The sequence below is a fragment of the Myxococcus xanthus genome, assembly GCF_013116825.1.
GTDB classification, from domain to species: Bacteria; Myxococcota; Myxococcia; order Myxococcales; family Myxococcaceae; genus Myxococcus; species Myxococcus xanthus_B.
The window spans coordinates 1-55,976 of record NZ_JABFNS010000050.1 but is presented as its reverse complement, the minus strand read 5'-3'; the positions used below and the strand labels follow the sequence as shown (position 1 = coordinate 55,976).

General features: G+C 69.9%; 50 protein-coding genes and 1 pseudogene. 32 read left to right on the top strand and 19 right to left on the bottom strand.

Annotated elements, in window-relative coordinates; translation table 11 throughout:
* From HNV26_RS16840 to HNV26_RS16815, 6 genes and pseudogenes are all read left to right on the top strand, one after another.
* Positions 1–1,005: GAF domain-containing sensor histidine kinase (locus HNV26_RS16840; RefSeq protein ID WP_171452830.1), on the top strand; the 1,005-nt coding region annotated here is incomplete at its 5' end.
* A 41-nt stretch (positions 1,006–1,046) separates the two neighbouring features.
* Positions 1,047–2,060, top strand: coding sequence for an OmpA family protein (locus tag HNV26_RS16835; RefSeq protein WP_253816678.1), 1,014 nt, complete (start codon positions 1,047–1,049; stop codon positions 2,058–2,060).
* A 47-nt stretch (positions 2,061–2,107) separates the two neighbouring features.
* Positions 2,108–3,380 (top strand): annotated as a pseudogene (locus HNV26_RS39320) (adenylate/guanylate cyclase domain-containing protein).
* A gap of 53 nt (positions 3,381–3,433) precedes the next feature.
* Positions 3,434–3,856: a type II secretion system protein GspG gene (locus HNV26_RS16825; RefSeq protein ID WP_171442349.1), complete on the top strand. Its 423-nt coding sequence runs from the start codon at positions 3,434–3,436 to the stop codon at positions 3,854–3,856.
* A 168-nt stretch (positions 3,857–4,024) separates the two neighbouring features.
* Positions 4,025–5,386, top strand: a complete 1,362-nt coding sequence (locus HNV26_RS16820) for a universal stress protein (protein WP_171442348.1) — start codon at positions 4,025–4,027, stop codon at positions 5,384–5,386.
* Between the two features lie 136 nt (positions 5,387–5,522).
* Complete coding sequence (locus HNV26_RS16815) at positions 5,523–6,110, top strand: Fis family transcriptional regulator (protein ID WP_171442347.1); 588 nt, start codon at positions 5,523–5,525, stop codon at positions 6,108–6,110.
* Between the two features lie 9 nt (positions 6,111–6,119).
* Here the strand turns inward: HNV26_RS16815 and HNV26_RS16810 are convergent, their stop codons facing one another.
* Positions 6,120–6,527 (bottom strand): TrbL/VirB6 family protein, encoded by a 408-nt coding sequence (locus HNV26_RS16810; protein ID WP_253816677.1) that lies wholly within the window; start codon positions 6,525–6,527, stop codon positions 6,120–6,122.
* 189 nt (positions 6,528–6,716) lie between these two features.
* Between HNV26_RS16810 and HNV26_RS16805 the strand changes: the two genes are divergently transcribed.
* Both HNV26_RS16805 and HNV26_RS16800 read left to right on the top strand, forming a co-directional pair.
* Positions 6,717–7,184 (top strand): hypothetical protein, encoded by a 468-nt coding sequence (locus tag HNV26_RS16805; protein WP_171442345.1) that lies wholly within the window; start codon positions 6,717–6,719, stop codon positions 7,182–7,184.
* Positions 7,185–7,334: 150 nt separating this feature from the next.
* Positions 7,335–7,763 (top strand): hypothetical protein, encoded by a 429-nt coding sequence (locus tag HNV26_RS16800; RefSeq protein WP_171442344.1) that lies wholly within the window; start codon positions 7,335–7,337, stop codon positions 7,761–7,763.
* A gap of 111 nt (positions 7,764–7,874) precedes the next feature.
* Here the strand turns inward: HNV26_RS16800 and HNV26_RS16795 are convergent, their stop codons facing one another.
* Positions 7,875–8,537 (bottom strand): SCO family protein, encoded by a 663-nt coding sequence (locus tag HNV26_RS16795; protein ID WP_253816676.1) that lies wholly within the window; start codon positions 8,535–8,537, stop codon positions 7,875–7,877.
* Between the two features lie 240 nt (positions 8,538–8,777).
* On the opposite strand from HNV26_RS16795, the gene HNV26_RS39315 reads away from it, so the two are divergent.
* Positions 8,778–9,899 carry a LysM peptidoglycan-binding domain-containing protein gene (locus tag HNV26_RS39315; protein WP_171442343.1) on the top strand — a complete coding sequence of 374 codons (1,122 nt, stop codon included), beginning with the start codon at positions 8,778–8,780 and terminating at the stop codon, positions 9,897–9,899.
* 196 nt (positions 9,900–10,095) lie between these two features.
* Positions 10,096–11,556: a hypothetical protein gene (locus tag HNV26_RS16785; RefSeq protein ID WP_253816675.1), complete on the top strand. Its 1,461-nt coding sequence runs from the start codon at positions 10,096–10,098 to the stop codon at positions 11,554–11,556.
* 30 nt (positions 11,557–11,586) lie between these two features.
* On the opposite strand, the gene HNV26_RS16780 is transcribed toward HNV26_RS16785, so the two are convergent.
* Positions 11,587–12,363 (bottom strand): hypothetical protein, encoded by a 777-nt coding sequence (locus HNV26_RS16780; RefSeq protein WP_171442342.1) that lies wholly within the window; start codon positions 12,361–12,363, stop codon positions 11,587–11,589.
* Positions 12,364–12,516: 153 nt separating this feature from the next.
* Here HNV26_RS16780 and HNV26_RS16775 point away from each other — a divergent pair, with 153 nt between their 5' ends.
* The 4 genes from HNV26_RS16775 (at position 12,517) to HNV26_RS16760 (ending at position 15,639) form a co-directional block, all read left to right on the top strand.
* Positions 12,517–12,942, top strand: coding sequence for a nuclear transport factor 2 family protein (locus tag HNV26_RS16775; RefSeq protein WP_171442341.1), 426 nt, complete (start codon positions 12,517–12,519; stop codon positions 12,940–12,942).
* 396 nt (positions 12,943–13,338) lie between these two features.
* A complete protein-coding gene (locus HNV26_RS16770; protein WP_171442340.1) occupies positions 13,339–14,208 on the top strand; it encodes a hypothetical protein in 870 nt (289 codons plus the stop codon).
* A gap of 37 nt (positions 14,209–14,245) precedes the next feature.
* On the top strand, positions 14,246–14,824 hold the full coding sequence (locus HNV26_RS16765) for a YceI family protein (protein WP_090491236.1): 579 nt from the start codon (positions 14,246–14,248) through the stop codon (positions 14,822–14,824).
* Positions 14,821–15,639 carry a QcrA and Rieske domain-containing protein gene (locus HNV26_RS16760; RefSeq protein WP_171442339.1) on the top strand — a complete coding sequence of 273 codons (819 nt, stop codon included), beginning with the start codon at positions 14,821–14,823 and terminating at the stop codon, positions 15,637–15,639. The genes HNV26_RS16765 and HNV26_RS16760 overlap by 4 nt, the downstream gene beginning before the upstream one ends.
* A 67-nt stretch (positions 15,640–15,706) precedes the next feature.
* Here the strand turns inward: HNV26_RS16760 and HNV26_RS16755 are convergent, their stop codons facing one another.
* The 6 genes from HNV26_RS16755 to HNV26_RS16730 all read right to left on the bottom strand — a co-directional run bounded on the left by HNV26_RS16755 (position 15,707) and on the right by HNV26_RS16730 (position 21,703).
* Positions 15,707–16,909, bottom strand: a complete 1,203-nt coding sequence (locus HNV26_RS16755; protein WP_171442338.1) for a CBS domain-containing protein — start codon at positions 16,907–16,909, stop codon at positions 15,707–15,709.
* A 110-nt stretch (positions 16,910–17,019) separates the two neighbouring features.
* Entirely contained in the window at positions 17,020–18,144 is a 1,125-nt protein-coding gene (locus HNV26_RS16750; RefSeq protein ID WP_171442337.1) for an ArsA family ATPase, read from the bottom strand.
* 52 nt (positions 18,145–18,196) lie between these two features.
* Positions 18,197–19,141 (bottom strand): ArsA-related P-loop ATPase, encoded by a 945-nt coding sequence (locus HNV26_RS16745; RefSeq protein ID WP_171442336.1) that lies wholly within the window; start codon positions 19,139–19,141, stop codon positions 18,197–18,199.
* A gap of 138 nt (positions 19,142–19,279) precedes the next feature.
* Positions 19,280–20,500, bottom strand: a complete 1,221-nt coding sequence (gene rocD / locus HNV26_RS16740) for an ornithine--oxo-acid transaminase (protein WP_171442335.1) — start codon at positions 20,498–20,500, stop codon at positions 19,280–19,282.
* Positions 20,501–20,632: 132 nt separating this feature from the next.
* A complete protein-coding gene (locus HNV26_RS16735; protein ID WP_171442334.1) occupies positions 20,633–21,316 on the bottom strand; it encodes a hypothetical protein in 684 nt (227 codons plus the stop codon).
* Between the two features lie 78 nt (positions 21,317–21,394).
* On the bottom strand, positions 21,395–21,703 hold the full coding sequence (locus HNV26_RS16730) for a hypothetical protein (protein WP_171442333.1): 309 nt from the start codon (positions 21,701–21,703) through the stop codon (positions 21,395–21,397).
* Positions 21,704–21,767: 64 nt separating this feature from the next.
* Here HNV26_RS16730 and HNV26_RS16725 point away from each other — a divergent pair, with 64 nt between their 5' ends.
* Positions 21,768–22,787, top strand: coding sequence for a TFIIB-type zinc ribbon-containing protein (locus HNV26_RS16725; protein WP_171442355.1), 1,020 nt, complete (start codon positions 21,768–21,770; stop codon positions 22,785–22,787).
* Positions 22,784–23,755: a TFIIB-type zinc ribbon-containing protein gene (locus HNV26_RS16720; RefSeq protein WP_171442332.1), complete on the top strand. Its 972-nt coding sequence runs from the start codon at positions 22,784–22,786 to the stop codon at positions 23,753–23,755. The genes HNV26_RS16725 and HNV26_RS16720 overlap by 4 nt, the downstream gene beginning before the upstream one ends.
* A gap of 22 nt (positions 23,756–23,777) precedes the next feature.
* On the opposite strand, the gene HNV26_RS16715 is transcribed toward HNV26_RS16720, so the two are convergent.
* Entirely contained in the window at positions 23,778–25,154 is a 1,377-nt protein-coding gene (locus HNV26_RS16715; RefSeq protein ID WP_171442331.1) for a protein kinase domain-containing protein, read from the bottom strand.
* Positions 25,155–25,243: 89 nt separating this feature from the next.
* A complete protein-coding gene (locus HNV26_RS16710; RefSeq protein WP_171442354.1) occupies positions 25,244–26,413 on the bottom strand; it encodes a serine/threonine-protein kinase in 1,170 nt (389 codons plus the stop codon).
* 220 nt (positions 26,414–26,633) lie between these two features.
* Here HNV26_RS16710 and HNV26_RS16705 point away from each other — a divergent pair, with 220 nt between their 5' ends.
* The gene (locus HNV26_RS16705; RefSeq protein WP_171442330.1) at positions 26,634–27,086 is read left to right on the top strand and encodes a helix-turn-helix domain-containing protein; all 453 of its coding nucleotides are present in this window, start codon (positions 26,634–26,636) and stop codon (positions 27,084–27,086) included.
* A gap of 46 nt (positions 27,087–27,132) precedes the next feature.
* Here HNV26_RS16705 and HNV26_RS16700 read toward each other — a convergent pair whose 3' ends face one another.
* Positions 27,133–28,764, bottom strand: coding sequence for a sensor histidine kinase (locus HNV26_RS16700; RefSeq protein ID WP_171442329.1), 1,632 nt, complete (start codon positions 28,762–28,764; stop codon positions 27,133–27,135).
* Positions 28,765–29,118: 354 nt separating this feature from the next.
* Between HNV26_RS16700 and HNV26_RS16695 the strand changes: the two genes are divergently transcribed.
* The 5 genes from HNV26_RS16695 to HNV26_RS16675 all read left to right on the top strand — a co-directional run bounded on the left by HNV26_RS16695 (position 29,119) and on the right by HNV26_RS16675 (position 36,468).
* Positions 29,119–29,589 carry a hypothetical protein gene (locus HNV26_RS16695; RefSeq protein WP_253816673.1) on the top strand — a complete coding sequence of 157 codons (471 nt, stop codon included), beginning with the start codon at positions 29,119–29,121 and terminating at the stop codon, positions 29,587–29,589.
* 155 nt (positions 29,590–29,744) lie between these two features.
* The gene (locus tag HNV26_RS16690; protein WP_216612412.1) at positions 29,745–31,394 is read left to right on the top strand and encodes an NHL repeat-containing protein; all 1,650 of its coding nucleotides are present in this window, start codon (positions 29,745–29,747) and stop codon (positions 31,392–31,394) included.
* 153 nt (positions 31,395–31,547) lie between these two features.
* A complete protein-coding gene (locus HNV26_RS16685; RefSeq protein WP_141256545.1) occupies positions 31,548–31,925 on the top strand; it encodes a response regulator in 378 nt (125 codons plus the stop codon).
* The gene (locus tag HNV26_RS16680) at positions 31,922–34,450 is read left to right on the top strand and encodes an ATP-binding protein (protein WP_171442328.1); all 2,529 of its coding nucleotides are present in this window, start codon (positions 31,922–31,924) and stop codon (positions 34,448–34,450) included. The genes HNV26_RS16685 and HNV26_RS16680 overlap by 4 nt, the downstream gene beginning before the upstream one ends.
* On the top strand, positions 34,447–36,468 hold the full coding sequence (locus tag HNV26_RS16675) for a response regulator (protein WP_171442327.1): 2,022 nt from the start codon (positions 34,447–34,449) through the stop codon (positions 36,466–36,468). Before HNV26_RS16680 ends, HNV26_RS16675 begins: the two co-directional genes overlap by 4 nt.
* 9 nt (positions 36,469–36,477) lie before the next feature.
* On the opposite strand, the gene HNV26_RS16670 is transcribed toward HNV26_RS16675, so the two are convergent.
* Both HNV26_RS16670 and HNV26_RS16665 read right to left on the bottom strand, forming a co-directional pair.
* The gene (locus tag HNV26_RS16670; RefSeq protein ID WP_171442326.1) at positions 36,478–38,115 is read right to left on the bottom strand and encodes an LVIVD repeat-containing protein; all 1,638 of its coding nucleotides are present in this window, start codon (positions 38,113–38,115) and stop codon (positions 36,478–36,480) included.
* Positions 38,116–38,186: 71 nt separating this feature from the next.
* Complete coding sequence (locus tag HNV26_RS16665; protein WP_171442325.1) at positions 38,187–39,896, bottom strand: LVIVD repeat-containing protein; 1,710 nt, start codon at positions 39,894–39,896, stop codon at positions 38,187–38,189.
* Positions 39,897–40,188: 292 nt separating this feature from the next.
* On the opposite strand from HNV26_RS16665, the gene truB reads away from it, so the two are divergent.
* A complete protein-coding gene (gene truB, locus HNV26_RS16660) occupies positions 40,189–41,097 on the top strand; it encodes a tRNA pseudouridine(55) synthase TruB (protein WP_171442324.1) in 909 nt (302 codons plus the stop codon).
* Between the two features lie 624 nt (positions 41,098–41,721).
* Here the strand turns inward: truB and tkt are convergent.
* The 3 genes from tkt to HNV26_RS16645 all read right to left on the bottom strand — a co-directional run bounded on the left by tkt (position 41,722) and on the right by HNV26_RS16645 (position 46,026).
* Positions 41,722–43,785, bottom strand: a complete 2,064-nt coding sequence (gene tkt, locus HNV26_RS16655; protein WP_171442323.1) for a transketolase — start codon at positions 43,783–43,785, stop codon at positions 41,722–41,724.
* 171 nt (positions 43,786–43,956) lie between these two features.
* On the bottom strand, positions 43,957–45,165 hold the full coding sequence (locus HNV26_RS16650; protein ID WP_090491252.1) for a vWA domain-containing protein: 1,209 nt from the start codon (positions 45,163–45,165) through the stop codon (positions 43,957–43,959).
* Positions 45,166–45,177: 12 nt separating this feature from the next.
* Complete coding sequence (locus tag HNV26_RS16645) at positions 45,178–46,026, bottom strand: AAA family ATPase (protein ID WP_141588497.1); 849 nt, start codon at positions 46,024–46,026, stop codon at positions 45,178–45,180.
* Positions 46,027–46,211: 185 nt separating this feature from the next.
* Here HNV26_RS16645 and HNV26_RS16640 point away from each other — a divergent pair, with 185 nt between their 5' ends.
* The 7 genes from HNV26_RS16640 (at position 46,212) to HNV26_RS16610 (ending at position 52,480) form a co-directional block, all read left to right on the top strand.
* Positions 46,212–46,379, top strand: a complete 168-nt coding sequence (locus tag HNV26_RS16640; RefSeq protein WP_171442322.1) for a hypothetical protein — start codon at positions 46,212–46,214, stop codon at positions 46,377–46,379.
* Positions 46,380–46,505: 126 nt separating this feature from the next.
* Positions 46,506–47,303 (top strand): cell wall protein, encoded by a 798-nt coding sequence (locus tag HNV26_RS16635; protein ID WP_171442321.1) that lies wholly within the window; start codon positions 46,506–46,508, stop codon positions 47,301–47,303.
* A 162-nt stretch (positions 47,304–47,465) separates the two neighbouring features.
* On the top strand, positions 47,466–48,020 hold the full coding sequence (locus HNV26_RS16630; protein WP_171442320.1) for a hypothetical protein: 555 nt from the start codon (positions 47,466–47,468) through the stop codon (positions 48,018–48,020).
* Between the two features lie 474 nt (positions 48,021–48,494).
* Positions 48,495–49,607, top strand: coding sequence for a 3-oxoacyl-ACP synthase III family protein (locus HNV26_RS16625; RefSeq protein WP_171442319.1), 1,113 nt, complete (start codon positions 48,495–48,497; stop codon positions 49,605–49,607).
* Positions 49,607–50,203 carry a DUF2378 family protein gene (locus tag HNV26_RS16620; RefSeq protein WP_011557265.1) on the top strand — a complete coding sequence of 199 codons (597 nt, stop codon included), beginning with the start codon at positions 49,607–49,609 and terminating at the stop codon, positions 50,201–50,203. The genes HNV26_RS16625 and HNV26_RS16620 overlap by 1 nt, the downstream gene beginning before the upstream one ends.
* Positions 50,204–50,280: 77 nt before the next feature.
* Entirely contained in the window at positions 50,281–50,889 is a 609-nt protein-coding gene (locus tag HNV26_RS16615; protein WP_171442318.1) for a hypothetical protein, read from the top strand.
* A gap of 139 nt (positions 50,890–51,028) precedes the next feature.
* Positions 51,029–52,480, top strand: coding sequence for a hypothetical protein (locus tag HNV26_RS16610; RefSeq protein WP_171442317.1), 1,452 nt, complete (start codon positions 51,029–51,031; stop codon positions 52,478–52,480).
* 16 nt (positions 52,481–52,496) lie between these two features.
* Here the strand turns inward: HNV26_RS16610 and HNV26_RS16605 are convergent, their stop codons facing one another.
* On the bottom strand, positions 52,497–53,156 hold the full coding sequence (locus HNV26_RS16605) for a hypothetical protein (RefSeq protein ID WP_216612411.1): 660 nt from the start codon (positions 53,154–53,156) through the stop codon (positions 52,497–52,499).
* A 9-nt stretch (positions 53,157–53,165) separates the two neighbouring features.
* Positions 53,166–53,648 (bottom strand): nuclear transport factor 2 family protein, encoded by a 483-nt coding sequence (locus tag HNV26_RS16600; RefSeq protein ID WP_171442316.1) that lies wholly within the window; start codon positions 53,646–53,648, stop codon positions 53,166–53,168.
* A gap of 314 nt (positions 53,649–53,962) precedes the next feature.
* On the opposite strand from HNV26_RS16600, the gene def reads away from it, so the two are divergent.
* Both def and HNV26_RS16590 read left to right on the top strand, forming a co-directional pair.
* Positions 53,963–54,469, top strand: a complete 507-nt coding sequence (def, locus tag HNV26_RS16595) for a peptide deformylase (RefSeq protein WP_090491261.1) — start codon at positions 53,963–53,965, stop codon at positions 54,467–54,469.
* Between the two features lie 13 nt (positions 54,470–54,482).
* On the top strand, positions 54,483–55,181 hold the full coding sequence (locus tag HNV26_RS16590; protein WP_171442315.1) for a sterol desaturase family protein: 699 nt from the start codon (positions 54,483–54,485) through the stop codon (positions 55,179–55,181).
* The last annotated feature ends 795 nt before the right edge of the window (positions 55,182–55,976 follow it).

Sequence of the window (55,976 nt, the reverse complement as noted above, 5' to 3'; positions counted from 1 at the left end):
TGTATAAGATACAGGGGGGGGGAGGGGCTGTCAGGCCGGGTGGCGGCGACGGGGCAGCCGCTCTTCGTCCCGCGCCTCCAGGCCGAGGACCTGCGCGATGAGCGCGTGCCGGAGGGCATGCCCTTCCTCCAGCACTACGGGCCCCACAGCGTCATCGTCGTCCCGCTGGGCGTGCGCGGCCGGGTGCTGGGCACGCTGGGGGTGATGCGCGAGGCGCGGGGCCGCGAGTATTCGGTGGAGGAGCGCGCGCTGCTGGAGAGCCTGGCGGCGCGCGCGGCGTTGGCCATTGAAGACGCGCGGCGGTACGGCGCGGCCACGCAGGCGGTGAAGGCGCGGGACGAGCTGCTGTCGGTGGCGGGGCACGAGCTGAAGTCGCCGCTGAACGCGCTCCAGCTCCAGATTCACCTGCTGGCGCGCATGGCCCGCGAGGCCATGGCCGTGGACGGGCTGGCGGAGCGCGCGGAGCGGGCGGCGAAGGCGGGCCAGCGGCTGGGGCTGCTCATCGATGACCTGCTGGATGTTTCGCGCCTCAGCTCGGGGCGGCTGGGGCTGAAGCGTGAAGAGGTGGACCTGGCGGCGCTGACGCGCGAGCTGGTGGGCCGCATGTCCGAGGAGCTGGCGCTGGCGGGCAACGAGGTGCGGCTGCTGCTGGACAGGCCGGTGTCGGGGCACTGGGACCGGCTGCGGCTGGAGCAGGTGCTGGTGAACCTGCTCACCAACGCGGCGAAGTACGGCGCGGGCCGGCCGGTGACGGTGGAGGTGGAGGCGGTGGGCCCGGTGGCGCGGCTGTCCGTGCGCGACGAGGGCATCGGCGTGTCGCCGGAGGAGCAGGAGCGCATCTTCGAGCAGTTCGAGCGCTCCGCGTCGGTGCAGCACTTCAAGGGGCTGGGCCTGGGCTTGTGGATTACCAAGCGCATCGTCGAGGCCCACGGCGGCAGCATCCGCCTGGCGAGCGAGCCGGGCAAGGGCTCCACCTTCACCGTGGAGCTGCCCTTGCCGGCGTGAGCGCCTGGACAGCTCGCACTCGCTGCGCTCTGGTTCCGCGGATGATGAAGACGCGCGCACTCCTCCGACGGGCCTTGTTCGCCGCCGCCGTGCTGGCCGTGGCCGCCCCGGGCTGCCGGCACGCGCCCCCGCCCGCCCCGGGCCTGGACGCGGATGGCGATGGCGTCCTCAATGGAGAGGATGCCTGCCCCACCGTGCGCGGGCTCGCGCGGCTCCAGGGCTGCCCCGCGAGGGACACGGACGGCGACGGCGTGGAGGACGCGGTGGACAAGTGCCCGCGTCACGCCGGGCCCGCGTCGCGGGACGGCTGCCCTATCCGCGACTCGGACGAGGACGGCGTGGAGGACGCGAAGGACGCCTGCCCGCGGGTGTTCGGCCCGCTGGAGCGGCAGGGCTGCCCCGTCGACGACCCGGACCGCGACGGGGTGGAGGGCGCGGCGGACAAGTGCCCGGACGAGCCCGGGCCCGCCTCGCGCGAGGGGTGCCCCATCCGTGACGCGGACGGGGATGGCGTGCCGGATGAAGAGGACGCCTGTCCCGACGAGGAGGGCCTGCCCTCGCTGCGCGGCTGCCCGGAGCGGGACGTGGATGGTGACGGCGTGGCGGACCACCGGGACAATTGCCCGCGTGAGCGGGGCGCGGTGGACAACCAGGGTTGCCCGGCGGCGCGCAAGCAGCGCGTCGTCATCCGCCCGGACCGGCTGGAGCTGTTGGAGCGCATCACCTTCGCGCCCGGCACCGCCGCCCTCCAGCCGCGCGTCCAGCCGGTGCTCGACAACGTGGCCGAAGTCCTGCTGGTGCACCCGCGGCTGGGTGTCATCGCCATCGAGGGCCACACGGACAACCGCGGGGACCCGGACGTGCAGCGGGAGGTGACGCTGGCGCGCGCGGAGGCGGTGCGGGACTACCTGGTGGAGCGGGGTGTCCCGCTGGAGCGGTTGGAGGCGTCGGGGTTCGGCCCGGACAAGCCCGTCGAGTCGAATGAGACTGCCCAGGGACGCGAGGCCAACCGCCGTCTGGACCTCCGGGTGGTGGCGCCGCGCGGACGGCCGTAAGTCCCGGACTCCCCGTGGGTGGGGGGTGTGAGGTACACTCACCCACCATGAGTGCTTCCAGCCCCCTGTTTGGTGATTTGCTGCTCAAGCTGGGGATTGTCTCGCCCAGCCAGGTGCAGGAGGCGCTCGCCCTCCAGGCCCTCACCGGGCAGCGCGTGGGGGAAGCCCTCATCTCCCTGGGCTATGTCACGCGGGAGCAGATTCAGGACGCGCTGGGAGAGGCGCTCGGGCTGCACCAGGACAAGAGCCCCTTGCAGCCCGCGCTGGGCGAGCTGCTGGTGGGGCTCAAGTACGTGACGCTGGCGCAGCTCGACGAGGCGCTCGCGCGCCAGCGCCGCGACGGCCGCAAGCTGGGTGAAATCCTGGTGGAGCTGGGCCACTGCACCTACAAGCAAATCTACGAGGCGCTGGGGCTGCAGAGCCGCATCGCCGGGCGGCAGGACCTGCCGCGCCCCTCCTCTGACGGCCGTCGCCGCGTGGTGGTGGTGGACGACAGCCCGCTGGCCTGCGCCTTCGTGCAGGAGGGCCTGGTGGCGCTGGGCTACGAAGTCCTCTGCTTCCAGGACCCGTTCGAGGCCCTGGAGAGCATGGGCCGTCTCCAGCCCGTCATCGTCCTCAGCGATTTGGAGATGCCCGGCCTGGACGGCGTGGAGCTGTGCCGCCGCCTGAAGGAAGGCCCCAGCCACGCGGTGCCCGCCATCATCCTCACCGCCAACGACGTGGAGGCCGAGCGCGTGCGCGGCCTGCGCGCTGGCGCGGATGACTACGTCAACAAGTCCGCGTCCATGGACGAGCTGGCCGCGCGCATCGAAAGCGTGGTGCGCCGCACCGGCGAAACGGAGCGCATGCGCAAGCTGTTCGCGCGCTACACGTCCGACGCGGTGGTGGAGGAAATCCTCAAGAGCGCGGACGCGGTGGTGCTCACCGGCGAGAAGCGCGAGGTGACGTTGCTGTTCGCGGACATCCGCAACTTCACCGGCCTGGCGGAGAGCCTGCCTCCAGAGCAGGTGGTGGGGGTGCTCAACCAGGTGCTCGGGCGGGCGCGAGGGCCAGCCGCTGGTGCTGGAGCTGGGCATCGGCATCAACTCGGGCGTGGTGGTGGCGGGCAACATCGGCAGCACGGTGCGCGCCGAGTACACCTGCATCGGGGATGCGGTGAACGTGGCCGCGCGGCTGTGCGCGCTGGCGGGCCCGGGGGAAATCCTGGTGGGGGAGCGCACCCGCGAGCTGGTGGACGCCAACGAGACGGCCTTCGAGGACCTGCCTCCCGTGCGGCTGAAGGGCAAGCAGCAGCCCGTTCCACTGTTCCGCGCCCTGTAAGGGATGAAGTCCACGCGCGCCTCGCGACCGGAAAGCGGCTATAGGAAGAGGTCATGAACGCCTCATCTGACGAGCCCCCTCCGTCCCGCCGCTCCCCCGTGTTGTTCGTGGGGCTCGTCTTCGGACTCGGATTGGTGGTCGCCGTCCTGGTGGGCGCGCTGAGCGGCTCCAAGGCCGTGCACGCCGACCGCATCCATCAGGACCTCGCCCTGCTGGAGGAGGCCCTGGGCCGCTACCGCGCGGATAAGGGCACCCTGCCGGAAGACGCGGACGTGGAGGAGCTGCTGGTTCCCGCGTACCTGCCCTCCGTGCCGTTGGACCCGTGGGGCCGGCCGTACCGCTACACGAGCAACGGCGAGGAGGTGTTCCTGTCCACCTTCGGCAAGAGCGGAGACCGGGGAGGCTCGGGCGAGGAGCAGGACCACACCAACCATGACGGGCACGCCGTGCCCAAGGGTGCGCCCGAGCGCATGTGACGTGCGGGCGGGCAGGCGCTGGGGCGCGCCCAGGCCCCGCGAGCCCGCGCGTGCGGTGTGCGCCGGGCCCTGGGGCGAGCCGGCGTGGGGCGGGTGCCCGCTTCCTGGCGTCGCCATGGCCACTGTTTCCTCCACGGGGAAGGGTCTTCCCGAACCTGGAGGGCAGCCATGGCCATCGTGTGCGTCACCAACCTGTCCCCTGAGTCCCTCGCGGCCGCCCACGTAGCGGCGGCCGTGGCGGGGCGGTTGCAAGAGCCGCTGCTGCTCCTGGGCGTCGCGGAGGGCGATGCGTTCCTCGACGACGGCACCGGCGCGCTGGCCCTCACCCAGCAGCGGTTGGAGGAGGAGGCCGCGCGGCTCGAAACGCTCGCGAGGGTGGTGCGCTACCGGCTGCAGGCGGGCACCTCCGCGGATGAAGTGCTCAGTGAGGAGGAGTGCCGGCTCGCGCGGTGGATTGTGGTGGCCGCGTCCGGCTGGCGCACCCCGGCGTGGCGGCGGGCCACGGTGCCCGAACGCCTGTCCCGCTACGGCTGCGCGCCGGTGCTGGCCGTGCGCAGCGACACCGCGCTGACCGACTGGGCGCGGGGCCGCAGGCGGCTGTTGGTGCTGGTGGGCGTGGACCCCGGCTCCTCCACCACGGGCGCCGCGGTGTCCTTCCTGCGCGAGCTGCGCCGGGTGGGGCCGTGTGACGTGCTGGCCACCTACGTGTGCTCGCCCATGGACGAGCGGGAACGGCTGGGCATCCACAGCCCCGTGCACGTGGAGCTGCTGGAGCCGGCGCTGCAGGGCATGGAGGCGCTGGACCCCATCGTGGAGCGCGTGCTGCAACGCGAGGTGCGCGAGCAGGTGGGGGACCTGGTGGGCGAGGGCCGCGTGGAGGTGGTGCTGGAGCCCGGCTTCGGCCGTCCGGCGGACCACCTGATGCACGTGGCGCACACGCGCGGCGCGGACCTGATGGTGGTGGGCACGCACCAGCGCAGCGGGGTGAAGCGGCTGTGGCATGGCTCGGTGTCCGCGGGGGTGCTGCGGCACGCGGCGCAGTCCGTGGTGTGTGTGCCCCCCCTGGTGCAGGCCCGGCGCGTGGACCGCCCACCACGAAGCGTGCTGGTGCCCGTGGACTTCTCCGAGGCCTGCACCAAGGCCATCTCCCATGCGCGCACGTTGGTGGGGCCCGGGGGCCGGGTGCACCTGCTGCACGTCCACCGCCGCAAGCTGGAGGACCGCGGCTTCGCGGACCACTACGGCGTGCTGCCCGAGCCCGCCAGGGACAGGGACCAGGTGCTCCAGCGGCTGTGGGAGCTGGTGCCACGCGACGAAACCGCCCAGACGGTGCGCTGGAGCGTGGAGGGTGTGACGGGCGAGGACGTGACGCTGGCCATCTGCCAGGCCACGGAGCGCGAAGGGGTGGACCTGGTGTGCGTGGGGACGTCCCTGGAGCCCTCGCGCCTGCGGGACGCCCTGGAGGGTGAGGTGGCCCATGAGCTGGTGACGCGTTGCCGCCGGCCCGTCATGGTGGTGCCCTCCGCCTGAGGCAGGTGTTTCAGATGGTGGATACCTGTCATCACATGAAAGGACAGTCAGGTGGTGCCGGCTCCGACGTGCCCGGTGGGGCACGTCTGCATTAGAATCTAGAAATCACGCATTGCCAGACGCAGGGGGGCCGCCGGTGACACCGCAGGGTTATCGTGAAGTGGAGCTCGTCTGTAACCGTTCCTCGCTGCTCCTCCATGGAGGGACGGAAGAGGAGCGGCGCTGCTGGGCGCAGGAAGCCGCGCGCAACTTCAACGTGGAGTTGGTGGAGGTGCGGCAGGCGGCGGAGCTGCCGCAAGCGCTCCGGCAGCCGAACGGGGTGGTGTTCGTCCCGGACGTGGCGAAGCTGGGGCGGGACGCGCAGTTCGTCCTGCTGCAATGCCTGCGGACGCAAGAGGAGCGGCCGAAGCTGGTGCTGGGGGTCTCCGGCTCGGCGGACGCGGCGCTGGCGCGCGGCACGCTGCGCGAGGACCTGCACTACCGTCTGCACAAGGCCCAGGTGGACTTGCAGAAGGACGGGCTGCGGGACCTGTTGAAGCGCCGCTGGGCGCAGCAGGCCGAACAGCTCGCGTTGAAGGCCGCCGCGGCCCGCGCCGCCGAGGAAGCGGCCCGCGAGGCGGCCGTGGCCCGGCGTCCGGGCACGGTGACGCGCATCGCTCCCAAGCAGAAGAAGGTGAGCGGCGGCGCTCGAGCGAAGGCCGTGTCCAGGAACGCCGCCCGCTGAAGCCGCGCCTCAGTGCCGGTGCTTCTGCCCGCGCTTCGCCTTGGTGGCGGGGCGCGGCGTCTTCGCGGTGCCGCGCCTGGCGGCGGCGGCCTGGCCGGGCACGGACTTGCGGCCCACCTGATGGTTCGCTCCCGCCGCGGAGGCCGTCTTGATGGACGGTGACTTGCGGCGCGCCGGGGTCTTCATGGGCTTGCCACTCTCGATGACGCCGCGGGCCGCCTTGGCCGTGCGGCGCGTCTCCTCCGCCGCCGTCTTCACGCGGCCGCGGGCCGGGGCGCCCCGAATCTTGGATTGGAGGTTGGCCACTCCCCGCGCCGTCACCACCGCGGTGCCCAGGAGGACCCGCGCGCCGCGCGTGCCGGCCTGGACGGCCACCTCCTTCACCCTGTCCACCAGCCCCCGCTTGGAAATCGCCATGGCGCGCCTCGTCTCTGTGACTGTCCTTCGCTGGCGCCAAAGGTAGTCACGGGCACACGGGCGTGAAGCCGTCCCCCTCCCTCTCCCGCACGCTGGCTCCGGCCATTCCAAGGTGGGCGGGAATGTGTGAAGTGGGGAAACTGGGCTAGAGTCCCGCGCACTGTCCCATTTCCTTCTCGGAGCAAGAGTATGTCCCAGGAAAACACCGGAAAGCCGAAGCGCGGCCTGAAGCGACCCATCGAGGTCGTTCGCGCGGAGCTGCTCAAGGATCCGGAGACGAAGAAGATCGCCGAAGCCGTGAGCATGAAGCTCGAGGACTACGTGGAGCTGGTCCTCAAGTACGCCCAGGACAAGGACAAGGAGGCCGAGGTCGCCGTCATCTCCGACGAGGAGCTGCGCCGCAACGGCTTCAACCCCCTCTCCTCCGAGGAGGCCGCCAACATCCTCATCAAGGGCATGAAGGGCGAGCTGCCCGGCTCACCCCCGGACTTCGAGGCCTCCAAGTTCACCCAGGACAAGGTCTCCACCGCCGGCAAGCCGTCCCTCACCTCACCTCCCGTGGGCGGCGCCGCCCCCACCGGTCCGCAAGATCCAGCCGCCCGCCAGGAGCTGATGGATCAGCTCAAGAAGGGCAGCAGCGGCGGTAACCGTCCGTAATTCCTGAGACCACGGGCGGAGCCCAACGGGGAAAATTCGACAAAAAAGGTGGGAGGAAACAATTCCCCACACGCACCGAGAATCCTTTCGAGTTTTCCTTCCGGCACAAATCTCCGCCTTCCAGGCATCTAGAATCCAAGGGGTACGAACATGGGCGCACTCAAGTCCGTTACGAACGTCATCAGCAAGGTCGCCAGCACGGTGAGCAAGATTGCCGGTGGCATCGCGAACATCGGCGGCAAGGCCATGGAGTTCCTCCAGAAGCCCCTGAGCTCGCTGGTGGACCCCATCGCCAAGTTCATCGGTGAGAAGGTCGGCAAGCTGCCCTTCATCGGCAAGTTCCTGGGCCCCACGGCGGAGAACCTGGTGAAGCAGGGCGCCGCGTCCTTCCTGGGTGAGGGCACGCTGGGCAGCCTGGGCTTCCTGTCCAAGATCGCCCCCAAGGTGCAGGACATCACCAACATCGCGCAGGCGGTCAAGGGCGCGGCGGACAAGGTCGGCGCCTTCGCGGAGAACCCGCTGGGTCTGCAGAACTTCCAGAACATCATCGCGCAGAACCACGCCCGCTTCGTGGAGTGATGATCCGCGCCTCTGGCGCGAACTGGTAGCAAGCCCCAGGGCCGGTCTCCCGCGAAGCTGCGGGGCCGGCCCTTCGGCTTTGCGGGCGACGCGGCCCCCGCGCGGCGGCGCTCAGTGCCCTGTCTGGGCCAGTCGCCGGGAGTCGCGGATGAGGCGCTCGGTGGAGTCGCTGTCCGCGCTGTCGTAGTAGCCGCGAATCTGCCCGGCGTCGTCCACGAGCACGAAGTGCGTCCCGTGGAAGATGGACAGCAGGTCGTCCTCCGGCGCGCCGGGCTCTCGGCCCATGCTGACCTTGAAGCCCTGGACGATGGTCTCCTTCAGCTGCTCGTAGTCGCCGGTGAGGAAGCTCCAGCGGGAGAAGTCCGCGCCGTGGCGCTCGCCATACTCGGTGAGCCGCTCCGGGGTGTCGTACTTCGGATCCACGGAGAAGGACACCAGCTGGAGCCCGGCGCCATGGGACGCGGTGGCCTCCTGTACGCCCACCATCTTCCGCGTGAAGGCCGGGCAGACGGTGGGGCAGCGCGTGAAGATGAAGTTGGCCACGAAGGGCTTGCCCCGGAGCTGCGTGCTCCCGAAGGGCTGGCCGTCATGCCGGGTGAAGGTGAAGTCTGGCAGCGCGCCCAGCTGGGGCAGGGGGCCACTGCTCTGGCCACGGATCAGCATGGCTCCCGTCATGGCGGTGACGCCAAGCGCGGCCACGGCGACACCAGCCCAGAAGCCCGGGCGCTGCGTGAGACGGGCCCGAGGGGCCGGAAGGACGGAGTCAGCGGACATGGCCCCGGAGGTAACGGAACCCCCGGAGTCACACAAGTGTGGCCGCTGGGGTGCGACATCCTGGCTGCTTGGGGGGATGATGTCACGAGTCTGTGACGACCCACCCCCATGTCACAATTCCGTTATTTCAGTGATTTTGAATAAGTTTATACATAAATAACTGCTCTTGCGGGGAAACATCCTCTCAGTCGTTACGAAAATGTAGGTACGTCGCCTCTTTGTTTTCAGGAGTCTCCCCCCGTGACGACCTACTCCGTTCGCCGTGGCGATACCCTCAGCGCGCTGGCCCAGCGCTTCAACACCTCCGTGTCGTCGCTCGCGAAGAGCAACGGCATCTCCAACCCGAATCTCATCTACGCGGGGCAGCAGCTCCGCATCCCGGACGGCTTCGACGCGCCTCGTGCTTCGGGTGGGGGCCGGGCCGCTTCCAGCTACACCGTGAAGTCGGGTGACACGCTCAGCGGCATCGCGGGCCGGTACGGCACGTCGGTGGGCGCGCTGGCCAAGGCCAACAACATCTCCAACCCGGACCGCATCTACGCGGGTCAGCGGCTCACGATTCCGGGCACGGGCGGCGCGGCGCCGAGCAGCCCGGCGCCTTCCTCGGGCGGCGGTTCGTACACCGTGAAGTCGGGTGACACGCTCAGCGGCATCGCGGGCCGGCATGGCACGACGGTGAGCGCGCTGGCCAGGGCCAACAACATCTCCAACCCGAACCTCATCTACGCGGGCCAGCGGCTCACGATTCCGGGTGGGGGCGGTGCGTCGCCCACCCGGCCGACGCCGAACCAGCCGCCGGTGGGGGGCGTGGGTGGCCCGAAGCCGCCGACCGGTGGCTCCGCCGGCGTGACGGTGCAGCAGCTCCGGGCGGTGATGCCCAACCTGTCCCAGGCGAAGGCGGAGCAGTACCTGCCCCACCTGAACCGGGCCATGGCGGAGGCGAACATCACCACGCCCATGCGCAAGGCCGCCTTCCTGGCGCAGCTCGCGCACGAGAGCGGCCAGCTCCGCTACATGGAGGAGATTGCCTCCGGCGCCGCCTACGAGGGTCGCAGGGACCTGGGCAACACCCAGCCGGGTGACGGTGTCCGCTACAAGGGCCGTGGCCCCATCCAGCTGACGGGCCGCGCCAACTACCGCGCCGCGGGCCAGGCGCTGGGTATCGACCTGGAGGGCAACCCCCAGCGCGCCAAGGACCCGGACGTCGCGTTCCGCATCGCCGGCTGGTACTGGTCGTCGCGCAACCTCAACACCTACGCGGACGCGGGCAACTTCCGCGAGGTCACCCGCCGCATCAACGGTGGCTACAACGGCATGGCGGACCGCGAGATGTACTACCGCCGCGCGCAGAACGTCTTCTGAGCCCGCGCTCCCAACGCGCGGTGCGGTGAAGCGGGGACCGTGGCCATGGAGGCCCCGGTCCCCGTCGCGTTTCGGGCGAGTCCCATTGGGGAGATGCCGCGTCCAGCCGGGGCGACCGCCGAACGCGCGTGGCCCTGGGAGGCGCCCTGGTGCGCCGGCTGCATCGGACTGGCCGTTCCCACCCGGAGCGCGTCCCATGCCTCGTATCGATTCGTCCGGCAGTTCCTCGTTGTCCTCCATTGACACCCCCGCGGCCGGAGCGGCGCCTCCGTCTCCGTCGCGCGCCGCGGAGCCCCGCGCGCAGGCGTCCCCTCCGCGTAACGAGGTGCGTGCCTTTGACGGCTCCACCGCCAAGACGCCGGAGCCCTCGTCTCGTGGACCCACGCCTGCTGGGGCGGGCCCCGCCCGGTCCGCGGGGGAGCTGGCCGTGCTGGGAGGCTGGTCGCGCCCGGAGGGCTCGAAGGCGGCGCCCACGGACGTGCTCGAAGGCATCCGCGCGCGCCTGACGCGGAGCCTGGACAACTGGACCGTCGGCACCGACGACGTGCGGGCGGTGCACACCGCGCTGGGAAGTCTCCCGGCGGGAACATATCGGGCCGCGCTGGAGCGCTTGCAGCAAGAGGGCCTGCTGGGCGCATACGTGAAGGCGCAGGACGCGGGCTCGCGGCTCGCGTTCCTGGAGCAGGCGGAGTCGAAGGGCGTGCTCCATCGGCGCAACGGGGAGTCGGGCCCGGTGGGCCCCCTGGGCTACCCGGCGGTGCCGGACGTCTTCGTCAATGACCGGCGGTTGCCGGGGGCGATGCGTGACGCGGTGAACGCACACGCCATCGACGTGGGCGCGGGCTTCTACCGGGCGCACGCCGAATACCTCGGCCGGTATGCCCGCGCGGTGGATGGGGCCCAGAGCCTCCAGGAGCTGGGCGCGCTGGGACCGCCACGCGCCGCGCACCTCCCCGAGTCCCTCCTGGGCCTCGAGTGGAAGGACCCGTCGCGGCGGGACTACGAGGCGGCCTGGAAGGCGGGCATCGGCCAGCCGAAGACGCTCAACCTGACGCTGCAACACGTCACCGCCCGGCAGCGGGAGCTCTCTGGGGAGCGCGCCGGGGGCACGGTGCAGCTTCACGGCAAGGTGGGCGTCAGCAACGAGAGCGCCCAGTGGAGCGCGAAGGCGGCGCTCGACACCCGGGGACACGGGGAACTGAAGGGGGACGTGGGCGTCTCCGCGCGCGCGGGCCCCGTCGGCGTGGAGCTGTCACACGACAGCTCGGGCGAGACGGAGAGGAAGGTCAAGGTGAACCTGGGACTCGTGGAGCTCAGCCTGGCATCCAACGGCGAGCAGCGCGTCGCGGTGGGGGTCGGCTCGCTGTTCCAGGCGCACGCGACACTCAACGCGAAGAAAGCGGAGCTCGGGGGCGGCGTGTCGGCGAAGCTCAAGGCGGATGGGAGCCAGGCCAGCGCCGAGGTGGGCTTCTCCATGAAGGGCCTGACGGCGGAGCGGGCCCAGCAATCCTTCGCCCCCGGGCATCGGAACGTCTTCCAGCCGCCGGCCGAGCTGGCATCCCGCACGGCCTGGGACGCGCTGCCTGAGTCCACGCGAGCGGCCTATGCGAAGGAGGGGTGGAATCGGGAGGCGTGGACCCGGGCCTTGCCGCGCTGAGGACACGGACCTGGGCCACGACCCCAACCCTCAGGAATCCGCCTCGGGGGGCGGCAGGGGGCGAGGCCACACCAGGTAGGAGGCGATGAAGGGGAGGTACCAGGGCGCGGCCACCCACAGCCACGGCACGTGCGTCGCCATCCGTGTCAGCATGAAGACGCCGCCGAACCAGAATAGGCCCTGGATCCCCAGTCCCAGGCTTCCGAGGTACTGGAGCGGGCGCGTCTTCGTCCAGGTTCCGATGATGGCCAGGAATGCGGGCGCGACGACGGGCAACAGGTAGGGCGTCAGCAACGCACCGATGTCGTCGAGCGAGCGGACGTCCGGGAGAGCCATCAGGATGACCTGCAACACCAGGCAGAGGAGCGTGGCGGTGGTCGCCAGGATGGGTGAGCGGAGGAGGCGCGACGGGGGGGCCTCCGTCGTCGTCGGCAGCTTCCGCTCACGCCGGGCCCGCTCCAGGGCGTCCGGGGGGACCTCCAGCGCATACGGGTAGCCCAGCTCCAGCAGGGCCTCCACCGCCGCGGTGCGCACCGAGATGCCGGCGCTCCCCGTCAGGACACTGGCATCCCCCGGCAACGTCATCAGGGACAGCAGGTAGTCCGTTCGCTCGCGCAGGGCCTCCGGGTCTCCAGCGGGATGTTGGGCAATCGCCGCGATGAGCGCGTCCACCTCCGAGGGGATGACGCCGGGCGAGCTCAGGGCGTCCCGCAGCGCGGTCAGCGAAGGGGAGGCAGGCAGCGGCGCCAGGGACTCCACAAGGGAATCGCTCGTCGGCTCGGCGGGGCGGGTATGCGTGGAGGTCATGGCCGCGGAGACGTGAGTCTACCACCGGGCCCTGCGACGAGTCCCCCGTGCAGCCGTTCGGGGGGCGAGGGGCCGGGCCCTCCGGAGGGACACGTCATCGAGGCGTGCGCACCCTTCCCCTGGGTGACTCTTTCACGAGGAGCGAGGCAGCGCATGGCGATGGAGCGAGCGCAGCGGTTCGTGGATGCACTGGCGAAGCTGGAGAAGGAGGGGGATTTGGAGAACCTCGTCTCCCTCTTCAGTGACGACGCACAGGTGAGCAACGTGGCCTCGCCGCAGGTCTTCTCCGGCCAGGAGGGCGCCCGGCGGTTCTGGCGTGAGTACAAGGGGACCCTCCAACGCGTGGAGTCCACCTTCCGCAACATGATTGAGGCGGGCTCCCGCGTCGCGCTCGAATGGGAGACGCAGGGCACCGCCCACAACGGCGCGGCGGTGGCCTATGAAGGCGTGTCCATCATCGAGTGGGATGGCGACCGGATCCGCCGCTTCTACGCGTACTTTGATCCGCACGCGCTCGGTCTGGAGCTGACCTCCGGCAGCGCGCCGCGCTCGGAAGTCCCCGCCACCACCCCCGCGTGAGGCGTGAGGCCGCCCCGCCTCGGGGCGTCAGGTTGTTCCCTGTGAAGTGAGCCGCCGGGCTCGCCTGCCCGGACGCGCCCTTCACCCCTGGCCGGTGCTCGACACTGAGCCGTGACCTTCAGACACCTCCCGATTCCCAAGTGCGGACGCTACCGTCAGCCGCCGCGTCCCAGAACTGCCGACGCTGTCCGGACAGGGGAGCGCGGAAAATGATGCCGGTCCGCCGATTTTGTGGGCGGTACCGTGCGACGCGGTGCGTTTTCCGGAAAGCCCGGACGCGATAGCGTTTGCTCCGTCCTCGGAGAAGGTGGGTTGGTGATGGTGTGGCGGAGGACACGAGCTCGGATGACCGTTCCTGACCCGGCAGTTTGCTTTGCGTCTACACGGAAAAGCCTGATGACCCGCTTTGCTGCCTTCTTCGTCGTCCTGTCGTTGATTGCCGCCCCCCACACCGCCTGGGCCCAGCAGCGCCAGACCGAGTCAGCGAAAAAGACCCGGGCGGTGAAGTCCACCACGAGGACGAAGGCCACGAAGGCGAAGGCCGCGAAGCCGGTCAAGGCCACGTCGAAGCGCAAGCCCGCGAAGAAGGGCAAGAAGGCCGCGCCGGCCGTGGATTCGCGGGGGGGGAACGCCCCGGAGCTTCAGGCCCAGCCCACGATGCAGGTGGAGCCCGCCAAGCCCCTGTCTCCGACGGACGACGACGCGCCCACTGTCCAGAAGAAGTCCGGGGAGGTTCCGGCGGAAGGGGGCGACTCGCTGGACTTCGACCTGCTGGAGCCCGCCGAAGCCGCGACCGCCGCGCAGGTGGATCCGGACCTGGAGAGGCGCATTGGCCGGCGCCGCACCATGCTCAAGCTGCACCAGGGCCTGGGCTTCGCGATGGCCGCCGGGCTCGTCGGCACCACGGTGGTGGGCCAGCTCCAGTTCAACGACTCGTTCCGCGGCGGCGGTGATGACCGCAACCTGCTGGGCCTGCACCGGGGGCTCGCCATTGGCACGTCGGCGCTGTTCGCCACCGTGGGCATGCTGGGGGTGCTGGCGCCGGAGCCCTTCGAAAAGGAGAAGCTCCAGTGGGACACCATCACCGTCCACAAGATGTTCATGGCGCTCGCCACCGTCGGCATGGTGGCGCAGATTGTCCTCGGCATCATGGCCACGGACCGTTTTGGCCGGCTGTCCGAGACGGACATTGCCACCGCGCATCAGATCTCCGGTTACGTGACGTTGGGCGCGGTGTCGGCCGGCGTCTTCACACTGTTCTTCTGAAGCGCCTGCCTTTCGTAGTGGTTCCCTGGAGGTTGACGTGATTGCTCGACGAATCGCCCTGATCGCCACCCTGGTGCTCGCGCTGCCCGCAGTCGCGCAGTCGCAGGCCCGCACGTATAGCGTCAAGAAGGACGCCAGTTCGCTCACCTACAAGCTCAAGCACAAGCTGCATGAGGTGGTGGGCAAGGCGCCGCCCAGCGACGGCAAGGCCCGCCTGCTGCCGGACGGAACGCTCCAGGTGGCGGTGCGCGCCAACGTGAAGGACTTCGATTCGGGCAACGCCAACCGCGACGCGCACATGCTGGAGACGACGGACGCGGCCAGGTTTCCCATCATCGACTTCAAGGGCGTGGCCACCGGCGTGAAGCCGCCGACCAGCTTCCCGGCGAAGGTGCCGGTGAAGGTGAAGGGCCAGCTGACGTTCCACGGCGTGAAGAAGACCGTGGAGATTCCGATGACGGTGCTGTTCAAGTCGGAGAAGGAGGCGGTGGCCGAGGGCAGCTTCGACATCAGCCTGGATGCCTACAACGTCAACCGCCCGTCGCTGTTGATGGTGAAGGTGGACGACGTCCTGGTACTGGAGCCCAAGCTGGTCTTCGAGGTGGAGGGTACGTGAGTTCGACGCGACGAGGATTCCTCAAGGGCATTCTGGGAACAGGCGCGGCGAGCGCGGCGGCGGCGACGCTGCCGGGCTGCGCGCCGGACATCAACCCCGCTCCGGTGACGGACGTCACGGCCAGCGAGCAGGGGACCGTGGACATCCTGGTGTCGCGCTATCCGGATTTGGAGCCCGTGGGCGGCGCGTTGACGGTGCGCGTCCCGGGGGAGGAGGTGCCGCTGTTGGTGGTTCACTCCAAGGACGACGGCGCGCCGAACGACTTCTCCGTGCTGTCGTCGCTGTGCACCCACGTGGGGTGCCCGCTGGGCTTCGACGGCAAGGACGTCATCTGCCCCTGCCACCTGTCGCGCTTCAGCGCCACGGATGGCGCGGTGCTCCAGCGGCCGGCCACCGTGCCGCTGCAGACGTTCGCGGCGGAGTACAACCCGAACACGGGCGTGCTGCGCATCAACCTGCGCGCGGGCCAGAGCGACTTCCCGGCCGCGGTGAACGGGCAGGTGGTGTTCCCGCTCAGCCAGTTTCCCCAACTGCGTGACGTGGGCGGCTCGGTGACGGGGGTGCCGTCCGGGTACGGCAAGCGCATCTTCGTGTTCCGCTTGCAGGACGGCTCGCTGTCGGCGGTGGACTCCGTGTGCACCCACGCCTTCTGCGAGGTGAACTACCGGGAGCAGGAGGCGGACCTGTTCTGCGCCTGCCACGCGTCCATCTTCACGCGCGAAGGCGCGGTGACGCAGGGCCCGGCCAGCCGCCCCCTCAAGAAGTTCACGGTGTCTGAGACGGGCGACTCCGTGGTGCTGACCGGCGTGGCGTGAGCCATGCGCCGGGCGCGGGTGGGCCAGACACAGGCCCCGCCCGCACCGGATGGGAACGCGGCATCGCTCAGCCGAGCTGGCTCCAGAAGGAGCGCTTGGAGGAGATGCGCTCCAGGGCTTGTTGCAGCTCCTCGTCGTGGTCGGCGCGCAGGGCGATGTCTCCCAGGGAGATGATGCCCACGATGCTGTCGTCGCGCTCCACTACGGGGATGCGGCGCAGCTGACGGCGCCCCATCAGCCCGATGACGTCATGGAGCGTGTCGTCCGGCGTGACGGCCTCCACGTCATCCGTCATCACGTCGGACGCGCGGAGTTGTTCCGGCGAGCGGCCCCCGGTGAAGGCGCGGACCACCAGGTCCCGGTCGGTGACGATGCCCACCAGCCGGCCCCGCTCGTCCACGATGGGGACGACGCCGCAGGACTCGTCCTTCATGATTCGCGCGATGTCCCGCAGCGGACTCTCCGGGCGCGCCGTGCGCACGTTGCGCGTCATCACCTCGCGGGCCAGCAGGGCCTCGTGATGCCAGCGGCCGGTGCGGGCGCGGCCGTCCCGGCGGGAGGTGCTCGCCTCGGAGTGGCCCGCGACGGCGGTGTAGACCTGGGTGCTCGCGCCGTCACGCCGTGCGCCGGTGAGCGAAGGCGCGCCTGTTCCTGCCCGGCGTTGGGTGCTCGCTTCGTCACGGGCCCATGCGGACGCCGCGCCTTCTCCGCGGTGGGTGCTCGCCTCGTCTCGGCCCGCGCCGGGGGAGGTGCTCCGGTCCATCCGGTAGCGGGGGCGCGCGTCGCCATGGCGCTCTTCGCCATGCGCGCCGCGTTCACGGCCGTGGAAGCGCACGTCGCGGTAGGGCTCCCCCTGGGGAGGCTGGGTGCGGGAGGGCTCGCCGCCACCGCCGCCGTAGCCGGAGCGGTCCCAGGGGCGGTAGTCGGCGCGTTGGCGGGAGAGCTCGACGTCCTGTTCCCCGGTGTCGTGCCGGGGGCCCCAGCCGGTGGCATAGCGGCTGTCCCGGTCATCCCGGCCGTAGGGGCCGCTGTCCTCCGGGGGCGTGCCGTACACGTCCTCGCGAGGCCCGTCGTCCACCTGGGTGCGCGGCAGGGCCATGCGCATCGTCGCCGCGCGGTAGTAGCGGCCCTGCCGGGTGGAGGACTCCTCGTCGCGGGCGGGGTTCCAGCCGGTGAGGTCGGACTCGGCGCGCTCACGCGAGCCTGGAGGCGCCACGTCCGCCTCGCGGTGGGTTTCGTCCCTGCCGTTGTCCATGCTTCTGTGGGCCATGACTCTCCTCGGGCGACGTCGGGTTCAAACTGCAACGCTGGTGGTGAGGCCGCGTGCCTCCAAGGTGCGGGCGTCCAGGCGAGCGGGTGCCCGTCCCGCCCTGGCGTTCCTCACCCCGCGGTCAGCGCGTCACCCAGGCGCACCAGTCCGCTGAATTCCTCCAGCTCCGCGCCCGCGTCCGGCGCGGCCACCGCGAGCGTCCCCGAGGGAAGGTGCCGGGTGAGGCGGTCGAGCACGCCACGGTGGGCCTGGGCCCGCGCCTGCTCCACCGAGGCCAGGCGGGCCAGCGCCGCCACCGCGTCCTCCGCGTGGCGGTCGCCTCCCGTGTGCTCCAGCAGTGCCTCCGGCGCCGCGAGCGCGTCGTCATGGGCCCAGCTCCGGTTCAGCACATAGCCCGCGAAGGGCAGGCCCCGCGCGGCCAGCGTCTCGCGGAGCCAGGTGGCCTCGCGCAGCGAGGCGGGTTCGGGGGAGGTCACCAGCAGGAAGGCCGCGTCCGGCGACGCCAACCGCTGGTGCAGCCGCTCCGTGTGCAGCCGCATGCCGGAGAAGAGGCCGCCGAAGGCGCCGATGAAGCCGCGCATCTCCTGGGTGAAGCCCGCGCCGAAGATGCCCGTCAGGACGTGGTCCACCACCGCCTGCGCGCCGTGCCACAGCCGCCCGCCGCGCGCCCGCTTCTCCGGGCCGAACAGCGACACGATGCGTTCGTCCAGGAAGCGCGTCAGCCGGCCAGGCGCGTCCAGGAAGTCCAGCGCGTGCCGGCTGGGCGGCGTGTCCAGCAGGATGAGCTCGTAACGGCCGTCCGTGAGGAAGTCGTCCAGGGCCTCGGCGGCGGCGTACTCCTGCACGCCCGCCACCAGCTCCGACAGGAAGCGGTAGAGGCGGTGGTCGACAATCGCTCGCGCCGCCTCGGGCGTGGGGGCCAGCCGGTGCACCATGCGCTCGAAGATGGCGCGCGGGTCCAGCATCCACACGTCGAGGAGGCCCGTGCCCCGGGGGCCGTCGGCGAAGAGGCGCTCGGGGGGAATCGACGTGGGCTCGGGGCCGCTCTCTTGGAGCCCCATGGTCTCCGCGAGCCTGCGCGCCGGGTCGATGGTGAGCACCAGCACCCGCCGTCCCGCGCGCGCGGCGGCCACGCCCAGGGCCGCCGCCGTCGTCGTCTTGCCCACGCCGCCCGCGCCACACAGGACGACGATGCGCTTGTCACGCAGCAGCCGGCGCAGGTCGCCCGCGCTCACGGCGTGCGCCCCTTTGACACGCGCCGGGGCGCACCGCCATGCGGTCCAGGGCTCACGGCAGGGCCTCCTGCCAGGGCGCGTGCTCCGGGTGGGGTGCGAAGCCCTCCGCCAGTGCCTCGACCAGCGCGGGGCCCGTGGCGTGGAGTTCCGGCAGGGGCAGCAGCGGCGCGCGCAGCGTGCGTGACAGCCGGACGGAGGCGGCCCGGGCCCGCTCCAGCCGCTCCAGCTCACGCCACCCCTGGTGCGGCCCGTGCGCGGCGAACATCCGGTGCAGGGCGGCGCGGGACTCGGGCGTGAAGGGGTCCTCCGGCATCCGGTTGAGGACGGCCACGGACAGCGGCAGCTCCAGCCGGCGCAGCTCGGCGGCCACGGTGAGCGCCTCGCTGACGGGCAGCGGCTCCGGCAGGCTGGTGAGGACCACCGCGGTGCGCGTCGCATCCTGGAGGAAGTCGAGCCCCATCCGCACGTCGCGTCCGATGGGCCCCCCGGGCATCAGGGACAGCACGCGCTGGGGAAGGGCGGCCAGCGCCAGCGCGTGCCCCGTGGCGGGCAGGTCGACGACGGTCAGCGGGTGGACGAAGCGTCCATCCGGCCGCGTGCGCCGGAGCAGGGCCAGCAGCTGGTACATCAGCCCCATCTCCCGGAGCGCGGGCCCTGCTTCCAGGAAGCGGCGCAGGGCGCGGGTGCGCAGCGCGGCGTCGGCCAGCCAGCGCGCGGGCAGGGCGCGCTCCAGGAAGTGCCGGTGCCCTTCCGATGCGGACAGCCGCACGAAGTGGAGCCCGGGACGCACCCGCGTCACCTGCGGCCCCGCCTGGCGCGCCCCCACGCGCGCCGCCAGGGGCGAAGGCCCGTCCTCCTCTGGCGCCAGCTCCGCCAGCAGCACGGTGCGGCCCGCGCGCGCGGCGGCCACGGCCAGCGCCGCCGCCAGCGTCGTCTTCCCCACGCCGCCCTTGCCCGATACGAGCAGCGCACGCCTGTCCCAGAGGCTTTCGAGCACCGGCCACCGTCCTGTCGCAGCGCCCCAGGCCGCGCGCTGTTTCCAACACGGTGTGGAAGGCGACACGCCTGGGCAACCGAGGCCCCGGTGCGGCCGTCCCAGGCACGCGGTCGCTCGCGCGCCCGGGAGGCGCTGGGACTACAGCGCCTCGATGACCTTCTTGATGCGCTCGAAGGCCCAGTCCAGCTCGGCCTGGGTGACGATGAGCGGCGGCGTGAGGCGGATGACGGAGTCGTGCGTCTCCTTGCAGAGCACGCCTTCCTTCATCAACGCCTCGCAGGCGGGCCGCGCGGAGATGTCCAGCGCCACGCCAATCATCAGCCCCCGTCCGCGCACCTCCACGATGTGGCGGTTCTTCAGCGTCTTCAGCATGGCCAGGAACGACGTGCCCAGCTCGGCGGAGCGCTCCACCAGGCGCTCGTCGCGCAGCACGTCCAGGGCGGTGCGCGCCACGGCGCAGCCCAGCGGATTGCCGCCGTAGGTGCTGCCGTGCTCGCCGGGACGGAGCACGCCCATGACCTCGTCATCCGCCATGACGGCGGACACCGGGTAGAAGCCGCCCGACAGCGCCTTGCCCACCACGATGACGTCCGGCCGCACGTCCTCGTGCTGGAAGGCGAACGTCTTCCCGGTGCGCCCCAGGCCCGTCTGGATTTCATCCACCATGAACAGCACGCGGTGCTGCTTGCAGAGCTCGGCCACCTGCTTCAGGTAGCCGTCGCGCGGAATCAACACGCCGGCCTCCGCCTGGATGGGCTCCATCAGGAGGGCGCAGGTGTTGGGGGTGATGGCGCGCCGCACCGCCTCCACGTCGTCGTAGGGCACCACGGTGAAGCCGGGCGTGAAGGGGCCGAAGCCCTGCCGGTAGCTCCGCACGGTGGAGAAGCTGATGAGGCTGATGGTGCGCCCGTGGAAGTTGTTCGCGAAGACGATGACCTCCGCCTGGTCCTCGGGGATGCCCTTGACGGTGTAGCCCCACTTGCGCGCCAGCTTGATGGCCGTCTCGCACGCCTCCGCGCCGGAGTTCATCGGCAGCGCGCGGCTCAATCCAGACAGCTCGCGCAGCGCCTTGTAGAGGTGCGGAAGCTGGTCGTTGCGGAAGGCCCGTGACGTCAGCGTCACCTTCGCGGCCTGCTCGCGCAGCGTCTCCAGGATGCGCGGGTGACAGTGTCCCTGGTTCACCGCCGAGTACGCGCTCAGGCAGTCCAGGTACTTGCGGCCCTCCACGTCATGAACCCAGCAGCCCTCGCCCCGCTCGATGACGAGGTCCAGCGGGTGGTAGTTGTGCGCGCCATACCGCTCCTCCAGGTCGATGAAGTCGCGCGTGGAGAGGGTGGGGGCGGCGTTCTCGGTGCTCATGGAACTCCCTGGGGTTCGGGTGGCACGAAGCAGGACCCTCGATTTCGATGAAGTCCTCCGACGTGTCCACCCTCGCGTTGCCCCAGGCGGTGGCTTCGTTGAGCATTGCACCCGAGCCCATGGCTCGCCGCGTCAGTGGACGGACCAGCGCTCCGCGATTTCCTCGCAGGCGAGCACCACGTCGCTCAGCCGCCGGATGTGCGCCCGCGGCGCGGTGAAGACCGTCCCCGCGAAGACGTCCACCACCTGGATGAGGCGGTGGTCACACGGGCCCAGCGGGCACAGGTGCTGCTCGGTGAAGCGCTGGAGCAGCGTGCCGATGTACTGCCCTGAGCGCTCATCCAGCGGCTGGTGCTTGGAGAAGTACAGCTTCATCAGGCCCACGCGCGCGTTGCCATGTCTGTCCATGCGCTGGAGCACGACCTCCGGCCGCACGCTGATGGTGACGCCCGCCACCTCCAGCACGGGAGGCTCCGCGCCCACCGCGCTGATGAGCGTCTCCTCCAAATCCAACCAGGGCACCAGGTCCGCGAAGCGCTCGAGCGCCTCCGAGCACAGCTGCAGCCGCTGCGCCTCGAACTCCGTCTGGGGCACGCTGCACGCGAAGCGGCGCTGGTGCTCACGGAGGATGGACAGGTCCATGCCCCGGCAGAGGAAGTCCGTAATCGCATGCGACGCCTCCGGGTAGCGCAGGTACTGCTGCTCCGGCGGGTGCTTCTGGTCGTGGATGATGCGCTTGCGACGCGCGGGCGTGGCGACGAGGTACTCGCCCAACTTGTTCACGGACACACGCGGCAGTTCACGGGTTTCCGCCATGGAATCGCTCCCCCTGGGTGCTGGCGAATGAGCACACAGTACAGAGGGGGGCTGACATGCATTGGGCGGCGCGAGGGCTCACTCCCTCTGGGGTTCGCCGTAGGGGTAGGCGCTCCAGTAGGTGTCGGGCAACGGGTTGGTGCCGGCGTCGCTGCGCGGACCATCCCCATCCCCAATCTCATCCAGGATGGCGCCGGGCGTGCGCTCCGTCGGGTCGATGGTGCGCATGCGATACGTGCCTTCCGGTGACTCGGCGGCGTCCGCCGGGTCGCGCTTCTCTTCGCGCTCTTCTGTTTCGGGAGCGTGTTGCCGCGGTTCCTCTGTACGGCCGTAGTAATCCTCGGGTGGCTGGATGCCCGGCTGTTGCTGCTTGTCGCGCTGAGCCATGATGGATTCCCTCCGTCACGCTACGTTCGTGACGGCACGGGCTCGCGGCAACGGGCCAACGGCCATGCACGCCAGGAGGGCAGGCCGGCGGACGGAATGGACGTCCCGGGTCATGTGCGCCAAGACTGGTGGGATGGCCGAGCAGTCTCAACAGACACCGTCCGCCGTGGCCGGACCGTTGCTCCACCTGGGGTGTCAGTCCTGCGGCGCGCGTCTGGTGTTGGAGCCCGCGCTGCGGACCACGCGCTGTCCCTACTGCGCCGCGCCCGCCGTGGTGGAGCGTCCTCCGGTGCCTGGTGTGCCCGAGCCCGTCTTCGCGCTGGGCTTCGCGCTCACGCACATGGCGGCGAAGGAGCACGTGGCGCGGTGGTTGCGTTCGCGCAGCCGCTTCACACGCTCCGGCATCCGCTCCGCCGCGCCGGGCGAGGTGCGAGGCGTGTACGTGCCCGCGTACCTCTACAGCGTGCTGGCGCAGGCGCGCTATCGCGCCTCCATCGGGGAGAACTACCAGGAGACGGAGACGTACACGACGACGGAGAACGGGAAGCGGGTGACGCGCACGCGCACCGTGACGCGCACGGAGTGGCGTTCGCTGGAGGGCGAGCGGGTCAGCTACGTGGCGGACGTGCTCGTCACCGCGTCCAAGGGGCTGGACAACGCGGAGCTGGAGGCGCTGGAGCCCTTCGACCTGCGCGGCCTGGCTCGCTACACCCCGGCGCTCATCTCCGGCTGGATGGCGGAGGAGCCCTCGCTCACGCTGGCGCAGTGTCAGGCGCTGGCCCGGAAGGAAGCGGTGGAGCGCGTGGGCGGGTTGTTGTCGCGCTTCATGCCGGGGGACTCGCACCGGGACCTGGAGCATCAGTCCCGGCTGGACTGGGAGGCGCTCGACGTGTGCCTGCTGCCCGTCTGGGTGTTGGCGGTGAGGTACGCGGAGGACGCGCCGCCGCTGCGGGTGCTCGTCAACGGGCAGACGGGGGCCGTCCATGGCGAGGCCCCCATCTCTTCGTGGAAGGTGCTGTCCGCCTTGGTGGCGCTGCTGGCGGTGCTGGCCTTGGGCTGGCTGCTCACGGGAGGTGGGCGATGAGCGCCGACGCGGTGCGGGTGGCGCCCTGCCAGCGCTGCGACTCCGCGCTGGAGGCGGAGGACCTGCGTTGCCCCATCTGCGGGCTGACGGCGCCGCCTCCGCCGCGCGCCGCGGTGGAGCGCGCGCGGGCCCGCGTGGTGCGGTGTGACAGCTGCGGCGCGGCGGTGGAGTACTCCGTGGAGGCGAAGGCGCCCCGGTGCGACTACTGCGGCTCCGTCACCCATGTGGAGACGACGGCGGACCCGGTGGAGCAGGCGCAGCGCTGGCTCCCCTTCACCGTGGACACCGAGGCCGCGCGCGGCGCGCTGATGGGCTTCCTGGGGCGGGGCGGCTTCTTCCGGCCGTCCGGGCTGGCACAGGAGGCCTCGCTGGAGTCGCTGCGTCCGGTGTGGTGGCCGGCGTGGATGTTCGACGCGGGCGTGGACGTGAGCTGGACGGCGGACTCGAACGCGGGCTCGCGGCGGTCGGACTGGGCGCCGCACGCGGGCCGGACGCGCTTCGATTTCGAGGGCATCCCGGTGCCGGCCTCGCGCGGCTTGAAGGTGCGGGAGTGCGAGGCGTTGGCGCCCCACTACCAGCGAGGCTCCGGTCAGGACACGCCCCAGGGGCCGGAGGGCGCGCACGTCGAGCGCTTCGAGGCCACGCGCTCGGGCGCCCGGCGGAGCGTGCTGGAGGCGGTGGAGCGCCTGGCCATCGAGCGACTCCAGCAGGGCGTCATTCCGGGCAGCCGCTTCCGGAACATCCACGTCGCCGTGGCGCTGTTCAGCCTGCGCACCCAGCGGCTGGCCCTGCCCGTGTACGTGCTGGCCTACCGCTACCGCGACAAGCCGTACCGGGTGCTGGTGCACGGGCAGGATGCGCAGGTGGTGTTGGGCGAGGCGCCCATCTCCCCGTTGCGCGTGGCGGCGGTCATCCTGGCGACGCTGCTGGTGCTGGCGGCCGTGTTGTACGGCGTGGGCGCGCTGTGAGCCCGCCGTGACGCCACGCGCGTCACGGTGTGTCGGGCTCCTGGGGCGTCGTGGCCTCCGGGGCCGTGTCAGCGGGCTCCGGTGCGGAAGGCGGCTGGGAGGAGGTGGCCTCGGGACGTGCCTCTGCCGGTGCCTCGGTGGCGGCGTGCCGCGCCTCCGCCGCGGGTTCCACTGTCTGGGTGATGCGCGCCTCCAGCGTCAGCTCGGCCACCTGCGACAATCGGACCGCGGACCCCGCGGCCTCGCCCAGGGGCATCTCCGACGAGGGCTCTCCGGCCAGGGCCGCTTCCTCCACGGTCAGCCCTTCCGGATGCAGCCCGCCCTCGAGCAGCTCCGCCTGGTTGCGCCGGACCGTCGCCTCCACGGCGGCCTGCTCCACCTCCTGCGCGATGGCCTGACGACCCCGGTGGCCTCCGTGTGCGTCCAGCCACGCGCGCAGCGCCTCCGCCATCTCCGCGCCCGTCTGGAACCGCTCCGAGGGCTCCTGCCGCAGCGCCCGCAGCAGGATGCGCCGCAGGGGCTCGGCGACCCCCGCCGCCAGGCGCTCCACCTGCTCCGGGCCCACCTGGGCCATCCGCGCCGCCACCTCCTTCACGGGCATCCACGTCGGCCCTTGCGCGTGAAGCTCCCGCGGCTCCGACTCCAGCACGGGCGCCAGGTCATCCACCATCAACGGGTGCCGGCCCGTCAGCAGCTCCAGCAGCACCAGTCCCAGTGAGAACAGGTCCGACCGGGCATCCACCTTCCGTCGCCGCAGCGCCTCGGGCGAGGCGTAGGCGATGTCACCTTTCACCAGCTCCTGGCTCGTCACCTCGCGCCCGGAGAGCGACGAGGCCGCCACCGTGAAGTTGGTCAGCTTCACCTCGCCATGGACGCCCACGCGGATGTTCCGAGGGCTCACGTCCCGGTGGACGATGTGCAGCGGCCGGCTCCACTCATCCGTGAGGCCGTGCGCGTGGCTCAGCGCCTCCGCCACCTCCGCCGTCACGTGCGCCGCGAACTCCGCGGACAGGGGCCGCCGCCGCATGGCCGCCAGGTTCAGCACCGTGTCCAGCGAACGTCCTTCCACGTACTCCATCACCACGTGCGGCGCGCCGCGGTAGAGCTTCAGCAGCATCACCTTGGCGATGCCGGGATGGTTGAGCCGGAACGTGAGGTCCACCTCCTCCACCAGCCGTCGCCGCTCCACGAACGTGGCGGGGTTGCGCAGCCGCTTCACGACCACCGGGCCGCTCAGGCCGTTGCGGTAGCGGCGCTGCGCCAGCATCAGCAGCTCCCCCGTGGAGCGCATCTCCAGCTTGCGGACGAACTCGAACACCGTGCCGGCCACGGTGAACAGCACGCGGGGCCTGCGTGGACCACCAGGAAGCTCCTCCGTCGTCGTGTCAGGCGTCATCATGGGCTCATGAACCTCTGAGGTTGAATGAAAATGAATGGATTTCCCGGGGGCCAGGCGCGCAGGCCCCTCCCAATGAATGGCGGGCCGGCTCAGCGCCACGCGCGCAGCGTGGCCCAGAGCCGCTTCAGCGCGTCCCGCCACCGCCGCCACCCGGCGCTCGCGCGGACCTCCGTCGAAGCCCAGGGAGAGGCGGGCTCGGTGGGCGGCGCGAAGGACGCAGGCGGGCGCGCTCGCTCCGGGACACGCATCCAGCGGCGCAGGTCGCGCGCTTCCTCGTCCCCGTCGAAGAACTCCAACGCCTCCTCGGTGACGGCCTCCTCGGGAGCGAGGGGCGGAAACAGGTGCTCATCCCAGGCCGGGTCCGCGCCCGCCAGCGCCGCGTCCAGCGCATCGAACAGGGCCGCTCCCGAAGGAGGCCGCCCCGCCGCGGAGGGCGACAACAAGCGCGCCACGATGGCGTCCAACGCCTTCGGGACGCGCGGGTTGCGGACAGAGGGAAGGGGAAAGCCACCGGACTCGATGCTGGCCAGCAGCCCGGCGGGCGGCAGCTGCGCCGGATAGGGAAAGCTCCCGGTGAGCACCTCGTAGAGCACCAGCCCCAGCGAGTAGAGATCATCCGTGGGCGCGAACGCGTAACGCGAGCCCGCCGGCCGAGGCTGCGCCCAGAAGCGCAGGGCCTCCGGGCTGCGATAGCTGGGGGTGCCCGGCGGCAGGGTGTCCTCGGTCAGCACGGGCGAGCACGCATGGTCCCCCGAGCCGAAGTCCACCAGCACCGGCTGCCCGTCCGACGCGCGGATGATGATGTTGTTGCCCTTGATGTCGCGGTGGAGCACGCCCGCGCGGTGGATGGCATCCAGCGTGAGCGCCAACTGCTGGAACACCTGCACCGCGCGCCGGGGCGTGGGCTGCGCGGCCAGGGCCCACTCGGACAGGGTGGGGCCTTCCACGTACCCCATGATGAGGACCAGGTAGCCATCGCGGGCATCCGGCCACCGCCGGTAGCCCAGCAGCTCCACGACGTTGGGGTGCTCCAGGCGCATGAGGACGTGGACCTCCTTCCAGGTCCGCGCGTCCGCCGCGGGCGAGTCCTCCTCCGAGGGCCCCTGGAGCGCGAACTTCAGCGCCACCTGCCGGCGCGTCTCCGATTCGGCCAGGAAGATGGCGCCAAAGCCCCCGGTGGCCAGCCGCCGGACGATGCGGAAGGCCCCCACCTCCTCCGATTCCTGGAGCATCAGCGGGTGCAGGTCCTCTCCCGGCATCACGGATGGGCTCCCATGGGACCTTGGAGGTCCAACTCAGACGTGGTTCCAGCGGCTGTCATTGTGAGCGGCGTCATGATTCAACCTTGGAGGTCCATAGCATGACGTTTGCCCTTTGAGGTAGTGTCCTGACTTGGGAGGTAGGCTTCGGGGGAGGGGATTCCACAGGGTGGCGGATGGAAACTTGCAGGACCCGGCGGGCGTGCAACCCTCGGCCGTCATGCGTGAGCCCGTCGACCACAAGCTGGCAGCCGTGCTGGGAGGCGCCGCGCGTGACGCCCGCCTGCGTCTGGGCCTCACCCAGGGCGACGTCGCCGAACGCATGGGCATGGCCATGGAGGTCTACAGCCGCCTGGAGCGAGGGAAGATGCTGCCCCGGACCCAGACGCTGCGCCGGCTGTGCGACGTGCTCCAGGTCTCCGCGGACACGCTGCTGGGCGTGGGCCGTCCCGACGGCGCGCCCGTCACGCCCCGCAAGGCGGTGAAGGAAGACCCGGTGGAGCTGCGCCGCATGACGCGCAAGCTGCGGGAGCTCGAACCCGGTCAGCTCCGCGCGGTGTCCCGGGTGGTGAACGCCGTCGTCACCGTGCTGCCCCAGTCGGCGGCTCCGGCGCCCGCCACCCCAGCGAAGCCCGCCGCGCGTGCGGCGCGCAAGCGCCGGGCGACGGGCTAGCGCTCAGCGCCGCCGCGCAGCACTTCCTCCACGGCTTGGGAGCGCTTCATGACGCCTTTTCCCGCGCCGCGTTCACGCTGGACAGTTGGCAGGGCAGGCGCGCGGTGAAGGTGGCGCCCTGGCCCAGCGTGCTTCGCACGTCGATGGTGCCACCCATGGCCTGGACGTTCTGCCGCGTGACGTACAGCCCCAGTCCCAGTCCGCCGTAGTGTCGCTCGGAGACGGCGCGCTCGAACTTCTCGAAGATGCGGCCCATCGCCTCGGGGGGGATGCCAATGCCCTCGTCACGGACGCTGAACCAGGCGTGCTCCGCCGTCCTGCCGACCTGAAGGTGGACGGGGTGACCCACGCCGTACTTGAGGGCGTTGGAGAGGAGGTTCGACACCGCCTGCTCCAGCCGCACCCGGTCCCACCGGCCCACCACCACCTCGTCCAGCTCCGCCTGGATGGGCGTCCCGGTGCGCTGTGACTCACCCTGGAAGCGCGCGGCCACCTCTTGGACCAGCGCTCCCAGGTCCACCGGCTCCAGCTCCAGGCGCAGATGACCGCTGCTGATGAGCGTCACGTCCAGAAGCTCACCCACCAGCGTCGACAGCCGCTTCACCTGCCGCTGCATGACCTCCAGGTCCGCGGGCAGCCGCTCCAGCAGCTCCGGTCCGCGCCGCTCCTGGGTGGCCCGCGCCAGCGTCTGCAGCTTCAAGCTGAGCGGCGTCAGCGGGGTCTTGAGCTCGTGGCTGGCCACGGCGAGGAACTCGTCGCGCAGCCGGATGGCCTCGTTCATGGCGGCCAGCAGCCGCTCGCGCTCCTGTTCGGCCTGCTTCCGCTCGGAGATGTCGATGACGGAGCCGATGTAGCCCAGGAACTCGCCGTCCAGCCCGAAGCGGGGGCTGGCCGAGTCGATGGCCCACCGGTACTCGCCATCCTTTCGCCGCAGCCGGTAGTCGAGCCGGAAGGGGCTGCGCCGCGCGTTGGCGCCGAGGAACACCGCCCCTGAGCGCTCGGAGTCGTCGGGATGCACGGCCTTGAGCCAGCCGAAGCCCAGGCCTTCTGCCTCCGTCTGTCCGGTGAACTCGTACCAGGTCCGGCTGAGATAGATGCAGCGGCCGGTGACGTCCGTCACCCACAACATCACCGGCGCGTGGTCCGCCATGTTCCGGAAGCGGGCCTCGCTCTCCTGGCGCGCCAGTTGGGACGCCTTCTGCGCGGTGACCTCCCGCAGGGTGACGAAGACCCGGTCGCTCCGCTCCCTCGATGGCCGGGTCAGGGTGCGCATCACCTCGATGCGGCGGCCCCCCAGGGTCTGGAGCTCAGTCTCCCGCTCCAGCCGCGTGCCGCCTTCCCAGAGCAGGAGGAGCTCGGCGGTGAAGGCCTTCGACGTCTCCGGAACGAAGACGTGGGACCGGGACAGGGACAAGGTGCGAAGCACCTCATCCCGGGTGCGCGCTTCGAGCAGGCGTACCGTGGCCTCGTTCACATCCACGACCTTCACCCACTCCGCGGCCTCCATCACGAACCCGGGATGGGCCGCGAGCCAGGCACGCAGGTCCTGGACGCCGGAGGCGCGCAGGCTGTCGAGCGCGGCCGAAACGGCGGTGAAGTCCTCTTCCCAGAGGGAGACATCCGCTCCGTTGAACAGCTCCTGGTAGCGCGCGTCTCCGGCTGTCTCAGCCCCACCCAAATGTGTCTCCTCCGTACCCCGGCTCGGGTGGATTGAGTCAACAGCGCGGATGCGTCCGCCGCGTCACAAGGATTCTGGAGCCGCCAGGAGTCAAGGAACAGGCGTCCTCCTGGCGGCTCACGGTCGAACGCCTTCCTGGGGGGCCGCTACGGACGCCCGTCCGCCCGCTCGCCTTCCGCGCCGGCCCCCCCAACGCGCGCTGGGCGCTTCCGTTCATCGTCTTGACGGTTCAGCGGAGCCGCTACGGGTGCGTTTCTTGAACAGCCGTTCAGGCGGGGCGTGGCAATCCAACGCACCCGGCAACCTTCGATTGGAGACGCGGCACCTTCTGGTGAGGATGTGGGGCCGGGGTCGATGACACAGATGGAGATGCGGATGCGCAAGCTGGCGTTGCTGTTGTTCGTGGGGTTGTGGCTGGGTTGCCGTGCGGAGGGGACTGACTCCACGGAAGACGCACTGCCCCAGCATCCCCAGGAGACGTACACGTATCCCGGGTGCGCCAACGAGGACTACAACTGCCCGCGCCTGAAGACGGTGTACTGCGCGTTGGAGCGCCTGCGCACGGAGCGCGACAGTTGCCAGCAGGACAGCGACTGCGTGGCCGTCACCGTCAACGGCCGGTGCACGGGCTATGGGGAGTGCCCCCCGGCCATGGTGAACACCGCCAGCCGCGCGGAGTTCGCGACGCGGGCCGCCGAGGAGGTGCTGCGCTATTGCACCGAGGCTCCCATCTGCGCCAGCACCGGCCAGTGTGCCTATCCATCCTTCGTGCCTCGCTGCAGGCAGGGGCACTGCGTGGCGGAGCCAGGCGACGCCGGTTCCTAGGCGCTTCGACCCCGGCTCCCATGGAGCCCGGGGGGTGGGGGCTGGTTGCATTCCTGCTCACCGGGTAATGACAGACGCAAGCGTGTCGTCCACGCGAGGTGGGTCGAGGGGGAGTCACTTGTCACGCAGACATGGGCTCACCTAGAAGGCAGCCCATGCTTCGACAGCCTTTGCTCTCCTTGCTGCTCAGCGCGTCTGTCCTTTCCGCCGCGTGCTCCGACTCCGACGATGAACAGAAGCCGGCCCCGGCCGTGCTCATCATCGACCGGGAGGCGGTCGACTTCGGTGAGATGGAGGTGGGCCAGACCTCCCCCGAGCACCTCGTCACCGTGCGCAATGCGTCTCCGTCGGCGGTGGAGTCCGTGTCCGTCAAGGTGGAGGGCAGCGGGTTCACCATCGCCGCCAACACCTGCGAGCGCTTCCTCGACGCGGGCATGGAGTGCGAGGTGCGGGTGCGGTTCTCGCCCCGGCTGGCGGGGCCGAGCGAGGCCCGCCTCAAGGTGGAGGGCGCTCCCGATGTGGACAGCGCGGTCCTCAAGGGCATGGGCGTCGGCTATGTGGAGGTGCGGAGCATGCCCGGTGCCAGCGCGCACGTGGTGGCCGATGGGGATGGCTGGTCCTGCGGCGAGCCGTGCAAGGTGGCGGTCCGCAAGGCGCAGGTGACCCTCCGGACCGCGCCGGCGGGGTTTCCGACCTGGGGCGGGGACTGCACCGTGGTGGCGGGCGGCGGCTGCTCGCTCACCATCGATGGGACGAAGGTCGTCTCCCTGGAGGCGTTCGAGTCCCTCCTGCGGTGGGGGGCGTGGCGGAGCTCCCAGCCCCGGAGCGTGGCGGTCACGGCCGGTGGCGACATCGTCGTCCTGGAGGTCGGGCAGTTGCAGCGGCTCAGCAGCACCGGGCAGTTGCTCTGGTCGGTCCCCGTGGGCAGCGGAGTGAAGATGGTCCTGGATGGCGCGAGCAACGCCTACGTGGTGGACTCCCTCGGGCGGGTGACCCGGTACGGCGCGAACGGGCAGGCGCTGTGGACCTCTTCAGAGGCCGCCGAGAATCCCAGAGGGCACGATCTCGCGGTGAGCGCCAGCGGGCAGGTCTACGTGCTGTTGAGCCTGGGCAGTCATGAGCTCGCGACTCAGCTCAAGCTCATCGCCCTCTCGTCGCAAGTGGCCGAGCGCTGGAGCCTGGTTTTCAATGAGGGCCAGTTCAACTACCCCTCTGGCCTGGCGGTGAATTCGCAGGGTGAGGTCTATCTGGCCGGAAGCGTGCACAACCGGGACGCGACGTCCGGGCAGTCGGTGTTCGTGAAGTCCTACTTGCGGAAGTACAGCGTCGACGGCGCCATCCGGTGGGAGGCGCAGGGCGCCGGGAACCTCTTCGCCGTCAACGCCGAGGGCGCGGCGAGCACCCTCTCCCCCAATGGCGGGCCCACCGGGGGCTTCGCTCACCGGTGGATTGGCGCGAACGGGGTAACGCAGTGGAACGAGGTGATCTCCAACGTCCCGGGCGTTGTCACCCTGGAGACCTTCTCGCCCTCCGGCACGCTGCTCATCGGCGGGCATGAGCTCCTCGCGGGTGGAACGGAGATTGGCCGGGGCTGGTTCGCGGCGATGAACCTCGCGACCCGCGCGCTCGGCCCGGTGACCTACGTCGAGGGGAGCACGGGGATGGGAGGCCCGGTCCGTATCAGCGGCCTCGCGCTCACCCCAACAGGCCATGTCGTGGTGACCGGTGGCTTCAGCGCCATCAGGGACCAGGACGGGGGCTTCATTCGGGTGTACGACGGGCGCGTGCTCACGGGCGTGCCGTAGCGCCCTCTCGGCGTCTTCATCCGCCACGAGGAACGGGGCCTGGCCCGGTTCCTCGGGTGGCCTGTAACGGACTGTTCGACGAGGCATGCGAATCCCTGGCGTTGTTGCGCCCGCTCCCAGGCGCTGCCGCCCTGGTAGAGTCTGGCCTCGGCCATGACGACCCTTCGCAAGGTGATGCTCGTTGACGATGAAGATGACATCCGCACCATCGGCAATCTCAGCCTCAGCCGTGTGGGGGGATGGCAGACGGTGCTCGCCGCGTCCGGCGCGGAGGCCCTGGAGAAGGCGCGCACGGAGAAGCCCGACCTCATCTTGCTGGACGTGATGATGCCGGGCATGGACGGGCCCACCACCTTCGGCCGGCTGCGCGCCGAGGCGTCCACGGCGCACACGCCCATCATCTTCATGACGGCGAAAATCCAGAAGCAGGAGGTCGCCCGCTACCTGGAGCTGGGCGCGCTGGGCGTCATCGGGAAGCCCTTCGACCCGATGACGTTGCCCCAGGAGATTCGCAAGCTGGTGCCAGGGTGAGTCAGGGGCTCCGCCTCTCCCGTCGCTCGGGCGTGTTGGCGGCGGGCGCGCTGCTGCTCTTGTGCGGCCTGTTCGCCATGGGCCGTCCGTGGGCCACCTCCGACAATGACCGCTACCGCAGCGCGCTGCGGCACCTGCGCGTGGCCAGCGGCGACCTGGAGATGGACGTGCTGCGCGAACGCATGGGCTTGCGCACGCTCCATGGCGCGGACCCGGAGGACTTCGCCGCGCTGCGGGCCCGCGCGGACGCGCTGCGACAGTTCCCCTCCTTCCTGTCCGCCATGGACCGGCGCACGATGAACGCGGCGCTGGACCTGTTCGTCAGCGCGCTGGAGGAGAGCGCCGCGCTGCTGGAGCGAGCCCGCGCCGCGGACGCGCGGGGTGCGAAGGAAGAGGCGGACGCGGCCGTCCAGGCCCTGTTGGAGGGCACCGCCAGCACGCGGGCGGAGCGACTCATCAACACGTACCTGGAGCTCTACGAGCGCACGCAGGCGCGCAACGAGCGCTCGCGCATCATCTTCTTCATCGTCTCCCTGGCGCTGGTGGCCTACGTGCTGGTGGTGATGGTGCGGCTGTCGCGGGCCACCGCCGACCTGGCCGCGCTCAACACGGATTTGGAGCGGCGGGTGGAGGAGCGCACCAAGGCCTTGTCCGCCGCCAACGACGGGCTGCGCGCCAGCGAGGCACGCAAGGCCGCGATTCTGGAGGCCTCTCCGGACGGCATCCTGCTGTTGGACGGCGGCGGGGACTTGCTGGAGCTGAACCCCTCGGCGCAGAAGACCTTCCAGGTGGTCGCCGCGGACGTGGTGGGCCGCGACTTCCTCTCCGTGGCGCTCCCGGCGGAGCTGCCGGACGGTGCCCGCCAGAAGGTGCTGGCCGCGGGGCGGAACACCGCGTCGGGGCAGGCCACGCGGCTGGAGTCCCCGTGCCTGCGCAGGGATGGCAGCACCTTCCCCGCGGAGCTGACCATCGTCCGCGTGCCCGGAGAAGGCCCGCCTCGCTACACCGTCTTCGTGCGCGACATCACCGAGCGCAAGGCGGTGGAGCGGATGAAGAACGAGTTCATCTCCACCGTCAGCCATGAGCTGCGCACGCCGCTCACCTCCATCCGCGGCTCCCTGGGCCTGCTGGAGGGTGGCATCGTGGGCGACCTTCCGCCCCAGGCGCTGGACATGGTGCGCATCGCCCGCACCAACACCGAGCGCCTCATCCGCCTCATCAACGACATCCTCGACCTGGAGAAGATGGAGGCGGGCAAGCTGGAGCTGAAGGTCTCCACGCCGGAATGCGCGGACCTGGTGGAGTCCACCTTCGCGAGCGTCCGGGGCATGGCGGACGGCGCGGGTGTCTCGCTCCGCGCCGAGGTGACGGGCGCGCCGCAGGTGAAGGCGGACCGGGACCGGCTGGTGCAGGTGCTCACCAACCTGGTGTCCAATGCGGTGAAGTTCTCCCCGCAGGGCGCGGGGGTGACGGTGCGCGTGGAGGAAGAGGCGGACGGGCGGGTGCGTTTCAGTGTGGTGGACCAGGGCCCCGGCATCTCCCAGGAGCAGCGTGCGCGCCTCTTCGGCCGCTTCCAGCAACTGGACAGCTCGGACACGCGCTCCAAGGGAGGCACGGGGCTGGGGCTGGCCATCTCGCAGGCCATCGTGGAGCAGCACGGCAGCCGCATCACCGTGGAGAGCGAGGAGGGCCGGGGCTCCACCTTCACCTTCACGCTGGAGTCGGCCCGGCCCGCGTCCGTCACGCCGCCGCCCGTCATCCCTGAGGACGCGTCCCACCATGAGGTGCTGGTGACCACCGCGGACGCGGAGCTGGCGTCGCTGCTGGGCGGGCTCCTCGCGCACGAAGGCTACCGCGTGGTGCGCGCCACCAGCCTCATCGAGGCGGCGAAGCACCTGGACACGGCCCTGCCGGACGCGCTGGTGGTGGACATGCGGCTTCCGGAAGAGCACGCGCTGGACTGGGTGCGGCGCCTGCGCGAACAGCCGCGCACGCACGAGTTGCCCGTGCTGGCGCTGTCCGGCCGCTCGGAGGACGCGGAGGGCGTTCCGCACTGGGTGGACTGGATGCCCCGGCCGTTGGAGGAGTCACGGCTGCTCAAGTCGCTGCGCTACGCCACACGGCAGCCGGGCCAGGCGCGCGTGCTGGTGGTGGATGACGACGCCAGCACCCGGCGCACGCTGTGCGCGCAGGTGGAGCGGCTGGGCGTGCAAGTGTTCGAGGCGGCGGACGGGGAGAGCGCGGTGGAGCTCGCGCGCGAGACGACGCCGGACCTCATCGTCCTGGACGTCGGCCTGCCGCGCCTGGACGGCTTCGAGGTCGTCGACATCCTCCGTCAGGGCAAGGGCCGCGCCACGCCGCTCATCGTCTTCACGGGCCGGGATTTGACGCGCATGGATGAGCGGCAGCTCACCCTGGGCATCACCCGGCACTTCACCAAGTCGCGTGCGTCGGAAGAGGAGCTGGTCTCCTCCGTGCGTGACCTCCTCAACGGCCTGCTGGCGAGAAAGGCACACCCCTCATGAACGGCAGGACGCTCCTGTTCCTGGAGGACGACAAGGATTTGCAGTCCCTGGTGGGCACCTTCCTGCGTGAGAAGGGCTACCGCGTGGAGCCCGCGCGCAGCGCGGCGGAGGCGCAGGCCGTGCTCGCGCGCGTGCCGGTGGACGCCGCCATCGTGGACGGTCTGCTGCCGGGGATGACGGGCGCGGACTTCATTCGCGAGCTACGCAAGACGCAGCCCAAGCTGCCCATCCTCTTCGCCTCGGCCTTCTGGAAGGACTTGAAGAGCCACGAGCTGCTCACGCGGCAGCTGGGCGTGGTGCGCATCATCCACAAGCCCTACAAGCCGGAGGAGCTGCTCGTCTGGGTGAACCAGCTCTTCCCCGCGCCCGTCCTGCCGCCTCCGCCGCCGCCCGAGGCGATGGAGGAGGCGGAGGAAGTGGACGTGGAGGCGGACGACCTGGCCGCCAGCCTGGCGGCGCTCAACGCGGAGTACGGCGCCCGGCTGAAGGAGAAGGTGGCGGCGCTGGAGGCGCTGCTCGTCCGCGGGCGCGGTGGTGACGCGGCGGCGCTGGAGGAGGCCTACACGGTTGTCCACAAGTTGCACGGAACCGCGGGCAGCTACGGCTTCGCGGAGGTGAGCATCCGGGCGGGCCAGTTGGAGGCGGTGCTCTTGCCGGCCCGGGCCGGGGCGCCCGTGGATGTGGCGGCGTTGGACGCGTCCTTCCGCACGCTGGCCGCCGCGGCCTCCGTTCCGGTGAAGCCCGCCGCCGCGCCGCCGCAGTCCTCCGAGGGCGTGCTGCTGGTGGTGGACGAGGACGCGAAGCTGCTGGCCGACGCGGAGCGCATGGGGCGTCAGGTGGGTGTGGGCGTGGTGACGGCGCGCACGGCGGACACGGCGTGTGAGGTGGTGCGGCGGCAGTGGGTGGATGGCGTGCTGGTCCACCTGGACCTGAGCGGTCCGCTGGGCGGCCTGGCCGTGGCGCATGCGCTGCGCGCGGAGGAGAGCCTGCCCGTGCTGCCGCTGGCCGTCACGGGTGCCCGGGACGTGCTGGAAGAACGGGTGGCGGCGGCGCACGCGGGGGCGTCCCTCTTCCTGCCCCGGCCCTTCACCGTGCGGGACTTCTCCGCCGCGGCCGAGCGCATGGTGGCGGCGCGCCGCCCGGAGCGCGCGCGGGTGATGGTGGTGGATGACGACCCGGACGCCATCGCCGCGCTGACGCAGGCCCTGGCCAGCGACCAGATTGAGGTGGTGGGGCTGAACGACGCGCACGGGCTGATGGAGGCGCTGGCGCAGCACCGGCCGGACCTGTTGCTGCTGGACGTGCAGATGCCGGGGCCCAGCGGCTTCGACCTGTGCCGGATTCTGCGCTCCACGCCGGAATGGCAGGAGCTGCCGGTGCTGCTGATTACCGCGCACCTGGGGCTGGAGTTCCGGCTGGCGGCCTTCCAGGCGGGGGCGGATGACTACCTCTCCAAGCCGGTGCTGCGCGAGGAGCTGCGAGCGCGCGTGCAGGCCCGGTTGGAGCGCACGCGCCTGTCGCGCGAGCGGGCGGAGCGGGATGGGCTGACGGGCCTGCTGCTGCGCCGGCCCTTCCTGGACGGGCTCCGCGCCCGGCTGGCCGAGTCACGGCGCCAGGGAAGGCCGCTGGCCTTGTGCTTCCTGGACGTGGACCACTTCAAGCAGGTGAATGACCGCTACGGACACCTGGCGGGAGACCGCGTGTTGATGTGGTTGGGCCGGCTGTTGGGCGCGCGCTTCCGCCGCGAGGACGTGCGCGGACGCTGGGGTGGCGAGGAGTTCGTGGTGGGGCTCCTGGGGGAGAGCGCGGGCAGCGCCTCGGAAATCCTCGCTCGCACCGCGGCGGAGCTGTCGGACATGACCTTCGACGGCGACACCGGTGAGCCCTTCCACGTCACCTTCAGCGCGGGCATCGCGGTGTCGCCGGGGGACGGCGACACGGTGGAGTCGCTGCTGCGGACCGCGGACGCGCGGCTCTTGCGCGCGAAGGAGAACGGCCGCAACCGCATCGAGGCGTGAGCCTCAGGGCTACGGCTCGTTGAAGATGAGCAGCCCGCGCGACGTGTCCACGACGTAGATGCGGCCGTCCCCGGGCACGCGGATGCCGATGGCGCCATCGGTCAGCTTGTCTGTCCGGTTCGGGTCTGACTCGCGGAAGGTGTTGTAGTGCGCGATTTCGCGAGGCTGCGAGGGATTGGACACGTCCAGGACGCGCACGCCCTCATGGTAGTACGCGACGTACAGCCGCGTGCCCACCAGCAGCATGTTGTGGACGGAGGTGAGGCCCCGCAGGCGGTATTCACCAATCTTCACGATGTTCGCCGGGTCGGTGACGTCCAGCACGCGGATATGGGAGCCCATCGTCTCGCCGCCCTCGAAGGCCACGGTGCGGCCGTTGAAGGTGCCCACCGCGTTGGCGTGGCTGAAGGCATGGGGATAGGTGTAGCGGCCGAGTAACTCCGGTGTCTCGCCGTCCAGCCCTGCGATGAGGAAGCCATCGTCGAGGTGGTTGATATAGAGGCGCCCTTCATACGCGAAGGCGTCATGCGGATAGCCCGCACTTCTGGGATACGTGAAGCGGGTGAGGAGCTGAGGCTCCAGCGGTTGGGTGATGTCGAAGATGAGCGTCTGCTTGTGGGAGGGCGACATGGCATAGAGCCGGTTCCCATCCACGAAGAGGGTGTGCACGTCGAGTGGGCTGCCACCGCCGCGGTAGTTGCGCAGGAAGGCAGGCGACGCCGGGTTTGCCAGGTCGAACACGAGCACGCCGGAGTCTCCGCTGGCGACGTAGAGCGCGTTGTCCTTGGCCCAGACGCCATTCCAGTACCCGTCGTTGGCGAACTTGATGGCCGTTTGCTGGACGGGAATGTAGGGATTGCTCACGTTGTAGACGACGAGGCCGCCGTCGAATCCTCGCCGGTTGATGCCCACGACATAGGCGTGGCCGTGGGTGACATACACGTCCACAGGCGTGTCCAGGCCCACGCGCATTTCGGACAGGAGCTGGAGGTTGGCGGACTCGGGCTCGCCCTCTCGCCACGTCATGCGTTCGGCGCGGAAGCTGCCTCTATGGCGCAGGGTGCCGTCTCGGCACCAGAGAACGCAGCCGGTGAGGCTCCGTGGCCCCTGGGCGTGACAGCCGATGAACGTGTAGCGCTCTTGGAGCCTGGTTTGGCTCGCGGGTCCGGAGGAGATGAAGAACCGCTCGCCATTCATGGTGGGCGTATGGGGCTTGAGCCCCATGATGGAAATGGGTTGGCCCGAGGCATCGAACTGGAACCCCCCGTTCTCCGGGTGGACTTGTACGGTGCCGGGCTGCATCTGGGTCTCGTACCGGATTTCCGCGCGGTAGATGGCGCCCTGCCGCTCCAGGCCCGCGAGCGAGCCGAAGTCACAGTCTGGCATCACAAGTGTCTCCGGCGCGTTGCACGCCGCCTGCGACGTCTGCGCGGGACAAGACTCGAAGGCCCCGGGGTCCACCCATTCCCCCAGCTCCGGAAGCACCGCCCAGGGTCCGTTATAGACGGGTGGCGTGGGCTCCGGTGGCGTGGGCTCCGACGAAGAGCAGGCGGACAACGACACGGCGCAAACGAGCGCCAGCAACGGGCATGCGGTACGAGCAGACATGAGGTGCAGCCTCTGGAGGAGGAGTATGGGCGCCCGCATCGTTCCGCGGACGCTCGGTGTACAGCATGTGAGACCCTCGCGAGCGCCCCGAAGTGGCGCCCCCGGCTGGCTCACGGCTCGTTGAAGATGAGCAGCCCGCGCGACGTGTCCACGACGTAGACGTATCCATCTCCGGGCAGGCGGATGCCGATGGCGCCCTCGAAGGCGCCGCCCGCCCGGTGCGGGTCGGTCTCCCTGAAGGTGTTGAAGTGCGCCACCTGCCGGGGTTGGGTGGGGGTGGCCACGTCCAGCACGCGCACGCCCTCGTGGTACCAGGCGACGTACAGCCGCTCGCCCTTGAGAATCATGTTGTGGATGGAGGTGGAGTACCGCATGCGGTGCTCGCCAATCTTCACGATGTTCGCCGGGTCGGTGACGTCCAGCACGCGCAGGTGCGAACCCGGAAACTCGCCGCCTTCGAAGGCGATGGTGCGGCCCGCGAAGGTGCCCACCGCGCTGTGGTGCGCGAAGCCACCGAACCCCGGGTAGGTGTATTGGCCCAGGTGGCGCACGTTCTCCAGGTCGGTGATGTCCACGACGGAGTAACCGCCATACGCATTGCTGAGATAGAGGCGGCCCTCGTACGCGAAGAAGTCATGGGGCCCGCCGAGCGACGAGCGCTCGGGCAGGGTGATGACCTGCCGCAGGACGGGCGCCAGCGGCGTGCGGATGTCGTAGACGCGGGTGCTGCCCACGAAGTCGGTGACGTCGGACGCATACAGACGGTCCCCATCCACCAGGACGGTGTGCACGTTGGTGTTGCCGTTGCCCGGCAGGCTGAGGATGAACTCCGGTGACCCCGGGTTGGAGATGTCGAAGACGGAGACGCCGGTGTCGGCGCTGGCGACATACAGCGCGTCGTCCTTCGCCCACACGCCGTTCCAATACGAGTCGCCCGGCAGGCTGATGGAGGTCTTGAAGATGGGATGCGCCGGGTCGCTCACGTCGAAGACGGTGAGCCCGCCGAAGCGGCCGGCCTGGTTGGTGGACACCACATAGGCGTGACCCTGGGTGACGTAGACATCCACCGGCACGCCCAGGTCCACGAAGGACTCGGAGACGAGCCGCATCCCGCCGGACGACTCGGCTTCGCCGCGCCGCTCCGCCCGCTCGGCCTCGAAGGTGCCCATGCTCCGGGAGGAGGCCCGGGGCGTCTCGGTGCAACGGACATAGCAGCCGGTGATGACGTCGGGCCTGGGCGTCTCACAGCCCGCCAACGAGACGACGCGCTCTCCGGTGTAGGGATTCGACTGTCTGCCGGAGAGGAAGAAGGTGCCGCCGGTCGTCATCCGCGTGGTGACGGGAATGCCCAAGACCTTGTCGGGCCCCCCATCCGCGAAGAGCTGGAAGGCGGCGCTGCCCGGTGTGACGGACGTGCCCCCATCCGCGAGCAGCCTCTCCGACCGCCCGTCGCCCACATAGATGCCGTGTTGTTCCACCGCGGCGAGCTGGTCCGCATTGCAGGACGACATGTCGAAGTTCGCCGGATCCGCGCAGGCCTCGAGGCTGGGGTTCTCCACGGTGAACCGGCACGCGGAGAACGCTCCCCGGTCAATCCAGTCACCCGGGTCGTCCAGCACGGTGTAGCCCCCATCCCAGGGCACCTCGGGCCCCGCGTCCGTCCCGGCGTCCTCGGAACCCGCGTCCGTGCCGGAGTCCGTGGGCTGCTGCCCCGCGTCGGGAACGGGCGGAGGCGGCTCGTCATCACAGCCGGTGGTGGCGGACAGCAGCAGGGTCAGGGCGGACAGCAGGGCCCAGCCTGGGCGAAGCGGGGACGTCATGGAGACACCTCATGGGGAAACGCGAGGCACTGCGGAGATGGCCGTCCTGCACCTGCACGCAGGCATACGCCTGTCACGCCGTCCCTGAGTTGAGATGATTGCCAGATGAACGCCAATGGGCCGGCTGGGCGCGGGTTGCTTGCTTTTGACAGGGAAGGGGCCTGGCCTTGTAGACGCGCGGCGGCCATGGCGGGCCGTATGACAGTCATTCCAGGAAGGTGCGGATGGGGGCGCGACCTTCCGCCGTCGCACTCCCGGCCAGGGTAGGGTGGAAGGTCACAGGAGGGTCGCGGTGGGAGGGAAACTGAGTCCGGGCATCTACCGGGTCCACAAACCGGTGGGCGCCACGAGCTTCTCGGTGGTGCAGCGGTTCATGGAGGAGGCGAAGGCCGCGCAGCCGGGCAAGCGGATACCGGTGTGCCACGGCGGGACGTTGGACCCCTTCGCGGAAGGGCTGCTGCTGGTGCTGGTGGGGCAGGCGCCGCGCCTGTTCGAGCTGCTGCACGCCGTGCCCAAGGTCTATGAGGCGGAGGTCGTCTGGGGCACGGAGACGGACACGGGAGACCTGCACGGCCGGCCCGTCCTCCAGGGAGACACGGCGGCGCTGACGCCGGAAAGCCTGGACGCGGCGCTGGCGTCCTTCGTGGGCTGGCGGGAGCAGGTGCCTCCGGCCACCAGCGCGAAGAAGGTGGGGGGCGAGCCGGCCTATCGGAAGGCGCATCGGGGAGAAGCCGTGGAGCTGCCGCCCTCGCGCGTATATCTGCACGCGGCGCGCTGGCTGTCCCATGACCTGCCGCGCGCCAGCCGCCTGTGGCTGAGCTGCCGTGGGGGCTACTACGTGCGCTCGCTGGCCCGCGATGTGGGGCGCGCGCTGGGCTGTGGGGCACATCTGGCCACCCTGCGGCGCACGGCGATTGGCCCGTGGGAGGACCCGGGGCTGGAGCAACGGGTGTGGCTGCACGGACGCGAGCTGCTGCCCTGGGCCCGCGCGCGGACGCTCACGGACGCGGAGGTGGGGGAACTGCGCCGCGAGCGCCCCATCCCCGCGAGCGGCCTTCAGTCCGCGGACTGGAAGCTGCCTCCTGGCTTCCCGGACCCGGAGGCCCCCATTCGGGGCTTCCACCAGGGGCGCCTCACCTTCCTGCTACGGGAGCGCGACGGCGCGCTGTGGAGCGAGCTGGAGCTGCGCGGAGGGCTCTAGGCCCGCGCGGGAAGCCCCGCCCCGCCGTTGCCAAGGTGTCACGTGCCCCGCCTGGGATGGGCCACCGGTGACAAGAGTCACCACCTGGGAGCCGTCCTGGTGATGACGGTTGTCACCGGTGATGACAGTTGTCACCACCCCGCACAGCCCCGTGAGAAGGGCGCCTCAATCCATAACCCACTGAAAAGACTTGGGACGCTCAGGTGGGCCCACCGGGACCGGTGTGTGGCACGCCACGCGCAATAGGACAGGACATCACGCTCCAGCACGGAGCGGGGCTCGAAGCACGGGGGCCTGGCCGGGGGGCCAGGCGCTGGGGGGCGAACCTCCCGAGCGAACGAGTCAGTCGGACCTGGAGGACTTGAAGGTGCGAGCGGAAGCCGGTTCGGGGGAACCGGGGTGCGACCGGGGGGACGCGACGCTCACGCCCACGAGGCAGCCGGGAACGACGTTGAAGTGACCTGATGGGCTCATGGCGTGGGGGGACCCAGCCGGGGGGCTGGGCTGCGACGGGGGTCGCACCCTTCCGCGCCATGAGTCCGCCAGGACGAGCACCTGGATGCCGAAAAGGCCCGAGGGCCTCGGACCGTTGGGGGACGGTCCGAGGCTCCTTCTTTTGGCGGGCTACGGCCGCGTCTTCGTCTTCTTCAGCGAGTCCTTCGCCTGCTGGGCCACGTGGTCGGCGGTGAAGCCGAACTTCTGCTGCAGCGCCTTGATGGGCGCGGAGGCGCCGAAGCTGCGCATGGCGACGATGTTGCCGTCATGCCCCACGAAGCGCTCCCAGCCGAAGGCAGCGCCCTTCTCCACCGCGACGCGGGCGCGCACGGACGGAGGCAGCACGCTGTCCCGGTACTCCTGGGACTGGGCCTCGAACAGCTCCCACGACGGCAGGCTGACCACGCGCGAAGGGATGCCGTCCGCCTTGAGCTTCTCCTGGGCGTCCAGGCACAGCGACACCTCGCTGCCGGTGCCGATGAGGATGACCTCCGGCTTGCCGCCCTCCGCGTCGGACAGCACGTAGCCGCCGCGAGCCACGCCGGACGCCGCGCCGAACTTGCTGCGGTCCAGCGTGGGCACGGGCTGGCGCGTGAGCACCAGCACCACCGGGTGCTTGTGCTGCTGGGCAATCACCCGCCACGACTCGACCACCTCGTTGGCGTCAGCGGGGCGCAGCACGATGATGCCGGGAATCGCGCGCAGCGACGCCAGCTGCTCCACCGGCTGGTGCGTGGGGCCGTCCTCGCCCACGCCAATGGAGTCGTGGGTGAAGATGTGGATGGCGGGCAGCTCCATCAGCGCGGACAGGCGGATGGCGGGGCGCTCGTAGTCACTGAAGATGAGGAACGTGGCGCCGTAGCCGCGCAGCTTGCTCAGGCACAGGCCGTTGACGATGGAGCCCATCGCGTGCTCGCGCACGCCGAAGTGGATGTTGCGCCCCGCGTACTCGCCCGGCTTCATCGCCTCCCCGCCGGTGATGTACGTCTTCGTGGACGGGTTGAGGTCCGCCGAGCCGCCCACCAGCCACGGGTAGTGCTTGGCGATGGCGTTGAGCACCTTGCCGCTGGAGTCGCGCGTGGCCAGTCCCTTGGCGTCGGCGGGGAACGTCGGCAGCTCCGCGTCCCAACCCTGGGGCGCGTCGCGGCGCTGCATGCGCTCCAACTGGTCGGCCAGCTCGGGGAACTGCTTGCGGTACTCGGAGAACTTCTGCTCCCACGCCGTGCGCAGCTGCTTGCCGCGCGCGCCCATGCGCTCCTGGAAGCGCTCGCGCACGCCGTCGGGGACCAGGAACTTCTCGTCCTCGGGCCAGCCGTAGAAGCGCTTGGTGCCCTTGATTTCCTCGTCGCCCAGCGGCTCGCCGTGGGCCTTGGAGGAGCCCTGGAGCTTGGGCGCGCCGTAGGCAATCTGGGTGGTGACGATGATGAGCGTGGGCTTGCCGCGCGCCGTCTTGAAGGTGCGCAGCGCCTCACCCATGGCGTTCAAGTCGTTGGCGTCCGGCACGCGCAGCACGCGCCAGCCGTAGGCCTCGAAGCGCCGGCCCACGTCCTCGGTGAAGGCCAGGTCGGTGCTGCCGTCGATGGAGATGTGGTTGCTGTCGTAGATCCAGCACAGGTTGGGCAGCTGGAGGTGGCCGGCGATGGACGCCGCCTCGGACGCCACGCCTTCCATCAGGTCGCCGTCGCCGCAGATGGCGTAGACGTCGTAGCCGAACATCTCGAAGCCGGGGCGGTTGTAGTAGCTCGCGAGCCAGCGGCTGGCCATGGCCATGCCCACGCTGTTGGACACGCCCTGGCCCAGGGGGCCGGTGGTCGTCTCCACGCCGCTGGTCCACCGGTACTCGGGGTGGCCCGGGGTGGACGAGTCGAGCTGCCGGAACTTCTTGATGTCCTCGAGCGACACGGTGGGCGCGTCCTCGACGGTGTACTCCCGCGTGACGCGCTTCACCCCGGCCAGGTGGAGCAGCGCGTACAGCAGCATGGAGGCGTGGCCGTTGGACAGGATGAACCTGTCCCGGTCCGGCCAGATGGGGTGGGACGGGTCATACCGGAGCTCCTGCTGCCAGAGCTGGTACGCCACGGGGGCCAGGGACATGGGAGCCCCCGGGTGGCCCGAGTGGGCCTGCTGTACCGCATCCATGGCGAGGGTGCGGATGGTGTTGATGGCCAGCACGTCCTGCTTGTCGGTTGTCATGGTGTCCTCGCGGTCCCGCTCGCGTGCGCGCGCACCATGCCGCAAGTGACGCTCCAGGTGCTGCACCAAATGCGCTGGGGCTCGCCCGGCCGTCCGCCAGTCCACGGGCACACCCGGAATTCCTGCCCTGGGGGGCACGGGAATGAACCCCGCGCGCCCTGCGGACACGCCTCAGCGCCGCGCCGCCGCGCCTCTCACGGTCCGTCCGCGTGTCAGGTGCGTGACGGCTTCACCCAGTCCCTCCACCGTCAGGGCGAACATGGGGAACACGCGGGCAATCACGGAGATGGTCCCCGAGCGCCACGTGCCCATGGGCTCCGGGTTGAGCCACACGTTGCGCTCGAAGTGCTGCGCCAGCTGCATCAGCCACGTCAGCCCTTCCAGCCCGTCCGTCTTGTAGTGCCCCTGCGCGTCGGTGCGGATGGACAGCTCGTAGGGCGCCATGGAGGCATCCCCCACCATCACCAGCTTGTGGTGCCGCCCCACCTGGGCCACCAGCTCCGGCACCGTGATTCCGCCCGTGAGCTGCGGCGTGGCGTAGAGCTTTCCGTAGACGCAGTTGTGGAAGTAGTAGGTGCGCAGCTCCTTGAAGTGCGTCGCCTGGCTGGCCACGCTGAACAGCCGGCTCACCAGCGCCGCGTACGGGTCCATGGAGCCGCCCACGTCCATGGCCAGTACCACGCGCGTGTTGGGGCGTCGCGGCGGCCGCGTCACCACCTCCAGCTCGCCAGCGTTGCGCGCGGTCGCGGCGATGGACTCGTCCACGTCCAGCTCGTCCGGCGCGCCGTCCCGGGCGAAGGCGCGCAGCTTGCGCAGCGCCACCGCCATCTGCCGCGTGTCCAGCACCACGTCGTCGCGGTAGCCGGCGTACTTCCGGGCGCCGGCCTGCATCAGCGCGCGTCCCTGGCGGTTGCCCGCGCCGCCGCCCACGCGGATGCCCTCGCGGCCAAAGCCGTTGTTGCCGAAGGGAGACGTACCGCCAGTGCCCACCCAGCGGTTGCCGCCGTCGTGGCGCTCCTTCTGCTCCTTCAGGCGCTCCTCGAAGAGCCGGCGAATCTCCTCCGGGTCCAGCTGCTCCAGCAGCGCGACCTCCTCGGGGCTCAGGTCGGGCCGCTCGCGGGCCTCCTCCAGCCAGTGGAGCAGCTCCTGCGTCAGCTCCAGGCTCGCCGACTCCACGCCCTGGAAGTGCGCGAGGAAGGCCTGGTCGAACGCATCCAGCTGCGTCTCCGAGTGCACGAGCAGCGCCCGGGCCACATGGTAGAAGCCGTCCAGGTGGCTGTCGTGCAGGCCCGCGCGCAGCGCGCCAGCCAGCGCCAGCGCCTCCTGGGCGCCGACCTTCAGTCCGCGTCGGCGCAGCTCGTAGAAGAAGGGCAGGAACATGGCAGCGCCTCGTCAGGCCCGGGGACGGCGCCCGCGCCCGAAGGCCTCCGCCACGGAGACCAGGTCCTGCTCCTTCTTCAGCAGCGCGCCCAGGAAGGGGAGCTGTTCATCCAGCTTGAGGTCGTTGACGCCCTGGGCCTTGAGCACGGCAATCCAGTCGATGAGCTCGCTGGTGGAGGGCTTCTTGCGCAGGCGGGTGAAGCTGCGCAGCTCGTAGAAGACCTTCAGCGCCTGCTCGGACAGCGCGCTGTCCAGGCCCGGGTGGTGCACGTCGACGATGCGGCGCATCAGCTCCGCGTCCGGGAAGTCGATGAAGTGGAACACGCACCGGCGCAGGAAGGCGTCGGGCAGCTCCTTCTCGTTGTTGGATGTAATCACCACCACGGGGCGGTGTTTCGCCACCACCTCGTCACCCGTCTCGGTGACGCGGAAGCGCATCCGGTCCAACTCGTGGAGCAGGTCGTTGGGGAACTCCAGGTCCGCCTTGTCCACCTCGTCGATGAGCAGCACCACGCGCTCGGGGGATGAGAAGGCCTCGCCCAGCGGCCCCTGGCGGATGTACTTGCGGATGTCTCGCACGTCCCCGTCGTTGAAGCGCGAGTCATACAGGCGTTGCACGGTGTCGTAGACGTAGAGGCCGTCCTGCGCGCGGGTGGTGCTCTTCACGTGCCAGGTGATGAGCCGGTGCCCCAGGGCCTCGGCGATGGCCTCCGCCAGCAGCGTCTTGCCGGTGCCGGGCTCGCCCTTCACCAGCAGGGGGCGCTGGAGGGTGAGCGCGCAGTTGACCGCGGCCTGGAGGCTCTCGTGGGTCAGGTAGGTGTCGGTGCCTTTGAAGCGGACGGGAGTGGGCGCCTGGCTCATGCCCCATCCCTTTAACACCCGCCGCGGTGTCTGGGGGGCTCACGTACCCGGGGCTCCGGAAACGTCAGACCCGAACGGCAAGCTCGTTCGTATGTCTTGGGCGGAGGCAGCCAGGCGGACTCGCGGAGAGGAGACCCTCGGGGTTGGCCGGCATTCACGTCCGTCACTTGCTTCGAGGATGCATCATGGGTCACCTGTTTGTTCCAGCACTGTTGCTCGTGGGAGCCGTCTCCCTGACGGCGCGCACCTGCGGGACGGCCGCCGTCAGCAGGCCGCCCGAGCACCAGCGGGAGGCCCCGGAGCGCGCCCTCCCTCGGGCCGCGCCGCCAGCCACCGTCAGCGTCCGGGGGTAGGCGCTGCTCTGGCGGGAGGGGCCGACCTCACGGGATGTATGGCTTCGCTCGCCGGTCAACGATTGGTGCGAGCCAAGCACAGGTTTTCACACCGGTTTCCCGGGGCCCGGTGTATTCTCCCGAGCAATGTCCATTGCGAATGCTCTTGGCGAAGTCTTCCGGCGCGAACTCGATGCGCAGTTGGTCCCGTTGCAGCAGGCGGTCCGACGCATGGAGGACGGCCTGGAGGCCCTGGAGTTGCTGCGTGAGGTGACGCACCGGTTGGCGCCGTTGACCAGCCGTCTCGGCGCCATGGCGGGAGTGCGGACGCCCACGGCGCTGCCCGCGTCCACGCGCGGAGGCCGCAAGCAGGTGGTTGCGGCGCCAAGGGGGCGCGCAGCCGTGGGCCGGTCCGTGGCCGCGAAGCCGTCCGTCCATCAGGCGCGCGCGGAGGAGGGCACCCGGGCGTGCGCCGTCATCGGTTGCGAGCGCCCCAGCCGTTCCAAGGGGTACTGCTCGGCGCACTACCAGAAGCTGCGGTTGCTGATGCGGACCAACCGCCGGCCGTCGGCGTGGAAGGACGACGCGCTTCCGCAATCGGTGGGGGACGTGACGTTGCCGCGTGGCCGCGCCGCCAGCAAGGCGCTGCGTGAGGGTGGCGCCAGGAAGAAGGCCCCGGCCCCCGTGGTGGCGGCGCCGCAGCCCGCCGAGCGGAAGGCGCCGGCCGCCGAGAAGAAGTCGGCGGGTCGGAAGGCCGCGGGCGCGAAGAAGGCCGCACGGGCGAAGAAGGCGCCGGCCGCCGCGAAGAAGTCGGTGGCCAAGAAGGCGCCGGCCGCGAAGAGGGCCGCGGCCAAGGGCGGGCGCCAGGCGAAGACCACCAAGGCGAAGGCTGGAGCCGACAAGCGCAAGAAGGGCCGCTCTTCCTCCCAGGGCTCGCTGTTCTGATTCGAGCGCCGCGCTCCGCGGATTCCCTCGGGCCTTCGGGCCCGAGCGGCTCAAGTGGAATCCAGGAAGCGCGGTGAGCAGGCCGGACGAGCGACCGGTTCCCGGACATCCCCTTCGAGTCTCCGTTGACAGTAGCGGGGCGGGGATGGGATTCGGCCCGGCATGAGCGAGCAAGGTTATCCGGTCACCGTGGCGGTGCGTCGTCCCGACGGGCGGGTGGAGCAGGTGCGTGTGGGCACGGCGTTCAAGAGCGGTGAGGGCTTCACGCTGACGCTGGGAGAGATGTCCATCGGTGGCACGCCGGACGCGGCGGCCCCGGCGGCGCGGCGTTCGGCGCCCGCGAGCGGTGGTGGTGGCGGTGGTGGTGATGGAATGGTCTTCCCCAACTACGGCCGCAGCAAGGGCGGACCCATTGTCGGCGCCAGCATGGGCGACCTGGAGTTCTACGCCAACGGCGCGCGCCGCACGCTGAATGACGCGAGCAAGTCGCGCTGGCACGACAAGGAGCGCCAGCTGCTCGCCGCCATCGAGGCGGAAATCGCGCGGCAGCGGGGCGGCGACGCGGGTGGTGGCGGCGACGGCGGCTATGGCAGCCAGGGTGGCTATGGCAACCAGGGCGGCTACGGTGGTGGCCGGGGCGGTGGCGGCTATGGTGGCGGAAGCTACGGCGGCGACGACATCCCGCCTCCGAACGACGACGACAACATCCCGTTCTGAGCCGCGCCACGTCGGTGAGTGGCCGCCCCCAGTAGGTGGGCGGCCTTCCCGATGTGTTGATTTCAGCACAGCCGTCTCATCTGCTCTTCAAGCCAGAGACTCCCAGTGAGAGGCTCGGCGCCCAGATTCGTCGCATGGGTCTTCAATCACTCACGCGCGCAGCGGCCCTTTTCACAGTGCAGTGAAGTCATCGGCGACACCTGGGGTGACATGCTCAGTCACTGAGAGGAAATTCTCGTGACGAAGCGCTTCATTCGCAACGGTTGCCGCTTCATTTGTGAAGCACTGAAAATCTCCAGTAATCCCGGTAGCTTCGTCGCATCATTGGTTGGAGCATGATTCACGGGTGAATCTGTCCCGTTCGCCAGCGGCAGTTGTTTCAATGACTTCGTATATGGCCTGAATCCTGCTCAACCCCCCGTTGCCAGGGAATCCCTCCCATATGGCGAGGCTGTGAAAAAACGGGGCCATTAAATGACACCCAATATCTGTGTCGTCGGAGCCGGTGCCTTCGTTCCTTCACGCGTGGTGAGCAACGAGCGGATCGCCAGGGCCATCCCAGGGTGGCCGGCGGAGCGCATCGAGGAGAAGGTCGGCATTCGCGAGCGCCGCTTCCTCTGGGACATCGACGAGGCCACGGGCCAGGCGATTCCGCCGCCCGAGAATGACGGGCACATCTACCCGGCCAACAACACGGACATGTGCGAGGTGGCGCTCCAGAAGGCGCTCGCCCAGGCGGGTGTGGATGCCAAGGAGTTGGACGCGCTCTTCGTGGTGACGTGTACGCCGGACGCGCCGCACTTCAACCACGACGCCATGGAGCTGCACCGGCGGCTGGAGCTGCGCGAGGATGCGTTCGGGCTCGTGGTGGACGACGGCTGCGGTGGCACGCCGTACGTGTTGGACATGGTGAAGAAGATGATGGACGGAGGGCGCTTCCGCACGGTGGCGGTGGTGGCCTCTGCCTTCACGTCTCCGCTGGTGAACCGTGAGGTCTACACGGACGAACTGCCGGCCGGGCCGGGCCGCTCGAAGACGCTGCAGGGCTACCTCTCCATGTATGTCTTCGGGGACGGGGCGGGCGCGGTGGTGCTCCAGTCGAAGCCAGGGGAGTCGGGGGCGGAGGGTATCCTGGCGTCCTTCTCCGGCAACGCGTACGGAGACCTGGTCATCCGCAAGGGTGGCGGCCTGTTGAAGTTGCCGTATCAGCCGGGGCGGATGCGCCCGGCGGACATGGCCTTCGTGGTGGATGGCTTCCGCGTGGCGCGCAGCTATCCGGAGTACATGCAGAAGTGCCTCGACGCCGTCCTCGGGCCGCGTCCGGAGCTCCGTTCGAAGGTGGAGCGGTACTATTTCCACCAGCCGAACAAGCGGGTGATGGACGCCTTCGTGGAGCGGGCGGGACTGCCGCGTGAGGCAGTGGCGTGCAACGTGGACCGCTACGGCAACACGTCGGCGGCGGGGATGCTCATCCTTCTGGCCGAGGACTTGGAAGCAGGACGCGTGCGTCTGGGAAGTGGTGACCTGGTGGTGGTGGCAGCGGTAGGCGCGAACGTCCATTACGGCGCGCAACTCGTGAGGTTGTAATGAACAAGATGGATCCGAATATCGCCAAGGAGTTGGACGCGCGATTGGCGCTGGCGACGAAAGACGACACGGCCCGCGGGCTCTTCTTCAACGGCGTGGTGTCCGCCGTTCGCACGATGGGAGGGGACGCGGCGGTGGAGCGCTGTCTGGCGGCCAGTGGCGAGACGCGCTTCATCGACTTCTTCAACTACCCGGTGGCCGCCTTCCTGAGGATGTCCTTCACGGCGGCGCAGGTGATGGGCCCGGAGCACGGCGGCTTCGACGGAGCGCTGCGGCGCATGGGCGTGGTGGCCACGACGGACTTCCTGTCTTCGGCGGCGGGCAAGACGTTGTTGCTGCTGGCGTCGGACAGTCCGAAGCGGCTCGTGGGCAACCTGCACTCGGGTTACCGCGCGGCGGTCAGCTACGGCGAGCGCGCGGTGAAGTGGACGGGCGACACCAGCGGCATCTTCACGATGAAGCGGGACTTCATGCCGCCCGCCTACCACGAGGGCACGCTCCAGGCCGTCATCGAGGCGGTGGGTGGCAAGCAGGTCCAGGTGCACGGCCGGCAGACGGGGCCGCTCGACACCGAATACACGCTGTCGTGGCAGTAGCCCCGGCGCGGGGCGTGTCGAAGGGGGGGGCAAGCGGTGGGCTGAAAAGCCTCTGACGGTCTGGAGGGAGATACGCCATGTCGCGAAAGCTCGGCGGTGCGGTGGGGATGTTGGGTGTCCTGTTGCTGTCGGCGCAGGCGGGGGCCAATGAGGTGGTGATGCAGTTCCGCACGCAGGAGGACCCGGCGAGCCCCGCGGACCCGGCGGTGTGCGCGGCGGCGCCCTTCGAGGTGAACGTGAAGCTGGGCGGGAGCGTGTATGTGCCAGAGCACAATCCCAAGGACGGCAAGGTTGTGGACGGGGGAGGCCGGCGCGTGGGCTCGGCGACGGCGTGCGTCCAGGTGACGGACAGCGCCTTTCCCGCCGGGCAGCAACTGAATGTCTACATGCGCTACAACCTGCCGGAGGGGCGCTTCACCGCGCGGGGCACGTGCACGCTGGTGAGCAACGACGTGCCAGCGGCGGGGCTGGTCCTGGCTGGCTGCGCGATGCGACTGGTGGACGTGCCCACGGGCTTCGTAGGTGGCTCGGTGTCGAGCACCAGCGTCTTCAATCCCCGCAAGCTGCCGGGCTACGCCACGGGTTCGTATTACACGCTCTACGCCTACCGTGATGGCCGCCAGCGTGACGCGAGCAAGGTGACGAAAGCGCAGGAGGCCGAGGCCACGGCAAGAGCGAGGGAATAGTCGCCACACGGGAACCACGGGACTGGGCACACTGGGCAAGCGCCGGACAGGGGTGTGCCCAGGCCTGATGAGCAAACGTGGCGGTCCTGCGGCAGGCTCGGCCATTCCCCGCGTCGGGCCAACGGGTGATGATGCGCCCATGGACCGCAAGCGGATGGAGTTCTACACGGCGCTCGGGTACCGCGCTCCTTCAGCCGCGGCAACGGCTCAGACGGCGTCCGGAGTCGCGAGCGCCGACGTATCGGAGTTGCCGCCGCTCGGTCCAGACGACCTGGGCGCGCTGCGCGAGCGCTTCCTGCGCGAGCCGGAAGAGGTCCTGAGCCTCATCCGTCAGGACTTGGGTGTGTCCGTTTCAGAGGGCGCCCTGGTGCACGTGCTCCAGGAACTGGAGCAGTCCTTGAGCGAGCCCGAAGCCGCGCTCCAATCCCTGCGGCAACCGGCATTCCAGGCGCGGGCCTCGGTGTCACTGCCGCCGGACTTCACCTTCCCGTTGATGACGAATGAACTCCCTATCGACTCATCGCGAACCCGCTTTGAGCCAGTGGCGGACCTGCGCGGATGGCTCCTGTTCAGTGGTCGCGCCTGGCTTCACGGCGGCTGGCAGCGGGCGGAGTTCCGTCGGCACGACGATGCGCATCACGCCACCCGTTTCCGCTACGAGCTCCGCGAGCCCGCGCCGGGACGGCCCGTGGAGGTCGCGTTGTTCGGAGGCTTCGGCACGGGCGAGTACCCCGCGCGCTATGTGGCCCGTCAGCTCATCATGCGAGGCGAGCGGCTGGAGTACGCGGTGCACCTCGGGGGCGTGTACTACGCGGGCCGTCGGGGCGAATTCGACGCGCACGTGGCCGAGCCGCTCGAACCGCTGCTGTCCGTCACAACGCTGATGACGCTGAACGCGGGTCCGGAGATGCGTTCCGGAGGCACACCCTTCTACCGCTACCTGGACGAGCGGCGAGGCGCCTCACGAGCGAAGCAAGTCCAGGAGGGAAGCTACTTCTGCCTGGCCTCGGAGCGCTTCCAGCTCATCGGTCTGGACACCGCGTACTTCGAGCCAGGGCGGCACCAGGAGCCCGCGCTCCTGGGGTGGCTGGAGTCAGTGCTGAAGGAGGGCCGCCAGCGAGGCGCAACGAACATCCTCCTGAGCCACGATGCACCCTACCGATACGGAGAAGCAAGGCACGCCGGTTTATTGGAAGACCTTCGGGAGCTGGCGGTCGAGCGCGGACAGGTCGACCTGTGGTTCTGGGGCGCCACGCCCTACGGAGCGCTGTTCGACCGGAGCGCCGCGCTCCCGTTCCTGGGAGGAAGCCTGGGGCACGCGGGGCTCCCGGTGCGAGCGGTGACGCCGGGCCTGAAGTCTCCAGCACCCGTGCGTTTCCTGGAGACACACGCACGCTTCCCGGTGTGGACGGACCTGAGACCCGAGCTGGGCAACAACGGCTATGGCTCGCTGCTGCTGCACGAGGACGGCACGTTGGGGCTCCAACTCCTGGACTGGCGGGGCAACGTTCGCTGCACGGCCCAACTGGCCCGCGAGGGAGACGGCCCGCTGACGTACCGGCACCTCGAGACGTCCGAAACGGAGCCGTGAGCGCGCGGGCGCGGTGTCACAGCCAGACGCGCGTGTACCAAGGCGGTCGGGAAGGCACGCTCCTGCTCCGAGCCGGGTCGGCAGGGCGCGGCACGGTGACGTACTGGAGCCGGTATCCGTGAGGCAGCGTCTTCCAGTACGTCACCTGCCACGGCGTCAGCACCTCGCCGTGTTTCGACTCGCCCACCGGCTGATGCACATCGCCGAGTGACTCATGGAAGTGGAACTCTGCGTCCGCGGCTTCAAGGCTCGCGGCCTCGATGACCCAGGCGTCCTGGGTCTCGTCGGCGGAGGGCTCCTGCCCCGCGTTGACGAACCGGCTCCAGTCGGGCCTGGCGTGGTGCTCCCAGAGGGCGCCGCCGGCATCCGTGAGCGAATAGCCAAAGGGAGTGCGGGACTGCCTGTCATCAATGGCGCTCGAAATCTCCTCGGGGGAGAACAGCTCCTGCAAGCCGTCCGGAAGCGCGTGGACGCGAATGAGTCCGCGCTCGGCGAGCAGCGACAGCCGTTCACACAACTCCTGCCGGGACAGCCGCGGATCGTCCGCCATGTTGAGCGCGATGTGCGGGTTCGGCTCCACGAGCATGTGCAGGGGCGTGGACAGCTCCATGGCGGCCTCCAGGAGCCAGAGGTCCAGGGGCTCCACGGGTGGGCTCTCACTAACGGGCGGTGCCATGCGTCCTCCTCACTCCTGGGGAATGCCACGCTCGCGCATGAAGATGTCCAGGGACTTCCGGGCCTTTGACTGGACCTTCTTCTTCAACAGGGGCGTCCACCCGAGCACCAGGCCGGTGGGGCCCAGCGCCTGACGGGACCAGGTCCAGAAGTCGAAGTGGTCGCGGTGCCGGAAAATCTTCCCGTCGCGGAACTCGAACTCGGCATCGATGCGGTTGAGCACCTTCCTGCCGGTGCCGCTGAACGTGTAGTTCGCATCCCAGTGGGCGCGGCCTCGGTGGTCATCGGCCTGCACGTCTCGGAAGGTGACCTCCAGGTCCTTGCCGCGCTCGCAGAGCATGAGCCACATGGCCCCGGGCTCCCGGCGACGGAGTCCGACGAAGGCGGCGTCGGAGAACTCCACCTCTGGGTGGTAGCAGGCGGACATGGCCTGGGCGTCCCGGCGTTGGAATGCTGAGTAGAAGTCGGTGATGAGTTGGGCGTGCGGGTGCATGGGACAGGTGTAGCAGACCTGTCCGTGAAGACGCGCCAACTGTCCGGATGGCATCGCTCGGAGGGTGAAACGGGGGTGGTTCCGCTCGAGCGAACACCCCGCATGGGGCCCGGCGGCAACGGGCGTCCGGCTGGTCTGGACGGATGGCGTCAATGAGGAGCGGGAGGTACTGACGCGCGCCACGGTGGGGCGGGGCGTTGCCTTGGAGCGGCGGAGAACGGGCCTGGTGGGGGAGGGCCGTCGTGTGAACCGGTGGACCGTTACCATGCGGAATCGGGCGGCGTTGAGGAGGCGTGCATGGCAGATTGCGGCCCATGGCTCGCGACATCGTCATCTGGCCCCATAAGGTCCTCACCTCGTCCACCAAGCCCGTGACTGACTTCGGCCCTCCGCTCGAGAAGCTCTTGGAGGAGATGGCCGAGTCCATGAAGGAAGCCGAAGGCATCGGCATCGCCGCCAACCAGGTCGGCGAATCCCTGCGCGTGGCGCTGGTGGGACGGGAGGACGGCACCTTCTTCGAAATCGTCAATCCGCAGATTCTGGAGAAGAAGGAGCCGGTGACGATGGAAGAGGGCTGCTTGTCCGTCCCGCGCGAGTGGGAGAAGTGCCCGCGCTTCCACAAGGTGAAGGTGCGCTACCAGGACAAGTCCGCCGAATGGCATGAACTCGAGGCGGAAGGTCGGCTCGCGCACGTGCTGCAGCATGAAATCGACCATCTCGACGGGCACGTCTTCGTGGACCACCTGTCCAGTCTCAAGCGCACGCTCATCCTGGACCGGATGAAGAAGCTCCAGAAAGTGAAGGCCCGTCAGAAGGGCTAGTCAGGATGACAGGATGGCCGAAGCCGCCAGGGCCACGCGCTCCATCCCCGAGTGCGTGGCGCGATTCCGCGAGGACTACCGGCGCAAGCACGTGAGCCCTCGCTACTCTGGGCGCGCACACTTCGTCTTCACGAGCCTGGGCTCGCTGGCGGTCATCGGCTTCGCCGTGTCCCACCTGGAGGGAAGGCGCCCCCTGGAATGGCTGACACTGCCTGCGGTCTTCCTGCTGGGCAACGTGGTGGAGTTCCTGGGGCACCGCGGGCCCATGCACCACCGCCGGCTGGGGCTGGGCCTTCTTTTTCAGCGCCACACCGAGCAGCACCACCGCTTCTTCACGCACGAAGCCCTGGCCTACGAGTCCGGTCGGGACGTGAAGATGGTGCTCTTTCCCCCGGTACTGCTGCTGTTCTTCCTGGGCGCCATCGCCGCGCCACTGGGTGCGCTGTGCTTTGTGCTCATCTCGCCGAACGTGGGGTGGCTCTTCGTCGCATCAGCGGTCGGGTACTACCTGACGTACGAGTGGCTGCACTTCTGCCACCACCTGCCGCCCGAGCACCCGGTGGCTCGGCTCACGCTGATGCGGCAGCTGCGCCGCCACCACGAAGCCCATCACGACCCTTCGAAGATGCAGCACCACAACTTCAACATCTCGTTCCCGTTCGCGGACTGGCTCTTTGGGACGTCCTGGCGGCCGGACAACGACCGTCGCTAGAAGCCATGAACGCCAGGCACGCGCGCCCTGGCTCGGATGGCCGGCTGCCCCCCGAGCGGTAAACCTTGGATTTTTCAGCTGGAATGCCCTTCCTGGGGACCTGGGTTGTCACCAATGAAGGTGCGTTGAACCCGGAAGGGCGGACGCTGGGGACGGCGCCGATCAAGATCCATTGACGCGCAGGAAGCAGCGCGTTAGTAAGTGAACCCCTGCTCGCCGCCTCGGTGCCCGTCACCCAGGAGACGATCGGGAAGAACGGGTCGGAGAAGTTTGTTGACCCACAACGCGGCGATGATAGAAGCCGCGCCCCTCGCAAAGAAGCCCGCGCACTGGCGCGGAAGGCACTTCGAGCGAGTCAGTACGACAATGCGGAATACGGCGGTCAACGCAGCGAGTTGACAGGAGACGCGGTGGTGGTAGAAGCCGCGCCCCGACGAAGAAGCCCGGAAGCAAGGGCGGACGAGTCGAGGAAGTCAACGAAGCAGCGGTTGACAGGGAGGGCGGCAAAGCGGTAGAAGCCGCGCCCCTCCGGAAGAAAACAGCGGAAGCCACTGGGCGGCGCTGAAGACTCCGGAAGCCAGCAGGGCGGCGAAACAGCAGCTTGACAGAAGACGCCGGACTGAAATAGAAGCTGACACCCCGCCGGGCAGAAAAGACGGCGAGGCAGCAACGAAGAAAACGGTAGCAGAAAGTCGCTAGCGAAACAAGCGACTCGCTCTTTGAAAACCAAATAGCAAGCCCAAGAAGAAGCTAGATTGCGGAAACCGCAGTCAATTTCTTAAGACGGTGCCAGCC

What these genes read in the sequence shown, in the direction of transcription:
- HNV26_RS16835 (WP_253816678.1), top strand. Translation starts at nt 1,047, where the DNA reads ATGATGAAGACGCGCGCACTCCTCCGACGGGCCTTGTTCGCCGCCGCC.
- HNV26_RS16825 (WP_171442349.1), top strand. Translation starts at nt 3,434, where the DNA reads ATGAACGCCTCATCTGACGAGCCCCCTCCGTCCCGCCGCTCCCCCGTG.
- HNV26_RS16820 (WP_171442348.1), top strand. Translation starts at nt 4,025, where the DNA reads ATGGCCATCGTGTGCGTCACCAACCTGTCCCCTGAGTCCCTCGCGGCC.
- HNV26_RS16810 (WP_253816677.1), bottom strand. Translation starts at nt 6,527, where the DNA reads ATGGCGATTTCCAAGCGGGGGCTGGTGGACAGGGTGAAGGAGGTGGCC.
- HNV26_RS16805 (WP_171442345.1), top strand. Translation starts at nt 6,717, where the DNA reads ATGTCCCAGGAAAACACCGGAAAGCCGAAGCGCGGCCTGAAGCGACCC.
- HNV26_RS16800 (WP_171442344.1), top strand. Translation starts at nt 7,335, where the DNA reads ATGGGCGCACTCAAGTCCGTTACGAACGTCATCAGCAAGGTCGCCAGC.
- HNV26_RS16795 (WP_253816676.1), bottom strand. Translation starts at nt 8,537, where the DNA reads ATGTCCGCTGACTCCGTCCTTCCGGCCCCTCGGGCCCGTCTCACGCAG.
- HNV26_RS16785 (WP_253816675.1), top strand. Translation starts at nt 10,096, where the DNA reads ATGCCTCGTATCGATTCGTCCGGCAGTTCCTCGTTGTCCTCCATTGAC.
- HNV26_RS16780 (WP_171442342.1), bottom strand. Translation starts at nt 12,363, where the DNA reads ATGACCTCCACGCATACCCGCCCCGCCGAGCCGACGAGCGATTCCCTT.
- HNV26_RS16775 (WP_171442341.1), top strand. Translation starts at nt 12,517, where the DNA reads ATGGCGATGGAGCGAGCGCAGCGGTTCGTGGATGCACTGGCGAAGCTG.
- HNV26_RS16770 (WP_171442340.1), top strand. Translation starts at nt 13,339, where the DNA reads ATGACCCGCTTTGCTGCCTTCTTCGTCGTCCTGTCGTTGATTGCCGCC.
- HNV26_RS16755 (WP_171442338.1), bottom strand. Translation starts at nt 16,909, where the DNA reads ATGGCCCACAGAAGCATGGACAACGGCAGGGACGAAACCCACCGCGAG.
- rocD (WP_171442335.1), bottom strand. Translation starts at nt 20,500, where the DNA reads ATGAGCACCGAGAACGCCGCCCCCACCCTCTCCACGCGCGACTTCATC.
- HNV26_RS16735 (WP_171442334.1), bottom strand. Translation starts at nt 21,316, where the DNA reads ATGGCGGAAACCCGTGAACTGCCGCGTGTGTCCGTGAACAAGTTGGGC.
- HNV26_RS16730 (WP_171442333.1), bottom strand. Translation starts at nt 21,703, where the DNA reads ATGGCTCAGCGCGACAAGCAGCAACAGCCGGGCATCCAGCCACCCGAG.
- HNV26_RS16725 (WP_171442355.1), top strand. Translation starts at nt 21,768, where the DNA reads ATGCACGCCAGGAGGGCAGGCCGGCGGACGGAATGGACGTCCCGGGTC.
- HNV26_RS16720 (WP_171442332.1), top strand. Translation starts at nt 22,784, where the DNA reads ATGAGCGCCGACGCGGTGCGGGTGGCGCCCTGCCAGCGCTGCGACTCC.
- HNV26_RS16715 (WP_171442331.1), bottom strand. Translation starts at nt 25,154, where the DNA reads ATGATGACGCCTGACACGACGACGGAGGAGCTTCCTGGTGGTCCACGC.
- HNV26_RS16710 (WP_171442354.1), bottom strand. Translation starts at nt 26,413, where the DNA reads ATGCCGGGAGAGGACCTGCACCCGCTGATGCTCCAGGAATCGGAGGAG.
- HNV26_RS16705 (WP_171442330.1), top strand. Translation starts at nt 26,634, where the DNA reads ATGCGTGAGCCCGTCGACCACAAGCTGGCAGCCGTGCTGGGAGGCGCC.
- HNV26_RS16695 (WP_253816673.1), top strand. Translation starts at nt 29,119, where the DNA reads ATGACACAGATGGAGATGCGGATGCGCAAGCTGGCGTTGCTGTTGTTC.
- HNV26_RS16690 (WP_216612412.1), top strand. Translation starts at nt 29,745, where the DNA reads ATGCTTCGACAGCCTTTGCTCTCCTTGCTGCTCAGCGCGTCTGTCCTT.
- HNV26_RS16685 (WP_141256545.1), top strand. Translation starts at nt 31,548, where the DNA reads ATGACGACCCTTCGCAAGGTGATGCTCGTTGACGATGAAGATGACATC.
- HNV26_RS16675 (WP_171442327.1), top strand. Translation starts at nt 34,447, where the DNA reads ATGAACGGCAGGACGCTCCTGTTCCTGGAGGACGACAAGGATTTGCAG.
- HNV26_RS16670 (WP_171442326.1), bottom strand. Translation starts at nt 38,115, where the DNA reads ATGCGGGCGCCCATACTCCTCCTCCAGAGGCTGCACCTCATGTCTGCT.
- HNV26_RS16665 (WP_171442325.1), bottom strand. Translation starts at nt 39,896, where the DNA reads ATGACGTCCCCGCTTCGCCCAGGCTGGGCCCTGCTGTCCGCCCTGACC.
- tkt (WP_171442323.1), bottom strand. Translation starts at nt 43,785, where the DNA reads ATGACAACCGACAAGCAGGACGTGCTGGCCATCAACACCATCCGCACC.
- HNV26_RS16650 (WP_090491252.1), bottom strand. Translation starts at nt 45,165, where the DNA reads ATGTTCCTGCCCTTCTTCTACGAGCTGCGCCGACGCGGACTGAAGGTC.
- HNV26_RS16645 (WP_141588497.1), bottom strand. Translation starts at nt 46,026, where the DNA reads ATGAGCCAGGCGCCCACTCCCGTCCGCTTCAAAGGCACCGACACCTAC.
- HNV26_RS16640 (WP_171442322.1), top strand. Translation starts at nt 46,212, where the DNA reads ATGGGTCACCTGTTTGTTCCAGCACTGTTGCTCGTGGGAGCCGTCTCC.
- HNV26_RS16635 (WP_171442321.1), top strand. Translation starts at nt 46,506, where the DNA reads ATGTCCATTGCGAATGCTCTTGGCGAAGTCTTCCGGCGCGAACTCGAT.
- HNV26_RS16630 (WP_171442320.1), top strand. Translation starts at nt 47,466, where the DNA reads ATGAGCGAGCAAGGTTATCCGGTCACCGTGGCGGTGCGTCGTCCCGAC.
- HNV26_RS16625 (WP_171442319.1), top strand. Translation starts at nt 48,495, where the DNA reads ATGACACCCAATATCTGTGTCGTCGGAGCCGGTGCCTTCGTTCCTTCA.
- HNV26_RS16620 (WP_011557265.1), top strand. Translation starts at nt 49,607, where the DNA reads ATGAACAAGATGGATCCGAATATCGCCAAGGAGTTGGACGCGCGATTG.
- HNV26_RS16615 (WP_171442318.1), top strand. Translation starts at nt 50,281, where the DNA reads ATGTCGCGAAAGCTCGGCGGTGCGGTGGGGATGTTGGGTGTCCTGTTG.
- HNV26_RS16610 (WP_171442317.1), top strand. Translation starts at nt 51,029, where the DNA reads ATGGACCGCAAGCGGATGGAGTTCTACACGGCGCTCGGGTACCGCGCT.
- HNV26_RS16605 (WP_216612411.1), bottom strand. Translation starts at nt 53,156, where the DNA reads ATGGCACCGCCCGTTAGTGAGAGCCCACCCGTGGAGCCCCTGGACCTC.
- HNV26_RS16600 (WP_171442316.1), bottom strand. Translation starts at nt 53,648, where the DNA reads ATGCACCCGCACGCCCAACTCATCACCGACTTCTACTCAGCATTCCAA.
- def (WP_090491261.1), top strand. Translation starts at nt 53,963, where the DNA reads ATGGCTCGCGACATCGTCATCTGGCCCCATAAGGTCCTCACCTCGTCC.
- HNV26_RS16590 (WP_171442315.1), top strand. Translation starts at nt 54,483, where the DNA reads ATGGCCGAAGCCGCCAGGGCCACGCGCTCCATCCCCGAGTGCGTGGCG.